The organism is Zoogloea oryzae (genome assembly GCF_030161255.1).
Taxonomy (GTDB): Bacteria; Pseudomonadota; Gammaproteobacteria; order Burkholderiales; family Rhodocyclaceae; genus Zoogloea; species Zoogloea oryzae.
The window spans coordinates 1-50602 of the sequence record NZ_BSPX01000033.1 but is presented as its reverse complement, the minus strand read 5'-3'; the positions used below and the strand labels follow the sequence as shown (position 1 = coordinate 50602).

General features: G+C 63.8%; 48 protein-coding genes and 1 pseudogene. 10 read left to right on the top strand and 39 right to left on the bottom strand.

The features are described from left to right. From QQK25_RS12095 to QQK25_RS12075, 5 genes are all read left to right on the top strand, one after another. The coding region (locus tag QQK25_RS12095; protein WP_284188158.1) for a YybH family protein at positions 1-521 on the top strand (521 nt) is incomplete at its 5' end. Between the two features lie 47 nt (positions 522-568). Next, positions 569-1717, top strand: coding sequence for a L,D-transpeptidase family protein (locus tag QQK25_RS12090; protein WP_284188157.1), 1149 nt, complete (start codon positions 569-571; stop codon positions 1715-1717). A gap of 53 nt (positions 1718-1770) precedes the next feature. Continuing rightward, positions 1771-2340, top strand: a complete 570-nt coding sequence (locus tag QQK25_RS12085) for a peptidylprolyl isomerase (RefSeq protein ID WP_284188156.1) — start codon at positions 1771-1773, stop codon at positions 2338-2340. Between the two features lie 30 nt (positions 2341-2370). Beyond that, entirely contained in the window at positions 2371-2865 is a 495-nt protein-coding gene (locus QQK25_RS12080; RefSeq protein WP_284188155.1) for a peptidylprolyl isomerase, read from the top strand. Between the two features lie 24 nt (positions 2866-2889). After that, positions 2890-3615, top strand: a complete 726-nt coding sequence (locus QQK25_RS12075; RefSeq protein WP_284188154.1) for a UDP-2,3-diacylglucosamine diphosphatase — start codon at positions 2890-2892, stop codon at positions 3613-3615. Between the two features lie 48 nt (positions 3616-3663). Here the strand turns inward: QQK25_RS12075 and QQK25_RS12070 are convergent, their stop codons facing one another. The 26 genes from QQK25_RS12070 to fdxA all read right to left on the bottom strand — a co-directional run bounded on the left by QQK25_RS12070 (position 3664) and on the right by fdxA (position 30389). Next, positions 3664-4857 (bottom strand): O-succinylhomoserine sulfhydrylase, encoded by a 1194-nt coding sequence (locus QQK25_RS12070; RefSeq protein ID WP_284188153.1) that lies wholly within the window; start codon positions 4855-4857, stop codon positions 3664-3666. After that, a complete protein-coding gene (purF, locus tag QQK25_RS12065) occupies positions 4854-6383 on the bottom strand; it encodes an amidophosphoribosyltransferase (protein WP_284188152.1) in 1530 nt (509 codons plus the stop codon). The genes QQK25_RS12070 and purF overlap by 4 nt, the downstream gene beginning before the upstream one ends. A 10-nt stretch (positions 6384-6393) precedes the next feature. After that, entirely contained in the window at positions 6394-6885 is a 492-nt protein-coding gene (locus QQK25_RS12060) for a CvpA family protein (protein ID WP_284188151.1), read from the bottom strand. 18 nt (positions 6886-6903) lie between these two features. Continuing rightward, the gene (locus QQK25_RS12055) at positions 6904-7695 is read right to left on the bottom strand and encodes an SPOR domain-containing protein (RefSeq protein WP_284188150.1); all 792 of its coding nucleotides are present in this window, start codon (positions 7693-7695) and stop codon (positions 6904-6906) included. Between the two features lie 14 nt (positions 7696-7709). Beyond that, positions 7710-8984, bottom strand: a complete 1275-nt coding sequence (gene folC, locus QQK25_RS12050; RefSeq protein WP_284188149.1) for a bifunctional tetrahydrofolate synthase/dihydrofolate synthase — start codon at positions 8982-8984, stop codon at positions 7710-7712. Position 8985: 1 nt separating this feature from the next. Beyond that, positions 8986-9861, bottom strand: a complete 876-nt coding sequence (accD, locus tag QQK25_RS12045; RefSeq protein ID WP_284188148.1) for an acetyl-CoA carboxylase, carboxyltransferase subunit beta — start codon at positions 9859-9861, stop codon at positions 8986-8988. Continuing rightward, positions 9861-10670 carry a tryptophan synthase subunit alpha gene (trpA, locus tag QQK25_RS12040; RefSeq protein ID WP_284188147.1) on the bottom strand — a complete coding sequence of 270 codons (810 nt, stop codon included), beginning with the start codon at positions 10668-10670 and terminating at the stop codon, positions 9861-9863. Before trpA ends, accD begins: the two co-directional genes overlap by 1 nt. A 54-nt stretch (positions 10671-10724) precedes the next feature. Next, on the bottom strand, positions 10725-11936 hold the full coding sequence (gene trpB / locus QQK25_RS12035) for a tryptophan synthase subunit beta (protein ID WP_284188146.1): 1212 nt from the start codon (positions 11934-11936) through the stop codon (positions 10725-10727). Further along, complete coding sequence (locus tag QQK25_RS12030; RefSeq protein ID WP_284188145.1) at positions 11923-12546, bottom strand: phosphoribosylanthranilate isomerase; 624 nt, start codon at positions 12544-12546, stop codon at positions 11923-11925. Before QQK25_RS12030 ends, trpB begins: the two co-directional genes overlap by 14 nt. A gap of 2 nt (positions 12547-12548) precedes the next feature. Continuing rightward, the gene (gene truA, locus QQK25_RS12025) at positions 12549-13343 is read right to left on the bottom strand and encodes a tRNA pseudouridine(38-40) synthase TruA (RefSeq protein ID WP_284188144.1); all 795 of its coding nucleotides are present in this window, start codon (positions 13341-13343) and stop codon (positions 12549-12551) included. Continuing rightward, positions 13340-13915, bottom strand: a complete 576-nt coding sequence (locus QQK25_RS12020) for a hypothetical protein (RefSeq protein WP_306664085.1) — start codon at positions 13913-13915, stop codon at positions 13340-13342. The genes truA and QQK25_RS12020 overlap by 4 nt, the downstream gene beginning before the upstream one ends. A gap of 81 nt (positions 13916-13996) precedes the next feature. Beyond that, a complete protein-coding gene (locus QQK25_RS12015; RefSeq protein ID WP_284188143.1) occupies positions 13997-16909 on the bottom strand; it encodes a motility hub landmark protein FimV in 2913 nt (970 codons plus the stop codon). Positions 16910-17051: 142 nt separating this feature from the next. Beyond that, the gene (asd, locus tag QQK25_RS12010; protein WP_153160372.1) at positions 17052-18176 is read right to left on the bottom strand and encodes an aspartate-semialdehyde dehydrogenase; all 1125 of its coding nucleotides are present in this window, start codon (positions 18174-18176) and stop codon (positions 17052-17054) included. Between the two features lie 39 nt (positions 18177-18215). Next, positions 18216-19277, bottom strand: coding sequence for a 3-isopropylmalate dehydrogenase (gene leuB / locus QQK25_RS12005; protein ID WP_284188142.1), 1062 nt, complete (start codon positions 19275-19277; stop codon positions 18216-18218). Positions 19278-19335: 58 nt separating this feature from the next. Further along, positions 19336-19974 (bottom strand): 3-isopropylmalate dehydratase small subunit, encoded by a 639-nt coding sequence (leuD, locus tag QQK25_RS12000; RefSeq protein WP_284188141.1) that lies wholly within the window; start codon positions 19972-19974, stop codon positions 19336-19338. Further along, positions 19975-20097, bottom strand: coding sequence for an entericidin A/B family lipoprotein (locus QQK25_RS11995; protein ID WP_284188140.1), 123 nt, complete (start codon positions 20095-20097; stop codon positions 19975-19977). A gap of 17 nt (positions 20098-20114) precedes the next feature. Further along, complete coding sequence (leuC, locus tag QQK25_RS11990) at positions 20115-21524, bottom strand: 3-isopropylmalate dehydratase large subunit (protein WP_284188139.1); 1410 nt, start codon at positions 21522-21524, stop codon at positions 20115-20117. 50 nt (positions 21525-21574) lie between these two features. Continuing rightward, complete coding sequence (locus QQK25_RS11985) at positions 21575-22417, bottom strand: M48 family metallopeptidase (RefSeq protein ID WP_284188138.1); 843 nt, start codon at positions 22415-22417, stop codon at positions 21575-21577. A gap of 29 nt (positions 22418-22446) precedes the next feature. Then, a complete protein-coding gene (locus QQK25_RS11980) occupies positions 22447-23592 on the bottom strand; it encodes an MFS transporter (protein ID WP_284188160.1) in 1146 nt (381 codons plus the stop codon). A gap of 70 nt (positions 23593-23662) precedes the next feature. Then, the gene (locus QQK25_RS11975; protein ID WP_153160379.1) at positions 23663-23905 is read right to left on the bottom strand and encodes an HP1242/YdcH family protein; all 243 of its coding nucleotides are present in this window, start codon (positions 23903-23905) and stop codon (positions 23663-23665) included. Positions 23906-23990: 85 nt separating this feature from the next. Continuing rightward, positions 23991-25130 carry a chorismate synthase gene (gene aroC / locus QQK25_RS11970; RefSeq protein WP_284188137.1) on the bottom strand — a complete coding sequence of 380 codons (1140 nt, stop codon included), beginning with the start codon at positions 25128-25130 and terminating at the stop codon, positions 23991-23993. Positions 25131-25211: 81 nt separating this feature from the next. Next, on the bottom strand, positions 25212-25547 hold the full coding sequence (gene ilvN, locus QQK25_RS11965; RefSeq protein ID WP_284188136.1) for an acetolactate synthase small subunit: 336 nt from the start codon (positions 25545-25547) through the stop codon (positions 25212-25214). A gap of 18 nt (positions 25548-25565) precedes the next feature. Then, the gene (gene ilvB, locus QQK25_RS11960; protein WP_284188135.1) at positions 25566-27230 is read right to left on the bottom strand and encodes an acetolactate synthase large subunit; all 1665 of its coding nucleotides are present in this window, start codon (positions 27228-27230) and stop codon (positions 25566-25568) included. Positions 27231-27550: 320 nt separating this feature from the next. Beyond that, positions 27551-29215, bottom strand: a complete 1665-nt coding sequence (locus QQK25_RS11955) for a long-chain-fatty-acid--CoA ligase (RefSeq protein WP_284188134.1) — start codon at positions 29213-29215, stop codon at positions 27551-27553. Between the two features lie 220 nt (positions 29216-29435). Beyond that, the gene (locus QQK25_RS11950; protein ID WP_284188159.1) at positions 29436-29885 is read right to left on the bottom strand and encodes a CBS domain-containing protein; all 450 of its coding nucleotides are present in this window, start codon (positions 29883-29885) and stop codon (positions 29436-29438) included. A gap of 180 nt (positions 29886-30065) precedes the next feature. Then, positions 30066-30389, bottom strand: a complete 324-nt coding sequence (gene fdxA, locus QQK25_RS11945) for a ferredoxin FdxA (protein ID WP_153160383.1) — start codon at positions 30387-30389, stop codon at positions 30066-30068. Positions 30390-30750: 361 nt separating this feature from the next. Here fdxA and trxA point away from each other — a divergent pair, with 361 nt between their 5' ends. Together trxA and rho are read left to right on the top strand one after the other, a co-directional pair. Beyond that, entirely contained in the window at positions 30751-31077 is a 327-nt protein-coding gene (gene trxA / locus QQK25_RS11940) for a thioredoxin TrxA (RefSeq protein ID WP_153160384.1), read from the top strand. A gap of 169 nt (positions 31078-31246) precedes the next feature. Continuing rightward, the gene (gene rho / locus QQK25_RS11935) at positions 31247-32506 is read left to right on the top strand and encodes a transcription termination factor Rho (protein WP_153160385.1); all 1260 of its coding nucleotides are present in this window, start codon (positions 31247-31249) and stop codon (positions 32504-32506) included. Between the two features lie 94 nt (positions 32507-32600). Here rho and QQK25_RS11930 read toward each other — a convergent pair whose 3' ends face one another. The 6 genes and pseudogenes from QQK25_RS11930 to ccoN form a co-directional block, all read right to left on the bottom strand. After that, positions 32601-32840 carry a hypothetical protein gene (locus QQK25_RS11930; protein ID WP_284188133.1) on the bottom strand — a complete coding sequence of 80 codons (240 nt, stop codon included), beginning with the start codon at positions 32838-32840 and terminating at the stop codon, positions 32601-32603. 107 nt (positions 32841-32947) lie between these two features. After that, positions 32948-33466, bottom strand: a complete 519-nt coding sequence (locus QQK25_RS11925; RefSeq protein WP_284188132.1) for a FixH family protein — start codon at positions 33464-33466, stop codon at positions 32948-32950. Between the two features lie 448 nt (positions 33467-33914). After that, a complete protein-coding gene (ccoP, locus tag QQK25_RS11920; RefSeq protein ID WP_284188131.1) occupies positions 33915-34829 on the bottom strand; it encodes a cytochrome-c oxidase, cbb3-type subunit III in 915 nt (304 codons plus the stop codon). Then, positions 34822-35013, bottom strand: a complete 192-nt coding sequence (locus tag QQK25_RS11915; protein WP_153160389.1) for a cbb3-type cytochrome oxidase subunit 3 — start codon at positions 35011-35013, stop codon at positions 34822-34824. Before QQK25_RS11915 ends, ccoP begins: the two co-directional genes overlap by 8 nt. A 156-nt stretch (positions 35014-35169) precedes the next feature. Further along, positions 35170-35772, bottom strand: a pseudogene (gene ccoO, locus QQK25_RS11910) (cytochrome-c oxidase, cbb3-type subunit II); the annotation flags it as partial. Positions 35773-35790: 18 nt separating this feature from the next. Then, on the bottom strand, positions 35791-37212 hold the full coding sequence (gene ccoN, locus QQK25_RS11905; RefSeq protein WP_284188130.1) for a cytochrome-c oxidase, cbb3-type subunit I: 1422 nt from the start codon (positions 37210-37212) through the stop codon (positions 35791-35793). A gap of 360 nt (positions 37213-37572) precedes the next feature. Here ccoN and QQK25_RS11900 point away from each other — a divergent pair, with 360 nt between their 5' ends. Next, complete coding sequence (locus QQK25_RS11900) at positions 37573-38481, top strand: Tim44 domain-containing protein (RefSeq protein ID WP_284188129.1); 909 nt, start codon at positions 37573-37575, stop codon at positions 38479-38481. A 203-nt stretch (positions 38482-38684) separates the two neighbouring features. On the opposite strand, the gene nhaR is transcribed toward QQK25_RS11900, so the two are convergent. Then, complete coding sequence (nhaR, locus tag QQK25_RS11895; RefSeq protein ID WP_284188128.1) at positions 38685-39602, bottom strand: transcriptional activator NhaR; 918 nt, start codon at positions 39600-39602, stop codon at positions 38685-38687. A gap of 124 nt (positions 39603-39726) precedes the next feature. On the opposite strand from nhaR, the gene QQK25_RS11890 reads away from it, so the two are divergent. Together QQK25_RS11890 and QQK25_RS11885 are read left to right on the top strand one after the other, a co-directional pair. Further along, the gene (locus tag QQK25_RS11890) at positions 39727-40050 is read left to right on the top strand and encodes a hypothetical protein (RefSeq protein WP_153160394.1); all 324 of its coding nucleotides are present in this window, start codon (positions 39727-39729) and stop codon (positions 40048-40050) included. A 75-nt stretch (positions 40051-40125) separates the two neighbouring features. Next, positions 40126-41730, top strand: coding sequence for an NAD(P)/FAD-dependent oxidoreductase (locus QQK25_RS11885; protein WP_284188127.1), 1605 nt, complete (start codon positions 40126-40128; stop codon positions 41728-41730). A 15-nt stretch (positions 41731-41745) separates the two neighbouring features. Here the strand turns inward: QQK25_RS11885 and QQK25_RS11880 are convergent, their stop codons facing one another. From QQK25_RS11880 to QQK25_RS11855, 6 genes are all read right to left on the bottom strand, one after another. Next, positions 41746-42681, bottom strand: coding sequence for a hypothetical protein (locus QQK25_RS11880; RefSeq protein WP_284188126.1), 936 nt, complete (start codon positions 42679-42681; stop codon positions 41746-41748). Between the two features lie 237 nt (positions 42682-42918). Further along, positions 42919-44472 (bottom strand): alkyl hydroperoxide reductase subunit F, encoded by a 1554-nt coding sequence (gene ahpF / locus QQK25_RS11875; RefSeq protein ID WP_153160397.1) that lies wholly within the window; start codon positions 44470-44472, stop codon positions 42919-42921. 149 nt (positions 44473-44621) lie between these two features. Next, the gene (gene ahpC, locus QQK25_RS11870) at positions 44622-45185 is read right to left on the bottom strand and encodes an alkyl hydroperoxide reductase subunit C (RefSeq protein ID WP_284188125.1); all 564 of its coding nucleotides are present in this window, start codon (positions 45183-45185) and stop codon (positions 44622-44624) included. 133 nt (positions 45186-45318) lie between these two features. Then, positions 45319-46569 carry an ATP-binding protein gene (locus QQK25_RS11865; protein ID WP_284188124.1) on the bottom strand — a complete coding sequence of 417 codons (1251 nt, stop codon included), beginning with the start codon at positions 46567-46569 and terminating at the stop codon, positions 45319-45321. Positions 46570-46624: 55 nt separating this feature from the next. After that, complete coding sequence (locus QQK25_RS11860) at positions 46625-50014, bottom strand: CHASE domain-containing protein (protein ID WP_284188123.1); 3390 nt, start codon at positions 50012-50014, stop codon at positions 46625-46627. A gap of 271 nt (positions 50015-50285) precedes the next feature. Then, positions 50286-50602 (bottom strand): phosphomethylpyrimidine synthase ThiC (locus QQK25_RS11855; protein WP_284188122.1); only part of this gene is annotated, 317 nt, incomplete at its 5' end.

The window sequence follows — 50602 nt, the reverse complement described above, 5'->3', positions numbered from 1 at the left end:
TCGCCGCAGCGCCCGTCCCGGCGCCGGTCAAGCCTGCGGCCACCCCGGTGGCTCCGCCCGCGCCGACGCCTGTCGCCAAGCCGGTCGCGCCTGCGCCTGTCGCCGTGGCCCAGGCACCGGTCGTCAAGGAAGAGCCCAAGCCCGCCAAGCGCCCCGAGCCCAAGGACGAAACGCCGGCGCAGGCCGCCGCCATCACCAAGTCCGTCCAGAGCTGGGCGACCTCCTGGTCCCGGAAGGACGTCAAGGGCTATCTCGGCCACTACGCCAAGGATTTCGAGCCGCCCAAGGGCCTGAACCGCAAGGCCTGGGAAGAAGAACGCAACCAGCGCCTGACCAAGCCGGGTGACATCGAGGTCAACCTCGAGAACGTCAAGGTCGTCAGCGTATCCGGCGATCGCGCAACAGTGAAACTTCGTCAGCACTATCGCTCGGCCAACTTGTCCACCTCGTCGAACAAGACACTCAATCTTGTCCTTCAGGATGGCAAATGGGTGATTCAACAGGAGCGGGTTGGCGGTTGATGCAACGATTGCAGTCTGCGTTGCGCAGAGGGCTGGCACTGCTCGCAGTGTGCAGCCCTCTTCTGGCATTGGGTGCCGGCGAAGCACCCGCGCGCGGCAATGATCCCGACGCAGCGCTGGGCGCCGTGTTCCAGGACATCGAACGGAGTCGTCTCGGCAGCGCCCTCGAAAAAGTCGACGCGCTGATCACTGCCTACCCCAACTTCCGCCTTGCCCACCTGATCCGCGGCGACCTGCTGCTCGCCCGCGCCCGGCCGCTGGCTACCTTCGGCAATCAGCCCGACGCACCGGCCGACAAGCTCGCCGACCTGCGCGAGGAAGCCGTCGCCCGCCTCAAGGCCTACCGCAACCGGCCGCCCAGCAACTACGTGCCCCGCTACCTGCTCCAGATGGAACCCGAGCAGAAGTACGCCATCGTGGTGGACACCCAGCGCGCCCGGCTTTACATCTACCAGAACGACAACGGTCGCCCGCGCTTCGTGGCCGATTACTACATCAGCCACGGCAAGCTCGGCGCCGAAAAGCTGCGCGAGGGCGACAAGCGCACGCCGGTTGGCGTGTACCACGTGACCGCCAACCTGCCGCGCCAGAAGCTCTCCGATTTCTACGGCAACGGCGCCTTCCCGATCAGCTACCCCAACGAGTGGGATCGCCAGCAGGGCCGCGACGGCCACGGGATCTGGCTGCACGGCACTCCCAGCGACACCTATTCCCGCCCGCCCCGCGCCTCCGATGGCTGCGTGGTGCTCACCAACCGCGATCTCGACGCCCTCGCCAGCTACCTGCAGATCGGCCTGACGCCGGTCATCATCAGCAACACGGTCGAATGGCTGAGCGTTGACGACTGGGCCGCCGAACGCTCGGCGCTCAACAAGCAGATCGAAAGCTGGCGCAAGGATTGGGAGAGCCGCGATGTGAATCGCTACCTCGCCCACTACTCGAAGAACTTCCGCAACAACGAAGGCGGGTACGACCGCTGGGCCGAGCAGAAGAAGGCCGTCAATGCCAGCAAGAGCTGGATCAAGGTCCAGCTCGACAAGGTGAGCGTCTTCCGCAGCCCCGGCAAGCAGGATCTCGTCGTGGTCACCTTCGAGCAGGATTACCGCAGCAACAACCTCTCCAACGTCCTCAAGAAGCGCCAGTACTGGCTGAAGGAAGGCGGACGCTGGAAGATTGTCTACGAAGGTTTCGCCTGATCCGCTGCCCCACCCCGGCAGCGCCCTTCCCTTCCCAACAGGAACGCCCATCCATGAAGAAGATTCTGCTTGCCGTTGCGCTCGCCAGCCAGGCCCTGATCGCTGCCGCCGCCAATCCGCTGGTCGAGATGAAGACCAGCGCCGGCACCATCGTGCTCGAGCTCTACCCGGAGAAGGCCCCCAAGACGGTCGCCAACTTTCTCGAATACGCCAAGAGCGGCTTCTACGATGGGCTGATCTTCCACAGGGTCATCGACGGCTTCATGATCCAGGGCGGTGGCATGAACGCCAAAATGGAAGAAAAGGCCACCCGCGCGCCGGTTGAAAACGAAGGCAAGAACGGCCTCAAGAACGACGCCGGCACCATCGCCATGGCCCGCACCCAGGATCCGAACTCCGCCACCGCGCAGTTCTTCATCAACCTCGAGAACAACCGCCCGCTCAACTATCCGTCGCCGGATGGCTTTGGCTATGCGGTGTTCGGCAAGGTCACCGACGGCATGGACGTGGTGCGCAAGATCGGCAAGGAGCCGACCACCACCCGCGGCTTCCACCGTGACGTCCCGGCCACGCCGATCCTCATCCAGTCCGTCCGCCAGCTGCCCGAAAAGCAGGCCAAGTAAAACCCATCCCCTTTCCCACAGGAGCACCTCATGGCTGTCAAACTCACCACCAACCACGGCGACATCGTCATCGAACTCGACGCCGAAAAGGCCCCGGAAACCGTCAAGAACTTCCTCGCCTACGTCGAGGCCGGCCACTACGACAACACCATCTTCCACCGCGTGATCAACGGATTCATGATCCAGGGCGGCGGTTTCGAGCCCGGCATGAAGCAGAAGGCCACCCAGGCACCGATCAAGAACGAAGCCAACAACGGCCTGAAGAACGACATCGGCACCATCGCCATGGCCCGCACCCAGGATCCGCACTCCGCCACCGCCCAGTTCTTCATCAACGTGGGCGACAACGACTTCCTCAACTTCAAGGCCGAGAACATCCAGGGTTGGGGCTACTGCGTCTTCGGCAAGGTCTCCGCAGGCATGGACGTGGTCGAGAAGATCAAGGGTGTGAAAACCGGCAACGCCGGCTTCCACCAGGACGTGCCGAAGGAAGACGTGGTCATCCAGCGCGCTGAAGTGGTCTGATCGACGAGGCGGGGCGAACGACGCATGCACATCCATTTCATCTCCGATCTGCATCTGAGCGCCGATCGCCCTACCCTCACCGCGCTCTTCGAGCGCTACCTCGCCGGCCCGGCCCGGGCCGCGAGCCGCCTGTACATCCTCGGCGATCTTTTCGAATACTGGGCCGGTGACGACGATCTGGACGACCCGCTGGCGGCCCGCGTCGCCAGCCAACTCGCCGCCCTTGCCGATGCCGGCACGCAGGTCTTCTTCATGCCGGGCAACCGGGATTTCCTGATCGGCGCCGATTTCTCCAGCCGCGCCCGGCTCACGCTGCTGCCCGATCCAACCCCGATTTCCCTCGATGGCCAGCCGGCCCTCCTGTGCCATGGCGACAGTCTGTGCACCGACGACCTCGCCTACCAGGCCTTCCGCCAGCAGGTGCGCAATCCGGCGTGGCAGGCCCAGTTCCTCACGCAATCGCTGGCCGTGCGCAAGCAGATCATCGCCGGCGTGCGCATGAAGAGCGAGGAAGCCAAATCCGGGAAGGCCGCGGCGATCATGGACGTCAACGCCGATGCTGTCGCCGCCCTCCTCCGGGAGCACGACTTCCCGCGCCTCATCCACGGCCACACCCACCGCCCGGCGGTGCATTCCATCGACGTGGACGGCCACGCCTGCGAGCGCTGGGTGCTCGCCGACTGGCAGGACGACCAGGGCGAAGTCCTGGTCTGGGGCGACGGGCAACTCAGCCGCCAGGCCCTGAAATGAAAAACGGCGCCGATCAGGGCGCCGTTTCTCTTTGGCCAGACGGGCAAATCAGACGTCGAGCTTGGCCAGCCCCCGGGCCAGATCGGCCTTCAGGTCTTCGATCGCCTCGAGGCCGACCGCAACCCGCAGCAGGCTTTCGCGGATGCCCGAGGCTTCACGGGCTTCCGGCGAGATCCGGCCGTGGGTGGTGGACGCCGGATGGGTCAGGGTCGTCTTGGTGTCGCCGAGGTTGGCGGTAATCGAGACGACTCGGGTCGAATCCACCACCGTCCAGGCTTCTTCGCGGCCGCCCTTTACCTCGAAGCTCACGATCGCCCCGCCACTACGCTGCTGACGCTTGGCCAGATCGTACTGGGCGTGGGACGGCAGGCCCGGATAGAACACTCGCGCCACCTGCGGCTGAGCCTCCAGCCAGGTGGCCAGCTCCAGTGCGCTGGCGGATTGTGCCGCCATGCGGATCTTAAGGGTTTCCAGCCCCTTCAGGATCACCCAGGCGTTGAACGGCGAGATGCACGGGCCGGCCGTACGCAGGAACTTCAACACCTCGTCCACCAGCACCTTGCTGCCGCACACCGCGCCGCCCAGCACCCGGCCCTGGCCGTCGAGATACTTGGTGGCCGAATGGATCACCAGATCGGCACCAAGCTTGAGCGGCTGCTGCAGCGCCGGCGAGCAGAAGCAGTTGTCCACCGCCAGCAGCGCCTTCGATTCATGGGCGATGGCCGCCACCGCGGCGATATCGACCAGCTCGGTGAGGGGGTTGGACGGCGACTCGATGAAGAACATCTTCGTAGAAGGCGTCACCGCCGCGCGGTAGGCCTCCAGATCCGTGGCGGGCACGAAGGTGGAGGTGATGCCGAAGCGCGACAGGATGTTGCCGAACAGCTGCTGGGTGGCGCCAAACACGCCGCGGGACACAACCACGTGATCCCCGGACGACAGCAGCGCCATCACCGCGGACATGATCGCCGCCATGCCGGAGGCTGTCGCGATGCACGCCTCAGCACCTTCCAGCGCCGCCAGACGCTGCTGCATCGCGGTGACCGTCGGGTTGGTGAAGCGGGCGTAGACGTTGCCCTCTTCCTCGCCGGAAAAGCGCGCAGCCGCCTCGGCCGCGCTATTGAAGACGAAGCTCGAGGTGAGGTACAGCGCCTCGGAGTGCTCGTTGAACTGGCTGCGCTCAATCCCGGCGCGGATCGCCAGCGTGTCCGGATCGAGGCCCAGGATCGGGTCGTTGCTCAACTTTCGCTCCGGGAAACGAGGTTCAGGTCCATCTGACCGCCGCCGTCCTCCGACACCGGCTTGCTAGCCGCGTCGTTGCGCTGGTTCTCGACGCCCGACAGGTACTCATCGGTGACGTCGCCGGTCACGTAGCAGCCGTCGAAACAGGAGGTCTCGAACATCGAGATGGACGGGTTGATCGCCTGAACGGCCGCCTTGAGATCGTCGAGATCCTGGTAGATCAGCGCATCGGCGCCGATCTCGCGGCAGATTTCCTCTTCGGTGCGGTTGCTGGCGATCAGCTCGTTCTTGCTCGGCATGTCGATGCCGTACACGTTGGCGTAGCGCACCGGGGGCGCCGCCGAGGCCATATAGACCTTGGTCGCACCGGCATCGCGGGCCATCTGGACGATCTCGCGGCTGGTGGTGCCACGCACGATGGAATCATCCACCAGCAACACGGCCTTGCCCTTGAATTCCTGCTGAATGGTATTGAGCTTCTGGCGCACGGATTTCTTGCGGATCTCCTGGCCTGGCATGATGAAGGTCCGGCCGATGTAGCGGTTCTTCACGAAGCCTTCGCGGTACGGCACGTTCAGGTGATGGGCCATTTCCATCGCCGACGGACGGCTGGAATCGGGGATCGGGATCACCACGTCGATCTTCAGGTGCGGCATCGTGGAGCGCAGCTTGTGGGCCAGGAACTCGCCCATCTTGATCCGCGCGTCGTACACCGAGATGCCGTCGATCAGCGAATCGGGACGGGCCAGATAGACGAACTCGAACATGCACGGGGCCAGCACGGTGTGGCCGGCACACTGGCGGCTATGGAAGCGGCCTTCGGTGTCGATCAGGATCGCCTCGCCCGGCGCCACGTCGCGCACCAGCTTGAAACCCATCACGTCGAGGGCGACGCTCTCGGAGGCGACCAGCCACTCGGTGCCGTTGGCCGTGTCATTGCGCCCGATCACCAGCGGGCGGATGCCGTAGGGATCGCGGAAGGCCAGGAGGCCGGTGCCGGAGATCATCGCCACGGTGGCGTAGGCGCCCCGGCAGCGGCGGTGCACGCCGGCCACCGCGGTGAAGACGGTCTCTTCATCCAGGCGGAAGCTCTTGGCGGCGGCCTGCAGCTCGTGCGCGAGCACGTTGAGCAGCACCTCGGAGTCGGAGTTGGTGTTGATGTGCCGGAGATCCGACAGGAACATCTCCCGCTTCAGCTCTTCCGAGTTGGTGAGGTTGCCGTTGTGGGCCAGCATCAGGCCGAACGGCGAGTTCACGTAGAAAGGTTGCGCTTCGGCAGCGGCCGAGGCCGAGCCAGCGGTCGGGTAGCGCACGTGGGCGATGCCCCAGTTGCCGGGGAGATCGCGCATGTTGCGGGTACGGAACACATCCCGCACCAGGCCGGAGCCCTTGTGCATGTGGAAGCGCCCGTCCTGCGAAGTCGCAATGCCAGCGGCGTCCTGCCCGCGGTGCTGAAGCACCTGCAGGCCGTCATAAAGAAGCTGATTGACGGGTGTCGTCGCTACTACGCCCAGAATCCCACACATTTCAAACCACCTATCGGTATCGAAGTCTTTTTGCCAACGGCTCAGGGAGCCAGGGTCGGGAAGCGGTCACGGCGGTCTCGAGGGGCGCCGACAGGCTGGCCTCCCGCCACCACGCTTCCTTTGCGAAGCCGCCGATGCCGACGAGCAACGCCATTGCAAACACGATCAGACCGCCCCTCACCGCGCCGAAGCACGCCCCGAGGAAACGGTCGGCAATCCCGAGGCCGGCTGCGCGAATCAGTTCGCTCAGCATCCAGCGCAGGATCGCCACAAGAATGAGTACGACAACAAAAATGAGCAGAAATGCCACCGGCCCCTGCAGCAGCGGCTCCTTCACCCAGTTCGCCACCAGCGGCTGAAGCTCGGGCATGAAGGACTTCGCCACCATGAAAGCCAGCAGCCAGGCGCCCAGCGCGACGATCTCGGAGATCAGCCCCCGCCAGAAACCCAGCAATGCAGACAGGCCGACGAGGCCGATGAACGCGTAATCCAGTCCGGTCAAGGCGTGTCACGTCCAGGGCTACTTGGCCGCCACGGATGCCTGCACGCCCAGAATCTTCTGGATGCGCGCAGCCGCCTTGTCGGCCGCAGCCTTGTTCGGGAACGGGCCCGCGCGAACGCGCACCTTGTCACCCACGGTTTCGACGTATGAAGGATAGCCCTCGGCCTTAAGCTTTGCGCGCAACTGGGCCACGTTGCCCGCCTCGCGATAGGCACCGAGGGACAGCACGTGAGGCTTGACCGCCTCGTCCTTGGGGCTCGCTCCCATCAGCAGCGCCTTGGCGCGCTCGGCGTCGGCCTGAGCCTTCTCGCGCTCCCGCTCCTTCTGCTCCTTTTCCTTCTGCTTGGGATCAGGCTTCGGCGGTTCGGGCTTCTTGGGCTCCGGCTTGGCTTCGGGCTTCGGCTCAGGCTTCCGGGGCTCGGGCCTGGCGATCTCGGCCTTGGGAGGATCGACCTTGCGCGGCGGCGGGATGAGCTCCTCGCCCGGCTTGAAGACAGGGCTGCCTGCCTCCGGCTCGGACTTGCGGCCGGTCTGGGGCTTCTCTTCAACCACCGGCTCGGTGCTCTCCTCGGCAATCACGCCGGCCACGGGCTGGCTGGGCGCCGGCGCCTTGCCAGCGATCACGCGGGACGTGAAGTTGCTGCCTTCCTGGCTGGGAATGCGGATCTGCACGTCCTGGGACGGCGGACGCGGCTCGTGGTCCATGACCATCGGCAACACGATGGCTGCAGCCAGCGCCAGCGCGGCGGAACCCACCAGGCGGCGCCGGGCTCGTTTTTTCAGGTCGATCTGGGAATCGTTGTCGGCCATTCTTGCTGCAACACCTATTGCGACGACTTCCGGGCGGCCATCACATCAGCCACGGTCAGGAAGGAGCCAAAGACTACGATTCTATCACCCTCGGCCGCACGACCCGCTGCGACCTCGTACGCACTTGCGGGCGAAGGATATTCGGCGATGTCGCCATTCACGCCAACCTCCCGCAGGATCTCGGCGAGCCGGGCGGCCGGGAGCCCCCGCGGACCGGGCAGCGTGGCGAGTAGCCAGTGATCGACCCGATCACGCAGCAGACGCACCACGCCCGCCACATCCTTGTCGCCCAGCATGCCCAGCACCGCCCAGGTTTCCGGGAAGAAGCCCATGCTCGCCAGGTTCTCGTTGAGCACGCCGGCAGCCTGGGGGTTGTGGGCCACGTCGAAGACCACCGCCGGACGACCCGGCATGACCTGGAAGCGTCCGGGCAGCTCCACCAACATGAAACCCTGGCGGATGGCCTGCATCGGAACCGGCAGGATGTCGCGCACGGCCTCGCAGGCGGCCATCACGGCAGCCGCATTGAGGAGCTGGTTGGTGCCGCGCAAGGCCGGATAGGCCAGCCCGCCACGGCGGCTTCCGCCGGCCGTCCAGAAGGCCCATTGATTCTGATCGCCCGCAAAGCCGAAGTCGCGGCCGCTCACCTGAAGCTTCGCGCCAATGGCTTCAGCGTGATCGATGAGGGACTGGGGCGGCATGGGATCACTGCAGATCGCCGGCTTGCCGGGACGGAAGATCCCCGCCTTCTCGAAACCGATGGCCTCGCGGGTATCCCCCAGGAAATCCATGTGATCCATGGCCACGCTGGTGACGATGGAGCAGTCGGGCTCGAACACGTTGACCGCATCCAGCCGGCCGCCCAGCCCCACCTCGAGGATGATCGCGTCGAGGCCGGCATGGCTGAAAGCAGCCCAGGCGGCCAGGGTGCCGTGCTCGAAATAGGTGAGCGGCGTTTCGCCCCGGGCGCGCTCGACTTCGGCGAAGGCGTCGACGAGCACCGCATCGCTGGCGTCGCGCCCATCGATGCGGACGCGCTCGTTGTAGCGCAGCAGGTGCGGCGAAGTGTACAACCCAACCCGCTTGCCGGCCGCGAGCAGCACAGCTTCGAGCAGCGCGCAGGTCGAGCCCTTGCCGTTGGTGCCACCGATGATGAACACCGGGCAGGTTTGCGGAAGATTCAGCGCGTCACGAACGGTACGCACGCGATCCAGACCGAGCTGGATCGCCTGGCCGTGGCGGGCCTCAAGGAGGCCCAGCCAGCCATCGAGAGTTTCAGGCAACTGCATGTCAGGCGGCGGAGCGGACCGACGCTTGTCGCGTCAGCAGGGTGAGGAGTTCGGCGAGACGGTCGCGCAGTTCACGACGGTCGATGATCATGTCGATGGCGCCCTTCTCGAGGAGGAACTCGGAGCGCTGGAAGCCCGGGGGCAGCGTCTCCCGCACCGTCTGCTCGATCACGCGGGGGCCGGCAAAGCCGATCAACGCGCCGGGTTCGCCAATCACCAGATCGCCCATGAAGGCGAAACTGGCCGACACACCGCCCATCGTCGGATCGGTGAGCAGCGTGATGAAGGGCAGCTTGCGCTCCGACAGCAGGGTGATGCCGGCGGTGGTCTTGGCCATCTGCATCAGTGAGAACAGGCCTTCCTGCATCCGCGCGCCGCCCGAGGCGGTCACGCAGATGAAAGGCAGGCGCTGCTCGACCGCAGCCTTCACGCCACGGATGAAACGCTCGCCGACGACCGAGCCCATCGAACCACCGAGGAACTCGAACTCGAAGCAGGCGATCACGACCGGCACGGTCTTGATGGCGCCCTGCACCACCACGAGGGCGTCGGACTCTTCGGAATCGGCATTGGCTGCAGCGAGACGATCCGGGTAACGCTTGGAATCCTTGAACTTGAGCGGATCGATCGGCACGACTTCGGCGCCGATCTCGAACTGGCCTTCGGGATCGAGCAGCAGCTCAATCCGCTGGCGGGCCCGGATGCGCTGGTGATGGCCGCACTTGGGGCAGACGTTGAGGTTGCTCTCGAGGTCGGAACGGTACAGCACCGCCTCACAGGCCGGGCACTTGCTCCACAGGCCTTCGGGGATCGCCTTGCGGCCCGACGGAGCGTCGCGCTTGATCTTCGGCGGCAGCAGCTTCTTCAACCAGCTCATCAGCGCTCTCCTGCGTTATCCATGGCCGTGCGGATGCCGCGCAGGAAGGCGGTGACCTTCGCCGGGGCTTCTTCGCGGCTGCTCTGTTCGATTTCCTCGATGATCCGGCTGCCGATCACCACGGCGTCGGCGAGGCTGGCGATGCGCGCGGCGGTGGCCGCATCACGGATGCCAAAGCCCACGCCCACCGGCATGCCGACCTTCTCGCGGATCACCGGGATGCGCCGGGCGACCTCGTCCAGATCGAGGGTGGCGGAGCCCGTCACGCCCTTGAGCGAGACGTAATAGATGTAGCCACTGCCCACCGCCGCCACGTCGGCGAAACGCTGTTCGGTTGATGTGGGTGCCAGCAGGAACACCGGATCAAGCCCAGCGGCGCGGCAGACCTCGGCAAAGGTGACGCACTCCTCGGGCGGATAATCGACCACCAGCACGCCATCGACGCCGGCTTCGGATGCCGCCTTGGCAAAGGCTTCCAGGCCCATCGCCTCGATCGGGTTGGCGTAGCCCATCAGCACGATGGGGGTCTGGTCGCCGGTGGCGCGGAAGGCGCGAACCATATCAAGCACCTTGCGGGTGCTCATGCCCGCCGCCAGGGCCCGCTCGGAGGCACGCTGGATGGTCGGGCCGTCGGCCATCGGATCGGAGAAGGGAACACCCAGTTCGATGATGTCGGCGCCGCCGGCCACCAGGGCCTGCATCAGCGGCAGCGTCATTTCGGGTGCGGGATCGCCAGCGGTGATGAACGGAATGAGCGCCTTGCGCCCTTCGCCAGCCAGCCGCTTGAAGGTTTGTTGGATTGTGGACATGGATCGTATGAATGGTCAGCGGCCCCGCCAGACCAGCTGGCGGGGCCGTGAAGATCAGAACTGGATGCCGGATTTCTCGGCGACGGTGTGCATATCCTTGTCGCCGCGGCCAGAAAGATTGACCAGCAGGACTTTGTCCTTCGGCAGGGTCGGGGCGAGCTTGGCCGCATAGGCCAGGGCGTGGGACGACTCGAGCGCCGGGATGATGCCTTCGAAACGGCACAGGTCGTGGAAGGCCTGCAGGGCTTCTGCGTCGGTGATCCCGACGTACTCGGCGCGGGCGCTGTCCTTCAGCCAGGCGTGCTCGGGGCCGACGCCCGGGTAGTCGAGGCCGGCGGAAATCGAGTGGGTCTCGATGATCTGGCCGTCTTCGTTCTGCAGCAGGTAGGTGCGATTGCCGTGCAGCACGCCGGGGCGCCCGGCCGACAGGGAGGCCGCATGGAAGCCGCTGTCGATACCGCTACCGGCCGCCTCGACGCCCACCAGACGCACGTCGGCGTGCTCGATATACGGATGGAAGATGCCCATCGCGTTGGAGCCACCGCCCACGCAGGCGATCACGTAATCCGGCTGACGCCCGGCGAGTTCGGGCATCTGCTCGATGCACTCCTTGCCGATGACCGTCTGGAAATCACGCACCATCATCGGATAAGGGTGCGGGCCGGCGACGGTGCCGATGATGTAGAAGGTGTTGCCGATGTTGGTGACCCAGTCGCGCATCGCCTCGTTGAGGGCGTCTTTAAGCGTCTTGGAGCCGCTCTCGACGGGCACCACGGTGGCGCCCAGGAGCTTCATCCGATAGACGTTGGCGGCCTGGCGGCGCACGTCTTCGGAGCCCATGTACACCACGCACTCCATCCCGTAGCGGGCCGCCACGGTGGCCGTGGCCACGCCGTGCTGGCCGGCGCCGGTCTCGGCGATCACCCGCGGCTTGCCCATCCGCCGGGCGAGCATCGCCTGGCCGATACAATTGTTAACCTTGTGGGCGCCGGTGTGGTTGAGGTCTTCGCGCTTGAGATAGATCTGCGCGCCCCCGAGCAGGCCCGACCAGCGCTTGGCGTGGTAGATCGGGCTCGGGCGGCCGACGTAGTGCTTGAGTTCGTATTCGAACTCGGCGACGAAGGCGGGGTCGTTCTGGGCCGCTTCGTAGGCCTGCCGAAGTTCGGTCAGCGCCGGGATCAGGGTCTCCGCGACGAACACGCCACCATAAGGGCCGAAATGGCCCCGTGCATCGGGTAGATCGTAGGGGGCATCAGCCATGTGCATTTTGGACTCCGGCAACAAATTCGGTGATACGGGCGGCATCCTTGATTCCCTTGGCCGCTTCCACGCCGCTCGAGACATCCACCGCCCACGGGCGGACACGTCGGACAGCCTCGGCCACGTTGCCGGCATTGAGACCGCCGGAGAGGATCAGGGGCAAGGGCAGCCCGGAAGGGATGAGCGACCAATCGAAGGTTTCGCCACCACCGCCATAGCCTTCCACGAACGCATCCAGCAGCAAACCCTGGGCCTTCGGGAAGGAAGCCGCGTATTTTAACAGATCGAACCCCTGCCGCATCCGCGCCGCCTTGATGTAGGGCCGACCAAAGCCGACGCAGTCTTCCTCGCGCTCGTCGCCGTGAAACTGCAGAAGCTGCAGCGGCACGGTTTTCAATGCATTTTCGACGTAGTCCCACCCCGCATTGACGAAAAGCCCGACGACCGTCACAAAGGGCGGCACGAGGCGCGCCAGCTCGGCGGCACGCTCGAAATCCACGAAACGGGGGCTCGGCGGGTAGAAAACGAAACCGATCGCATCGGCGCCGGCTTCAACGGCGGCACGAACGTCTTCCTCGCGGGTCAGACCGCAAATCTTGATTCGGGTGCGATGCACGTTCAGGGAAGCAGCAGTTGGGGAGCCGCGATGATACGCCCCCCGCCCGGCAGCGGCCACCGCGGCGGATACTCGACACCGCACAGGTAGAGGCCATCCGGCGCGAAGGTTGGCGCCGCGATCGTCCGGTTGCGCGCCGCCAGGAGCTCACTCATCCAGCCCACGGGCTTTCGCCCCATACCCACGTAGACCAGCGACCCGACCAGATTGCGGATCATGTGATGCAGGAAGGCGTTGGCGTGGAAATCAAAGCACACCACATCACCCCGCCGCTCCACCTCGACAGAATGAATCAGGCGAACGGGTGACCTGGCCTGGCATTCCGCCGCACGGAAAGAGGTGAAATCGTGCTCACCGATCAGGCAACTCGCCGCCTCGCGCATCGCAACCACGTCGAGGTCACCGTGAGTCCAGCCGACCCGCCCACCCAGCAGGGCCGGACGCACCCGCCGATTGAGCAGCACATAGCGATACCGGCGGGATTCGGCACTGAAGCGCGCATGGAAATCATCATCGACCTCCACCGCCCACAGCACCCCGATGCTTGCCGGCAGATGGCTATTCACGCCGCGAACCCAGGCCTCAAGGGGGCGACGGGCCGAGGTATCGAAGTGCGCAACCTGGGTTGTGGCATGAACGCCCGTATCTGTGCGTCCCGCGCAGACGAGCTGCACCGGCTCAAGGGCGATCTTCCGGAGCGCGATCTCGAGGGTGTCCTGCACCGTGCGTCCGTGGCGCTGGGTCTGCCAACCTTCAAACGCGTTGCCGGCGTATTCGATACCGATCGCGACCCTCACAGGCTCGCTCCAAAGACGATTGCCGTCGTCAGCGCTGCCATCACCAGCCAGTCCGACCAGCGCAGCGCGGCATGCTCCACCAAAAGTGGCTCGATCGCCCCATCAAACCGGGGCGCATCCAGCAAGGCCCGCCATCCGCCTTCCGGCGGCGACTCGACGTAACGAAAGACCAGCAACAGCCGAACGGCCAGGCGCTCGACGGACAAACCAAGCAGGGCCAGCGGTGCCGCCAGCACCATCAAACCAGACACCATTGCGCGCTCACCCGTCCGCTCCAGGAGCACCGCCACAAGCATCACGACGATCGCGAGACGAAGACAGTGCTGGACTGCCAGGGCTGCACCCTCCCAGGTGGGCCCCGCACGACCTGCCCAGGGGGCCATCGCCTCACCCGGCGTAAAGAAAGCAAAGAGAATCACGAGAACCAACATGAGAACGCGAACCCGCCGCAGCAAGCGCCGGGCCTTTGCCGGAGCAAGCCAGAGCGAAGCCACCAAAACGACAAGCCCGAAACCCCACAACGCGGGACCTCGGGCAAGCTGGGAGAATACAACCAACGAAACCCAGAACACGATTCGCGTCGCCGGGTGAAAAAGCGTATGCACCAGAGCAGGTGAAAGGCCAAGGGGGCTGTCACCAGCCCCCTTTTTCAATCAGGAGAGACGGGCAAGAATCACGCGCGCCTCATCTTGCTGGCGCCCCGACCCTTCCCGAAGGACTTCCTCAACCAGTTCCCGCGCGCCGTCCTTGTCACCCATCTCTTCGTAGGCACGGGCCAGTTCGAGCTTGGTGGCAACTTCCTGCTGCAGATCGAGATCAAGAGGCGGCTCGGTCGGCGGCCCTGCATCAGGCAGCTCTGGGGGAGGCAGCTTGAAGTCGAGGTTGGTGGAGCTCATTTCGGCCGAAAGCGGCTTGCCCACGCCCTTGGTGTCGGCCTTGTCGTCGAGTTCGAAATCGAAATCGAGCAGGCTGCTATCGAAGCTGGTGCGCTCCAGATCCACCGTTGCCGAATCCACCGGCTCGCGTAGCGCATCCTCAGCGAGCGTCGCGGTGAGATCCACATCGACCGTCGAATCGCCCGACTCCGCGTTGGTTTCTCCGAATTCGGAGCTCAACTCGAAATCGAGATCACTCGGGTCAGGCAGGTTGAAATCGCTGGAAAGACGCTGGGGGCGCGTCGAGGTGGACTCGAGATCGCGTGCCATGGCATCGCCTGCCACCAACGTCGAGCCCATTGCGCCGACGGACTGATCGAAGCCAAGATCAAAATCCAGACCGCTGCTGGAAGTCGGGGAACTGCTGTTGAGCGCAACAGTGCGGGCGCTGTTCGCGTCGTCGCCCGAGTTCAGATCGAGATCGAAGTCCAGTACGGCCGGTTCGATACGTGCGGGTTCGGAGGGCTGATGGGTGTCACTGACAGCCCGATCGATGTCCTCCATGCTCGTATATTGATTGAGATCGCCAGGCAGCGCCCAGGTGTCCTTCAGCTGGGAAGGCGACTCAAGGGGATCTTCGCCAGCGGGCGCAAGCGGTAGCGGCTCATTGGCCATGAACGCCGGGGCCAGCGCCGGGGTGCGGGCTGCGCCAGCCTGCACGAAACCAGTCGCGGCTGCGCTGACACCAGCAACCGTGTGCGGCCCCTGCGGTACTGGCGCAACCGGCGCCGTGCCCGGAGCGGGAATGCGGTAGAGCGGGCTGTCGGGATCAACCTTGCGACCCAGCGCTGCTGCCTTTTCCCAATCCTGGCCATTACCGCCGGTCAGCGAATACAGTTCGGTCGCCGTGGTTTCGAACTGCTTGAGGTTCTTGCGCTGGGCGTAGATCTCAAGCAGCTTGAGGTGTACACCCGTTCGACCCGGGTCGGTCTTCAGGGCGTCGAGCAGGATTTCTTCGGCCTGGGCATCACGGCCGTAGGCCATATATACGTCGGCTTCGGCCACCGGGTCGACACCTTCGTCGGTATCGATGGACGACAGGCCAGACTGGCTGAAGTCGGTCTGAATCTGACTGCTGCTGCCGGTATCCACGCTCTGTCCACCGGCACTGCCAAAGACGGAGCTGGAGCCGTCACCAAACTCGGACAGCGCCGGCGTAGTCGTCGGTGCGCCCTGACCATTACGGCGCTGGTAAAGCTTGTAGCCGCCCCATCCGAGGAGCAGCGCCAGAACACCACCGGCACCGAGGTAGATGGACGAGTCGTCCTGCGTGGCGGCTGGCTGCACTTCCGGCGGCTTGGCCGGAGCAGGAGCCGGCTTGGGCGGTTCCGGCGGAGGCGGAGGAGCCGGCTTCGGCTCGACCGGGGGCTCGGGCTCCTTCGCAGGCACGGGGCGCTCGGGTTCGGGCGGGGGCGTCACGACGGCCGGCGCTGCAGCCGGCGCCTGCGCCACTGCCGGAGGCGCCGACTGCGTGGCTGCTGCTGCGGGTGCGTCCGACTGAATCTGGGCCATGCCCTGGCTCTTCAGCTCGACGAGCCGCTGAAGCTCCTTGATGCTCTTTTCGAGTTCGGCCAGGCGGGTATTGGCTTCCCGTAGTGCCTTGTCGCGCGAAACGAGATCTTCCTCGAGGGCCTGCAGTCGCGCGACCGACTTCTCGCCGCCCGCACCGGCGCCGCGCAAGCCCTCTTCGCTCTTGGAAACCTTGAGTTGATCTGCCGAGCCGCCAGCAGCGGGGGCACGGTCCTCAACCTTGGCACCGATCTTTCCACCGCTGCCGCGCTGGGTGGGGGCTTCCTTGGCCGGCGCAGCGGCAGCCTGCTCGGCAAGCTTCTGGCGATAACGACCGAAATCGGACGAGTGAGCGACCACCTGCTGACGCCCGGCATCCCCCGCCCCCTGACGAACACCTTCGGCGTCGGGAATGCGGAGGATCTTGCCAGCCTGGAGACGGTTGATGTCATCGCCAGCAAAGGCGGAACGATTGCCCTGGAACAGCGCCATCAGCATCTGCTCCATGGAGACGCCTTCGGGGCGATTCTCCATGGCAATGCGATTGAGTGTGTCGCCGGGCTGGACCACGTACGAACGCCCTGCACCGGGTGCGGCAACGGCGGGACGGGCTGCGCGTGCAACCGCACGGCGCGGCACGATGGGCTCGGCGCGGCCGTACGGGGTCTGGCGACCATCAGGCAGGGCCACGGCCACGGACGCGCGATTGACGCCGGTATCGGGCGGGTCGAGCAGGAAGGTGTATTCGCGGATCAGGCGCCCGGCGGACCAGTTGAGCTCGACCAGCATGTCAACGAAGGGCTCGTTGATCGGCCGGTCGCTGCTCACCTTGACGACGGCGCCACTCCCGCGGCGCTCGACTGTCATGCGAAGCCCGCTGACCGACGGGGAATAATCGATGCCAGCCTGCCGGAACGCCTCGGCAGAAGCGAGCCGTGCCGTCATGTTCTGGATTTCTTCAGGCGCAGCCGCGATCTCCACTTCTGCGCGCAGGGGCTGACCCAGACCGCTGAGGACCGTGATGCGCCCCAGACCGGCGGCACTAGCGCTAAGCGAAAGGGCGCCGATGGAAGCGGCAAGAAGGGTACGTTTGAGCCGACTTTTCACAAGAATCTTATGCACGAAGGCTGATCATCGAAATCGAGTTATCGATGAACATAACATCATGGGTTTGGGGAGGCAAGTTCAAGCGGTGTTCGAAGTCGCCACTAAATTACGATCGGCATAAAAAAGGCGGCTTGCGCCGCCTTTCTCGTCAAACTTTTCAGGCTTCGAGCAGGATTCGCAGCATGCGGCGCAGCGGCTCGGCCGCACCCCAGAGAAGCTGATCACCCACCGTGAAGGCAGAGAGGTACTCGCCGCCCATCGCCAGCTTGCGCAGACGACCGACCGGAACGGTCAGGGTGCCGGTGACGGCGGTGGGGGTGAGATCACGCATCGACGCTTCACGCTGGTTGGGGACAACCTTCACCCAGTCGTTGGCGGAAGCCAGCATGGCTTCGATCTCGTCGATGGGGATGTCCTTCTTGAGCTTGAGCGTGAGCGCCTGGCTGTGGCAGCGCATGGCGCCGATGCGCACGCACAGGCCATCGATGGGCACCACCGGTGCGCTGAAGCCTTCGCCACGACCGAGGATCTTGTTGGTCTCGACGCCGCCCTTCCATTCTTCCTTGGACTGGCCGTTACCCAGATCCTTGTCGATCCAGGGGATCAGCGAGCCGGCCAGCGGCACGCCGAAGTTGGACGACGGGAAGGCATCGTCGCGCATGGTGCCCGCGACTTCGCGGTCGATGTCGAGGATGGCGGACGCAGGATCATCCAGCAGCTCCTTGACGGAGCGGTTGAGTTCGCCCATCTGGGAAAGCAGCTCGCGCATGTTCTGCGCACCGGCGCCGGAGGCGGCCTGGTAGGTCATGGACGTGGCCCACTCGACCAGATCGCGCTGGAACAAGCCGCCGAGGGCCATCAGCATGAGCGACACGGTGCAGTTGCCGCCGATCCAGTCACGGCCGCCCTTGGCGAGGGAGTCCTTGATGACGTTCATGTTGACCGGATCAAGGATGATCACGGCCTTCGGGTCCATGCGCAGCGATGACGCGGCGTCGATCCAGTGGCCGTTCCAGCCGGCGGCGCGGAGCTTGGGGTACACCTCGTTGGTGTAATCGCCGCCCTGACAGGTGATGACGATGTCCATCGCCTTCAGTTCGTCGATGTTCTTGGCGTCCTTCAGTGCAGGGGCTTCCTTGCCGAAGTTCGGCGCCTTGCCGCCGGCGTTGGAGGTGGTGAAGAACACCGGCTCGATCAAGGCGAAGTCGTTTTCCTCGCGCATGCGCTGCATGAGCACGGAACCGACCATGCCACGCCAACCAACCAGACCCACTCTTTTCATTTGTATCCCCGATCAGACTTGAATGTTGTTTTGAATTGCTTACAGCGCCGCGATGACCGCGTCGCCCATTTCCTTGGTGCCGACGCGGCGGGTGCCCGGCTCGTAGATGTCGCCGGTGCGATAACCAGCGGCCAGCACCTTCTTGACGGCGGTTTCGATGCGCGCAGCCTGGGTTTCGAGATTGAAACTGTAGCGCAGCATCATCGCGGCCGACAGCATGGTGGCGAGCGGATTGGCGATGTCCTTGCCGGCGATGTCCGGCGCGGAGCCGTGGCTGGGCTCGTACATGCCCTTGCCGGCGGCATTGAGCGAGGCCGACGGCAGCATGCCGATGGAACCGGTGAGCATAGATGCTTCGTCGGAGAGGATGTCGCCGAACATGTTGCCGGTGACCATCACGTCGAACTGCTTGGGCGCGCGCACCAGCTGCATGGCGGCGTTATCCACCAGCATGTGGGAGAGCTCGACATCCGGGTAATCGGCCGACAGCTCGATCATCACGTCGCGCCACAGCTGGGTGGTTTCGAGGACGTTCATCTTGTCCACCGAGCACAGCTTCTTGTCGCGCTTGCGGGCGGCCTCGAAGGCGACCTTGCCGATGCGACGGATCTCGGACTCGGAGTAGATCATGGTGTTGAAACCGACGCGCTCGCCGTTTTCTTCACGGATGCCACGGGGCTGGCCGAAGTAGATGTCGCCGGTGAGCTCGCGGACGATCAGGATATCGAGGCCGGAGACGATCTCGGGCTTCAGCGACGAGGCGTTGGCAAGCTCCGGGTACAGGATGGCCGGACGCAGGTTGGCGAACAGTTCGAGCTGCTTGCGGATGCCCAGCAGGCCGCGCTCCGGGCGCTGGTCGCGGGGGTAGTTGTCCCACTTGGGGCCACCGACCGCGCCCAGCAGCAGCGCATCGGCTTCGTCGGCCAGCTTGACGGTGGCTTCGGGCAGCGGGGAGCCGGTGGCATCGACGGCGGCACCGCCGACGAGGGCGAATTCCGCTTCGAAATTGACGCCATCGCCGCGCAGCGCTTCGAGCACGCGCAGGGTCTGGTCCATGATTTCGGGACCGATGCCGTCACCCGGCAGAACACAGATCTTCATTGTTGATTTCCGTTTTTATCGTTGGTGAGCACCGGCAGCCCGCAGGCCGCCGGCACGATCAGGCAAACAGCCAGGGCTGGTCGATGCGGCGACGGGCTTCGAAGTCGCGGATCTTGTCGGCGTGACGCAGGGTCAGGCCGATGTCGTCCCAGCCGTTGAGCAGGCACTCGCGGCGGAACGGGTCCACATCGAAGGGGATCACCTTGCCATCGGGGCGGGTGATCGTCTTGGCGTCGAGGTCGACGTTGAGCCGGTAGCCGATGGTGGCGTGGCACTGGGCGAACAGCGCATCCACTTCGTCGGCCGCCAGCTTGATCGGCAGGAGGCCGTTCTTGAAGCAGTTGTTGAAGAAGATGTCGGCAAAGCTCGGGCCGATCAGCACACGGAAGCCGAAGTCTTCCAGCGCCCACGGGGCGTGCTCGCGGGAACTGCCGCAACCGAAGTTGTCGCGGGTGAGCAGCACCTGCGCGCCCTGATAGCGGGGCTGATTGAGCACGAAGTCCGGGTTCTTCGGACGACCGGAGTTGTCCTGGCCGGGCTGGCCCACGTCCATGTAGCGCCACTCGTCGAACAGGTTGGGGCCGAAGCCGCTGCGCTTGATCGACTTGAGGAACTGCTTGGGGATGATCGCATCGGTATCCACGTTGGCGCGATCCATCGGCGCCACGAGACCATCGAGTTTGGTGAACGGCTTCATTTACTTGACTGCCTTCTGGATGGCCTCGCCACCCTTTTCAATATCCTTGCCCAGACCCTGCACGGTGTTGCAGCCGGCAAGCAGCACGGCCAACACGGCGATCAGTGCGGTGAATTTGCGCATCGTCGAATCCTCCGCGATCAGGCCAGTTCGCGGACGTCGGCGAAGTGGCCGGCGATCGCGGCCGCCGCAGCCATGGCGGGGCTGACGAGGTGGGTACGGCCACCGGCGCCCTGACGGCCTTCGAAGTTGCGGTTGGAGGTGGACGCGCAGCGCTCGCCCGGCTCCAGGCGGTCGGCGTTCATGGCGAGGCACATGGAGCAGCCCGGCTCGCGCCATTCGAAGCCAGCGGCGACGAAGACCTTGTCGAGCCCTTCGGCCTCGGCCTGGCGCTTGACGAGACCGGAACCCGGCACCACCAGTACCAGCTTGACGTTGTCGGCCTTGCGACGGCCCTTGGCCACCGCGGCGGCAGCGCGCAGGTCTTCGATGCGCGAGTTGGTGCAGGAGCCGATGAACACCTTGTCGATGGCGATCTTGTTGATCGGCGTGCGCGGCGTAAGACCCATGTACTGCAGGGCGCGCTCCATGCCTTCGCGCTTGACCGGATCCTTCTCGAGGGCCGGATCGGGCACGGCGCCGTCGATCGCGGCAACCATCTCGGGCGAGGTGCCCCAGGTGACCTGCGGCTTGATCTGGGCGGCGTCGAGCTCGACCACGGCGTCGAAGACCGCGCCGTCGTCGGAGTGGAGGGTGCGCCAGTATTCGACGGCGCGATCCCAGTTCTCGCCACGGGGCGAGAACGGACGATCCTTGAGGTAAGCGATGGTCTGGTCATCCACGGCCACCAGACCGGCGCGGGCGCCCGCCTCGATGGCCATGTTGCAGATGGTCATGCGACCTTCCATCGACAGGCTGCGGATCGCGCTGCCGCCGAATTCCATGGCGTAGCCGGTGCCGCCGGCGGTGCCGATCCTGCCGATGATGGCGAGCACGACGTCCTTGGCGGTCACGCCGGCGCCAAGCTTGCCGTCCACGCGGATCAGCATGGTCTTGGACTTCTTCTGAAGCAGGCACTGGGTCGCCATCACATGCTCGACCTCGGAAGTGCCGATGCCGTGCGCGAGGCAGGCGAAGGCGCCGTGGGTGGACGTGTGCGAGTCGCCGCAGACGACGGTCATGCCCGGCAGGGTGGCGCCGTTTTCGGGTCCGATCACGTGGACGATGCCCTGACGCGCGTCCTTGAACGGGAAGTAGGCCAGCGCGCCGACTTCACGGATGTTCGAATCCAGGGTTTCCACCTGCTGGCGGGAAACCGGATCCTGGATGCCCTTATCCCAGTGGTCGGTCGGGGTGTTGTGGTCGGCCGTGGCGACGATGGAGTCCACGCGCCAAGGCTTTCGCCCGGCCAGCTTGAGACCTTCGAAGGCCTGCGGGCTGGTAACTTCGTGGACCAGGTGGCGGTCGATGTAGATCAACGCGGTGCCGTCGTCCTCGACGTGCACCACATGGCTCGACCACAGTTTTTCGTAAAGCGTCTGCGCTTGCATGGGCGATTGTTCGGTCAGGGTTGAAACCGGAGTGGGCGGAAAAACTTTTATTATTTCACAGGCCTAGTGTGCTGAGTAGCTTGCTCGTAGAGCGGCATCACGCGCTCGGCGTATACCCGTAGATCCTGCTGGCGTGTTTCGTTGGACGGGTGAGTCGAAAGCCACTGGGGCGGCGCGCCCTCCGAGGCCTTGGCCATCTTCTGCCACAGCACGATGGCGGCACGGGGATCGTAGCCCGCGCGGGCGGCGAGTTCGACACCGATTCGGTCTGCCTCGGTCTCGTGCTCCCGGCTGTTGGGCAGCTCGAAACTCACCTTGGCGACCGAGCCGAGCAGATCGGACCCGACCTGCCCCACCCCCAGCGCGGCACCAACGATGGCAACGCCCACATTCGTCACCATCGCTCTGGAGGCCCGTTCCCGCGCGTGCTCGCGCAGGGCGTGGGCGATCTCGTGACCCATGATCGCGGCGATCTCGTCGTCGGTCAGATCAAGGCGCTCGATGATCCCGGAGTAAAACGCGATCTTGCCGCCTGCCATGCACCACGCGTTGAGCTCGTTGGAGGTGAGCACATTGACCTCCCACTTCCAGCCCGGCGCATCCGGCCGGAACGCGCCCGTCGCGGGGATCAGCCGACGCGCCACCGCGCGCACCCGCTCCACCTGCTCCTTGTTGCGGTTGAGAGCGTTCTTCTGGCCCGCCTGCTGGAGGATCTGGTGATAGCTCTGGCTGGCGGCCTGATCCATCTCTTTCGCCGACACCATCATCGACTGCCGACGCTCGATGCCGACCGCGCCGCTCTGGGTGGTCTGCACCGTCTGGCAGGCCGTCACCACGCTGGCGGCCAGCACCATCGGCAGCACGCCGCGGGCCCATTCGAATCGCTTGCTCATGTCTCTCCTGTTTCGTCTTGCCGTTCAGATCAGGCCGCGGACGGCCGCACGCGCCATCCTGCGACCAGCACGACCAACCCCGCCAGCGCGAACACCGAGCCGGCCGTGTACGTCCAGGCGGGGCCAATCCATTCCCAAGTGTAGCCGCTAATCAGACCACCGATCATCCCGCCGGCGCCGAACGAGATGCTGCCGTAAAAGGCCTGTCCCTGGGCCTGGTGACGCACGCCGAACCAGTTGTTCACCACCGCCACCGCCGCCGCGTGATACGACCCGAAAGTCGCCCCGTGCAGGATCTGGGCAAACAGCAGCACCGCGAGCGAATCTGCACCCCAGCCGATCAGCACGAACCGCAGCACCGCCACCGCAAAGCTGAACACCAGGATTCCACGCAGCGAATACGCCTTGACGATCCGCGGCATGCCCATGAAGACGAGGATCTCGGCGACCACGCCCAGCGCCCACATCCAGCCCACCACCGACTTGCTGTAGCCGTGCTCGACCAGATGCACCGAGTAAAAGACATACAGCGCCCCGTGGGCGGCGGACATGAAGAAGCACGCGGCCAGCAGCGCCCGCACCTCGGGCCGGCGCAGCACCGTGCGCAGCGGCACGTGCTCCTCGTGGGTCGGTGGACGCCGGGCCTCGGGGATCGTCAATGCACACAGCAGGATGCCACCGAGGGTTGCCAACGCGATCCACAGCACCGCACGGATCGGCAGATCGTCGAGCAGATAGCCAAGGCCCACTACCGCGACAACGAAGCCCACCGAGCCCCACACGCGGATATTGCCGTAGCTCCCCGCCTTGCCCGCCAGATGGCTGAAGGTGAGCGTCTCGACCAGCGGTAGCGCGGCGCTCCAGAAGAAGGCCAGAAAGGCCATGCTGACAAACTGCGCACCGTAGGCATCGCTGACCAGAAAGCCGCCGAATCCGGCCACCGACAACGCCGCCGACAGCCGCACGATGGGCGTGCGCACGCCGACCCGATCCGCCAGCCAGCCCCACAGGGTGGGCGCCAGCATGCGCATCACCGACATCAGTGACATCAACACCGCGATCTGCCCGGCACTGCGGCCAACCGACTGGAGGTAGAGGCTGAAATACGGGGAAAAGGCGCCGATGAAGGCAAAGTAGAAGAAGTAGTAGCCCGACAGGCGCCAGTAAGGAATCATCGCCGCGATTGTACCGCCCATAAAAAAAGAGCGCCCGAAAGCGCTCTTGCTGGCAGAAACACGCGGTCGATCAGTTGACGGCCTGGCCCTTCAGCATTTCGTAGAGCTCGTCCTTCAGCCTGAGGCGGCGCTTCTTCAGATCTTCGAGTTCGAAGTCTGTTGCCAGCTCGGCATTGACCTCCACGCGCACCACGTGACGATTGACGTCGTGGTACTCATCGAATAGCCGGGCAAAGTGTCCGTTGGACACCTTGAGTGCGTGAATCTGGTCCCGATACTCGGGGAATTCGTGGTGAAGATCGTGTTGCTCCATGCGCTACCTCCCGGTCAATGGTCAATCTTGTATGTCTCGTGGGATTGACTCTACGCCCGCGATGCGCGCAAAAAGTTGACGACGATCAATCGTTGCGGAGCGGCGATGGGACGCACTGCACACCGTCCGGCGCCAGGCCGGCAATTTTTGGCGTGGCGCAGGCGACATCGGCGTTCTGGGCCCGATGGCGCAGGGCGTGATCCATCAAGACCAGCGCCAGCATGGCTTCGGCGATGGGCGTGGCACGAATGCCGACGCACGGATCATGGCGGCCGTGGGTGTTCACGACCACCGCTTCACCGGCCTTGTTGATGGAGCGCCGGTCGAGGCGCGTGCTGGCCGTGGGCTTGATGGCGATGCTGACGAGCACGTCCTGGCCCGACGAAATGCCGCCAACCACGCCACCGGCGTTGTTGGACAGAAAGCCCTCCGGGGTCATCTCGTCGTTGTGCTCGGTACCGAGCTGCGCCACGCTGGCAAAGCCGGCGCCGATCTCGACGCCCTTCACCGCGTTGATGCCCATCATGGCGTAGGCGATGTCGGCGTCGAGGCGGTCATAAACAGGCTCGCCCCAGCCGACCGGCACGCCGGTGGCCACCACGTTGATGCGCGCGCCCACCGAATCGCCGGACTTGCGCAGCTCGTCCATGTAGGCCTCGAGCTGCGGAACGACGGCCTGGTTGGGCGCGAAGAAGGCGTTGCCGTCGATCTCGTCCCACGACACGAAGGGAATCTCGACAGGGCCAAGCTGCGCCATGTAACCGCGGATCACGATGCCGAAATGCTGCTCGAGCCACTTGCGGGCGATCGCCCCGGCCGCTACGCGAACGGCGGTTTCCCGCGCCGACGAGCGGCCGCCACCACGGTAATCGCGGATGCCGTACTTCTGCCAGTAGGCGTAATCGGCATGCCCCGGGCGGAACTGCTCGGCGATGTTGCCGTAATCCTTCGAGCGCTGATCCTGGTTGCGGATCAAGAGCGCGATCGGCGTGCCAGTGGTCACGCCCTCGAACACGCCCGAGAGGATCTCGACCGTATCGGGCTCACGCCGCTGGGTGACGTGGCGCGAGGTGCCGGGCTTGCGCCGGTCGAGTTCGATCTGGATGTCGGCTTCGCTGATCGCCAGCCCCGGCGGACAGCCATCAACCACACAGCCGATGCCCGGCCCGTGGGATTCGCCGAAGGAAGTGACGGTAAACAGCGTGCCGAAGGTATTACCAGACATGAAGCACTCTCGAAGGGAACGAAAAACCGCCGGAGTCTAGCACGCTGCCGGCACCGGGCCAGCAGCGCGAAGACCGCAGACTTACTGGAAGAACTCGTCGAGACGCCCGAAGACCGGGTGCTCGCCGTCATGCTTTTTGACGTACAGCACGTCTTCGAGTTTCTCGACCTGCCTGATCATCTTCTCGAGACGTTCGTCCTCGAAGATCAACAGCCAGATGCGGCTCGTCTCGCCACCGCCGACCGGCATGCACAGGATGCCTTCGACGTTGAACGCGCGACGGGCAAACAGGCCGCAGATGTGGCTCATCACGCCCGGGTGGTTGGCAACGCCCAGCTCCAGCACGACCTTGTGGAAGCCGTTGTGCTCGGGAACGTCGGGGATGTACTCGGAAAGGTTGGTGTTCTGTTCGGACATCGTGTTCTCTCCTCGGGCTCAGCCGATCATCTCGGAGTTGGCGGCACCCGGCGGCACCATCGGGTAGACGAATTCGTTCGGATCGATCGTCGCGTGGATCAGGCAAGGGCCCGGCGTCTGCAGGGCTTCGGCCAGGGTGGCGCGGGGGTTCGGCGACGGATCGAGATTGACCGCGCGCATGCCGAAGCCTTCGGCGATCTTCAGGAAGTCGGTCGGGCGCTCGTAGCGGGACGCCATGATGCGCTTGCCGTAGAACAGGTTCTGCTGCTGGTGCACCAGGCCGAGGGACTGGTTGTTGAACAGCACGATCTTGACGTTGACGTTCTCCTGGGCGGCGGTGGCCATCTCCTGGATGTTCATCTTCAGGCTGCCGTCACCGGAGAAGCACACCACGGTGCGATCCGGCTCGGCCAGCGCGGCGCCGATGGCGGCCGGGAAGCCGAAGCCCATGGTGCCCAGACCGCCCGAGTTGAGCCACTGGCGCGCACGGCGGAACGGGTAGGCCTGGGCCACCCACATCTGGTGCTGGCCCACGTCGCTGGTGATGATCGCGTTGTCGTCGAGACAGTTGGCCACCGCATGGATCAGGCCGTAGGGCGAACGCGGGTTGTCGATGCCCGGCATGGCCAGCGGGAAGCGGCCCTTGAGGCTCTCCACGTGGGACAGCCAGCGCTTGCGCAGCTGCGGCTTGACGCGCGGCAGCAGCTCGCTGAGCACCTGCCCCACGTCGCCGGCGATGGCCACATGGGCGTTCTTCACCTTGTGCAGCTCGGAACGGTCGATGTCGATGTGGATGATCTTCGCGTTCGGGCAGAACTCGGCGGTCTTGCCGATGGCGCGGTCGTCGAAACGGGCACCGACGCAGATCAGCAGATCGGCCTCTTCGAGCACGTAGTTGGTGTAGCGCGCACCGTGCATGCCCAGCATGCCGATGGACAGCGGGTGATCCATCGGCATCGCGCCGAGGGCCATCAGGGTCATCGTGGTCGGCAGCGAGGCCTGCTCGGCCAGAGTCACGGCCATCTGGGATGCGCCGGAGTGGATCACGCCACCGCCCAGATAAAGCACCGGACGCTCGGCAGCCTCGATCATCTTCGCGGCCTCTTCGATGGCGGCGATGTCGAAGCTCGGCGCCGCGTCGGGCACGACCACGTCGGGGAACTCGTCGAAGCTGACCATCTGGTTCTGGACGTCCTTCGGCACGTCGATCAGCACCGGGCCGGGGCGATCGGACATGGCGATCCGGAACGCCGCCGGCACCACGTTGAGCAGATCCTTGGCCGAACGGACCAGGAAGTTGTGCTTGGTGATGGGGATCGTCAGGCCGTAGGTATCGACTTCCTGGAAGGCGTCGGTGCCGATCATCGACAGGGGCACCTGGCCGGTCAGCGCGATCATCGGGATCGAATCGAGCTTGGCGTCGGCGATGGCGGTGATCAGGTTGGTCGCACCCGGGCCGCTGGAGGCCAGGCAGACTTCCGGCCGGCCGGACACCCGAGCCATGCCCTGAGCGATGAAACCGGCGCCCTGCTCGTGACGACACAGGACGTGGTGAATCTGCTCGCTCTTGGAAAGCGCGTCGTACATCGGCAGCGCCGCACCGCCGGGCACACCGGCGATCGTGCGGATTCCTTGCCGTTCGAGCAGCTTCACAATCAGGTCTGCTCCAGTCATTTGCATCATCGAAATTCTCCTAGTGGCTTGGGAGCCGAACCGCAATCCAGGCCGGGGGCGCAACAAAAGACAAGACCCCCGCCGGTTGCGCGCCGGCGGGGGTCTGAAATTTCCTTGGACTGCCTTGGACCCTTACGACGCGCGAACACCTACGCTTACTACGCGTACTACGGCTACGACGTCGACAGGCAGGAAGGTGGCGAAGAGGGTCACGGTAAAGTCACGAAGTCATATACAAGACTGACTCTGAATTATTCTCACAAAGCCTCGAAAACACAAGTGATTTTTTGCGACGCATCCATCAAGGGAAGACGCATGTCACACCCGGACTAGGAATCACGCAACACCCGACGGAGGATCTTGCCGACATTGCTCTTGGGCAGCTCATCCCGGAACTCGACGAACCTGGGCACCTTGTAACCCGTCAGCCCGGCCCGGCAGTGGGCGATCAACGCCTCGGCGGTCAGGCTGGCATCCTTGCGGACGACGAAGATCTTTACCGCCTCGCCCGAGTGCTCATCTGGCACACCCAGCGCGGCCACCTCCATCACCCCAGGATGCGAGGCAACCACATCCTCGACCTCGTTGGGATAGACGTTGAAGCCGGACACCAGGATCATGTCCTTCTTGCGATCGACGATGCGGACAAAACCCTGCTTGTCGATGGTGGCCACGTCGCCGGTACGCAGGTAGCCGTCGTGGGTAAAGGTTCGCGCGGTTTCCTCCGGACGGTTGTAGTAGCCCTTCATCACCTGCGGCCCCTTCACGCACAGCTCGCCTGGCATGCCGAGGGAGACCTCGTAGCCGTCGTCGTCGCGCAGGCTCACATCGGTGGATGAGATCGGAAGACCGATGGAGTGGTTGAACTCCGGCAGATCCAGCGGATTGATGCACACCGCCGGCGACGTCTCGGTGAGGCCATAGGCTTCGGCCAGCGTCTTTCCGGTCACCTTCTTCCAGCGCTCTGCCACCGCCTGCTGAACCGCCATGCCACCGCCAAGCGCCACCTTGAGCGACGAGAAATCAAGCTTCTCGAACTCGGGGTTGTTGAGCAGCGCGTTAAACAGGGTATTCACGCCAGTGATCACCGTAAACGGATACTTGCCCAACTCGGCCACGAAGCCCGGGATGTCCCGCGGGTTGGTGATCAGGATGTTCGTCGCACCGATCTTGAAGAAGGTCAGACAGTTCGCGGTGAGCGAGAAGATGTGATAGAGCGGCAAGGCGGTGATGATGATCTCCTCACCTTCCTTCACGTAAGGGCTGATCCACGCGTGGGCCTGCTGCAGATTGGCCACGATGTTTCCGTGGGTCAGCATCGCGCCCTTCGCAACACCGGTCGTGCCGCCCGTGTATTGAAGATAGGCGAGGTCATCATGGCCGATCTGTACCGGCTGGAAAGTATCGGCAGCCCCCTGCCCCAGCGCATCACGAAAAGCGACACACCCCGGCAGGCTCCACGGCGGCACCATCTTCTTTACATGGCGGACCACGAAGTTGACCAGCAGCGATTTCGGAAAACCCAGCATGTCGCCAAGGCCGGTGACCACAACGTGCCGCAGCGCCTTCGTGTTGCCGATGACCTCCTGCAGCGTGTGGGCAAAGTTCTCGACGATGACGATCGCCTCGCACCCGGCGTCATTGAGCTGATGCTCGAGCTCGCGCGCGGTGTACAGCGGATTGACGTTCACGACGGTGAAGCCCGCCCGCAGGATGCCAAACATCGCCACGGGATATTGCAAACAGTTGGGCATCATCAGCGCGACCCGGGCACCCTTGGCAAGCTTCAACTCGCCCTGAAGGTAGCCGGCAAACTGCCGCGACAGCAATTCGAGATCGCTGTAGCTGATGGACTTGCCCATGCAGACGTAGGCGGTCCGCTCGGCAAACTTCCGGACGCCCTTGTCAAAAAGATCGGCCAGCGAAGAAAACTCGCCAACATTGATTTCGGCGGGCACGCCAGGGGGATAGCTTTGCAGCCAGATCTTGTTCATTTTGTCTCCTTTGTAGTTGGTGATCGAGCCCGAGCGGAGCCATGCGCCAAAGCGCAACCCCATCGGAATCCCGCCCTCCCCAGGCGGCCCTGGCGCCCCGTGGCGCCAGCTTCCAACATACCTTTCGACAGGCGTTCAAACGCCTTGTTTTGTGGGCTGCCCACCCCCTGTGCGAGCAGCCCTGTTTCGTGCAGAACCTAGTTCAAAAAGCAGGCGCCGATCAGGCCTGATCTTCCTCGGCCGGCCAGTTCCGGATGTAGTTCTTGAGCATCCGGTTTTCGAAACTCTGCTCTTCGAGCACTGCCTTGGCCACATCGTGAAAGGACACTACGCCCATGAGCGTTGTCTCGTCCATCACCGGCAGGTAACGCTGATGGTGTTCGACCATCTGACGACGGAGCTCGTCCATTTCCATGTTAACCGAAGCAGCGACAGGATTCTTGAGCATTGCCTGCTCGACAGGCAGAGTCTCCCACTCAGCGCCCGCCTTCTGGGTAGCGACAAGCACCTCCCGGAAGGTCAGCAGACCGACCATCGCGCCCTTGTCAAAAACGACGAGGGAGCCGACATCCTGCTCAGTCATGATCGCAACAGCCTCGGAGAGGGGCTTGGCAGGCGAGACCGTAAAAAGAACCTTGCCCTTGATCGCCAGAATTTCGCTAACCAGCATTTTCTTTCCTCTGAACGGCGCGCTTACGCCTAAAACCATACTGATCCGCATGGTATTCGATTGCATGATCCTGGAAAAGCTTTCCCTGATCAGGGCTTACCCTGAGCCTGCGCTCATATTTCACGCCATGCGGAACTCAGGCAGCGCCACCTTTTCGCGGGCCGAGCCCCTGAGACGCAATCAGCGCTCCAGGAACTTCAGCTTATCCTTCACGCCACGCCATTCATCGGCATCTGCAGGCGGCTCCTTGCGTTCGACGATAGGCGTCCAGGTCTTGGCGAGTTCGGCGTTGAGCGCGATGTAGCCCTGCTGATCCGCAGGCACATCATCCTCGGCAAAGATCGCCTCGGCCGGACATTCGGCAACGCACAGGGTGCAATCGATGCACTCATCGGGATCGATCACCAGGAAGTTGGGCCCCTCCCGGAAACAATCCACCGGACACACATCGACGCAGTCGGTGTATTTGCAGCGAATGCAATTTTCAGTAACGACATAGGTCATGGGGAACTCCTGATCTGATGACGGCGCCAGAGATCGGCACCGACAAAAACTTGCGAAACAAGCGGTGAAAGGGTGAGGAATATACCCCATTACCTCCGCTGGTGAGACCGGCCCTCCTTCACCGCAGGCATGGCAACTGGCGGCCTGTGCTTAAATGAGACAGTGCGCACTGGCGATTGTTCGCCGGCACTGGCGGACTAACACAGAATCCCGCTGGCGGCGAGAAAAGCGCTTTTCTTGGCGAAGAATATTCGCTAGCATCCCCCTGTCCACGTGTGTTGCTCGGGCGAACCGGTCGGATCGTATCCCGGGGCGCCCCTCCCCCCTGCAACATCAACAACTCCCCCTATCGAGAGGAATCATGAGCGAACATATTCATTACGTCACCGATGCAAACTTCGAAGCAGAAGTTCTGCAGTCCTCCACCCCGGTGCTGGTTGACTACTGGGCCGAGTGGTGTGGCCCGTGCAAGATGATCGCGCCGATCCTGGATGACGTGGCGAAGGAATATAACGGCAAGCTCAAGGTTGCCAAGCTGAACATCGACGAAAACCAGGAAACCCCGGCCAAGTACGGTATTCGCGGCATCCCGACCCTGATGCTGTTCAAGGGTGGCAACATCGAAGCCACCAAGGTCGGCGCGCTCTCCAAGTCGCAGCTCGCGGCTTTCATTGACAGCCACCTCTAAGCAGGTTAGATTCTCTAAGTAGTCATTGACGGCACCGTCGGGGTTATTCACAGATAACCCCGGTGCCTCGTACAGTCCGAGCACTTCTGCTGCTGTACGCGTCGCGGCCATCTCGCCGCCGCCTTCTTACATCTCTTCCTTTCCCCCCTCTCCCCCACCGCTGCCAGCCATGCAACTCTCGGAGCTCAAGTCTCTCCACGTCGGCCAATTGCTCGAAATGGCCATCGCCAACGAAATCGAAGGTGCCAATCGCCTGCGCAAGCAGGAGCTCGTCTTTGCGCTGCTCAAGAATCGCGCAAAGAAGGGTGAGCCGATCTACGGCGATGGGGTCATGGAGATTCTGCCGGACGGCTTTGGCTTCCTGCGATCGCCGGATACGTCGTATCTCGCGGGCACGGATGACATCTATGTCTCGCCGAGCCAGATCCGCCGGTTCAACCTGCATACCGGCGACACGGTCGAAGGGGAGATCCGCACCCCGAAAGAAGGCGAGCGCTACTTTGCGCTGGTAAAGGTCGACAAGGTCAACTTCGAGCCGCCCGAGGCTGCCAAGCACAAGATCCTGTTCGAGAACCTGACGCCACTGCATCCGAACCAGTGCCTCAAGCTCGAACGAGACATCCGGGGCGAAGAAAACATCACGTCCCGCGTGATCGACATGATCTCGCCGATCGGCAAGGGGCAACGTGGCCTTCTGGTCGCACCGCCCAAGAGCGGCAAGACCGTGATGCTGCAGCACATCGCCCATTCGATCACCTCCAACCACCCGGATGTCGTCGTAATCGTCCTGCTGATCGACGAACGCCCCGAAGAAGTGACCGAAATGCAACGCTCGGTCAAAGGTGAGGTCGTCGCCTCGACCTTCGATGAACCCGCCATCCGGCACGTCCAGGTTGCCGAGATGGTCATCGAAAAAGCCAAGCGACTGGTCGAGCACAAGAAGGATGTGGTCATCCTTCTTGACTCCCTCACCCGCCTGGCCCGCGCATACAACACGGTCGTGCCTGCATCCGGCAAAGTTCTGACGGGCGGCGTGGACGCAAACGCACTGCAAAAGCCGAAGCGTTTCTTCGGTGCCGCACGGAACATCGAAGAAGGTGGCTCGCTCACCATCATCGCGACCGCCCTCATCGACACCGGCAGCCGCATGGATGACGTGATCTATGAGGAGTTCAAGGGCACTGGCAACATGGAAATCCACCTTGATCGTCGCATGGCCGAAAAGCGCGTGTATCCGGCAATCAACGTGAACCGCTCCGGCACCCGTCGTGAAGAGCTGCTGCTCAAGTCCGACATCCTTCAGAAGGTCTGGGTGCTGCGCAAACTTCTTTACGGCATGGACGACATCGATGCGATGGAGTTCCTCCTCGACAAGATCAAGGCGACCAAGAACAACGGCGAGTTTTTCGACGCCATGCGCCGGGGCTGATCAAGCTCTCGACCGGTCGCCCCAAACGACAAGGCCTCGCAAATCGCGAGGCCTTGTCGTTTTATCTTCTGAAAATCATTTCGGAGCCAGTTAGTCAGGCTTCCACCCTGTTGATTTCATCCGACGTCCGCTGAAAGAACAGCGTAGTCAGACTCGATGCGGCACAGACCAGCCAGAACCCGAAGAAGCCGATCGAATAGGTCGCCACCCCCGAAAAATGTACTGGCGCACCAAACAGGTATAGCTCCTGCGGATTGATTACCGTGAAGAAAATGACCTCGGCGACACCTGCAACGAGGAACGACGGCCACAAGACCTGAATCACTTTCAACATACGAACCTCCTGACGGCAGACCTTCACTGACACCACAACATCACGAAGACGATGCGACCTGAAAGACTGAAGTAAAAAAACTCCTTCAAGCCGCAGTATCGCAAAAATCAGTCAACCGGCTTGAGATCAGCAGAATCCAGTCGAACTTCGGTCTCCGTCGGCAAAAATGCAGAGCCGGACAAACGCCACGTGCGGGACTCATCCTCAAGCAGCACCTTCCAGTGAGCGCTCGTGATGGCGGTATCGACAACGCCACTGTACCTCCCATCGCGACGCTCAAGAACGAATTTCTGATCCATCCCGCTTTTGGTAGGGTGTGCCAATGTCAAGAAAAGCCTCTCGGGCAACGCAACACCGACCTTCGACTCAAGCACGACACCAACTTCTTCCGAGTTGAACTTGACCGTACCGACGAGCCCGCTATCGCGCGCGGCCACAACCTTGGCCAAGGTCTGGTTGATGGCCAGACCTTGCTTGTAATAGTCGTCTGCAACCAGGCCATCAAACGACGTAATGGCCAGCCAGAGCGTGATGAACCCTGCGACAACCGCCGTGGCCGGCATCAACATCAGTAACCACGTCCAACGTTCCTTGTACCAGGGCTTTGATTGGTGCGCTGCTTGCATAGTACTCACATTCAGATAGTTCTAAAGGTTCTTTCCACACGGGGACGAAAGCGGGCTTATGAACGCCAGCGCTCAGATCCGACGCTTCAATATAACCGGAATTCAAATCTCGGGAGCGCTGAAACGAAAACAGCAACGATCAACCGAGTCGAAGGAAATTGAACCGAGATCTCCGACGCGGTTCAGGCCACCCGCGCAGCTACGACGGAGATGACTCCGCATGACAAATGCAAAATCGAGGTCAGCCCAACGTCACCAAGCGTGGCTGTCAGGATAGAGCAACTCCATTATCGACGTCTGAACACCTCTGCCTGTTGAGACGATGAAACCAACCCGAGGCCTTTACGCAGCCAAACCCAAGGCGCCACATTTTGGTCTGGCCCAAACTGAAAAAGCCCCCCGGGAGAACCCGGGGAGCTTTTGATCAGCATACCGTCTGCAGATGTGATTACTTCGCTTCTGCCGGCGCAGTCTTCGAGAGACTCATCACGTAAGCGGCAAGCAGATGCACTTTGTCTTCACCCAAGAAGTCCTTGAACGCAGGCATCTGATTGGAACGACCATTTGTGACGGTCTCGATGATCGTTGCTTCAGCAGAACCGTACAGCCAGGTCTTGTCGGTCAGGTTCGGCGCGCCAAGAGCAGGCGTACCCTTGGCGTCAGGGCCGTGACAGGCGGCGCAGTTCTGAGCAAAAAGTTCCTTGCCCTGCTGAGCGCGCAGCGAGTCGTGGGCCAGACCAGACAGCGAACGGACGTAGTTGGCGACGTTCTTGACACCATCAGCACCGAGCGCCGGGCCAAACGGGGGCATCATGCCCTGACGGCCGCCGAGGATCGTGGTGCGGATGGTTTCCGGCTCACCACCATACAGCCAGTCGCTGTCAGTGAGGTTCGGGAAGCCCTTGGCACCCTTGGCATCAGCACCGTGACACTGAGCGCAATAGGTCAGGAACAGACGCTGCCCCATCGCATTGGCTTCCTTGTCACCAGCAACCGCGTTCAGATCCATGCTGCGGAACTTCGCAAAGATCGGGCCGTACTTTTCGGCAGCAGCCTTTTGCTCATCAGCCCACTGCTTGCCGGAAGACCAGCCGAACTTGCCCTGATTGTTGCCAAAACCCGGATACATGGCCAGATAGACGATCGCGAAAACGATCGTGATCCAGAACATGTACATCCACCAACGCGGCAGCGGGTTGTTGTACTCCTGAAGGGTTTCATCCCAAATGTGGTCGTGCAGCCCCACGGGGCCGGACGTACGCTTGGTGGTGTTCGAAAGCAGCACGAACACACAGAACCCGATGCTCAGGAACACCAACACCATAACGTAGGCGTTCCAGAAACCGCTAACAAAGTCAGCCATTTTTATTTCCTTCCTTGGTTTGCCGTGCCCCTTCAGGAGCAGGCAAGTCGTCCTCGCTGAACGGCAGGAGTGCCGCCTCGTCAAACCCCTTGCGCGCACGACTGCTATATGCCCACAGCGTGATCCCGATGAAGCAAACCAACGCCAGAACCGTTACAACTGCACGTGCGTCATTGATATCCAAGGTCAGACTCCTGCGTTCTCAGAATGGTTACCTGGCGGTTCAGCTACCCGCCTTGCCGGACGCATCAGCCGCACCTTGAGCCGGCGCAGCCGGTTCGGCAGCAGGTGCAGGCTCGGCAGCAGCAGCCGGCGCAGGCGCCGGTGCAGCCTTCCCAGCACTCAGCGCGGTGCCGAGACCCTGAAGGTAAGCGATGACGGCCTCCAGTTCGGTCTTGCCTTCCAGGGCCTTGCGAGCCCCCTGAATCTCCTCATCGGAGTAAGGCACGCCAACCTTGCGCAGCGCAGTCATCTTGGCTTCGATGTCGTCGATCTTGGCCGGACGATCAAGCCACGGGAAGGCAGGCATGTTGGATTCCGGCACCACATCGCGAGGATTGATCAGGTGGATACGGTGCCACTGATCAGAGTAACGACCACCCACGCGGTGCAGGTCAGGACCAGTCCGCTTGGAACCCCACTGGAACGGGTGATCATAAACATACTCACCAGCAACGGAGTAATGACCATAACGCTCGGTTTCGGCACGGAACGGGCGAATCATCTGGGAGTGGCAGTTGTAGCAGCCTTCCCGGATGTAGATGTCGCGACCGACCAGACGGACGGGATCGTAAGGCTTGAGGCCTTCCACCGGCGTGGTGGTGGACTTTTGATGGAACAGCGGGACGATTTCCACCAGACCACCGACGCTCACGGTCAGAAGCGTGAAGACGATCAGCCAGCCAACCTTGCGTTCAATAAAGTCGTGATTCGATTGAGCCATGATTATTTTTCCTCCCGATCAGGCGTGGGCGCCAGCAGGAGCCAGCACCGGAGCGTCGTAAGCCTTTTGACCGGCAATGGTCTTGATCATGTTGTAGAACATGATCAGCATGCCGCCCAGGAACAGCACGCCGCCGAGGACACGAATCGCCCAGAACGGATAGCTGGCCTTGACAGACTCAACGAAGGAATAGGTCAGGGTGCCGTCCGGGTTGGTGGCACGCCACATCAGGCCTTGCATCACGCCAGAAATCCACATGGAGGCGATGTACAGCACGATGCCGATGGTCGCGATCCAGAAGTGGGTGGTGATCAGCTTGGTGGAATACATCTCGGTCTTGCCGTACATACGCGGGATCAGGTAGTACATGGCGCCGATGGACACCATCGCGACCCAGCCCAGAGCACCGGAGTGGACGTGACCAACGGTCCAGTCGGTGTAGTGGGACAGCGCATTCACGGTCTTGATCGACATCATCGGGCCTTCGAAGGTCGACATGCCGTAGAAGGACAGCGAGGTGATCAGGAACTTCAGGATCGGGTCGGTGCGCAGTTTGTGCCAGGCACCGGACAGGGTCATGATGCCGTTGATCATGCCGCCCCAGGAGGGAGCCAGCAGGATGAGCGAGAAGACCATGCCGATCGACTGGGTCCAGTCAGGCAGCGCGGTGTAGTGCAGGTGGTGCGGGCCCGCCCACATGTACGTGAAGATCAGCGCCCAGAAGTGGACCACGGACAGACGATAGGAGTAAACCGGGCGACCAGCCTGCTTCGGAACGAAGTAGTACATCATGCCGAGGAAGCCAGCGGTCAGGAAGAAGCCCACCGCGTTGTGACCGTACCACCACTGGATCATCGCGTCCTGAACACCGGCATAGGCGGAGTAGGACTTGGTCAGGGAGACCGGGATCTCCGCGCTGTTAACCAGGTGCAGCAGGGCAACAGTGATGATGAAGGCGCCGTAGAACCAGTTGGCCACATAGATGTGGGTGGTCTTGCGGGTACCGATGGTGCCGAAGAAAACGATGGCGTAGGAAACCCAGACCACAGTGATCAGGATGTCGATCGGCCATTCCAGCTCGGCGTACTCCTTGCCGGACGTGAAACCCAGCGGAAGGGAAATGGCAGCGAGCAGAATAACCAGCTGCCAGCCCCAGAACGTGAAGGCAGCAAGGCCAGGCGCGAAGAGCCGGGTGTGGCAAGTACGCTGTACGCAGTAGTAAGAAGTCGCAAAGAGAGCACAGCCACCAAACGCAAAGATAACCGCGTTGGTGTGGAGCGGGCGGAGCCGTCCAAAGTGCAGCCATTCGGCAACGTTCAACTCAGGCCATACGAGCTGTGCTGCGGCGATAACGCCGACCAGCATGCCCACGATGCCCCAAACCACCGTCATGATGGCGAACTGCCGCACGACTTTATAGTTGTAAGTCTGCGATTGCATGTGAGTCACCTCAAGAAAAGAAAACAAAACCCCCCATACCCACCGGAAAGACGGAGCACCGGCAGGCTTCGCGGAAGGATACCCCGCGATTAGGGCGACATTTTGACACAGATCAACTTCATTGCAGCGCGGCACGGCGGATCTCTTTGTGGCGTGAGGCTTTCCGCCTGATTTCAGCGCTCTGAAAAATGGTGTTTCGGGGAGAATCTGGATGCACGTCATTGACGGATCCCGATGCGCCGTGCTGCGACCCACAACCGACCATCAGTTTTTTACGAACAATATTTGCTGACAATGTTGATTTTATTTATTCAGCGATCGCGCTAAGCTTCAACGGAGTCACCCACAACAGGAGCTTCCATGAAATCCCTCGCCCTTCTGACTGCCACGCTGGCCCTCGGTCTGACCCTGATCTCCGGCGATGCAGACGCAGCCAAGCGTTTTGGCGGCGGAAAATCCTCTGGTATGCAGCGCCAGGAAATGAACCAACCCCACGCGACCAACGCGACGCCCGCCACGCCGGCCCAGGCACCGGGCGCAGCTGCTGCCCCGGCCCGCACCCAGCAGGCCGGCGCACCTGCCGCCCCCCAGGCCCAGCCCAAGCGCTCCTGGATGGGCCCGCTAGCCGGGCTCGCCGCAGGCATCGGTCTCGCGGCCCTTGCCTCGCACTTCGGCTTTGGTGAAGAACTTGCGTCCATGATGATGATGGCCCTGATCGCGTTTGCGGTCATCGCGCTGATCGGGTTCTTCATGCGCAAGCGTGCCCAGCCTCAGCAGCCGGCACTGGCAGGCGCTGGCGGGATGCAATACACCGGCCACAACGCCGAGCAGCCTGCGATTCAGCCGGCGCCTGTTGCCGGTGGTAGCGCCGCGGCGGCTGCCGTTGCGAGCACCCTGCCGGCCGACTTCGACGCCGAAGGCTTCGCCCGCAACGCCAAGGTCAACTTCATCCGGCTGCAGGCTGCCAACGATTCCCGCAATCTCGAGGACGTCCGCGAGTACACCACGCCGGAACTGTTTGCCGAGATCAAGATGAACTGGATGGAGGAAGGCAGTGCGCCGCAGAAGACCGATGTGGTCTCGCTGAACGCAGAGGTGATCGACGTCACCGAGGAAGCCGGCCGCTACATCGTCAGCGTGCGCTTCACTGGCCTGCTGCGCGAAGAAGCGAACGCGGCGCCGGAATCCATCGACGAGATCTGGCACCTCACCAAGCCCCTTACCGGCAACGCTGGCTGGGTTGTTGCCGGCATCCAGCAAGCCCACTAAGAGCCACGCCCCCCGCCGGCGTCAAAAGCGCCGCGCGGGGGAGCATCCGGCCTCGCTCAAGCTCGCCACAACTTCAAAAGTTGCGGCGCAACCTTGGGGAAGGCCGTACGCCCCGCCCTCTCACAAGGGCCCGCCCCACCTGACCGACCTCCCGATGCGGGGCGCTCCTACATATACATATGTGGAGGGACGATCGCCCCGCCCTACTCCGGAACCGTGATCCCGGTTTCCAGCGATTCGAAACCCGTCTTCGCAGCCTCCGAGATGGCCAGCACGCAAGGATGCGTGAGGCGTCGCTCGACGGAAATCGCGTAGTACTCCACCCGAACCTCTGACGCCCGGCCGAGCAGCACAAGATCGCCGTCGGCAAGCGTCTCCTGTTCGATCGCCGTTGGCACCGCGAACGCGCCCACCCCGGCGCGCCCGAAGGCTGTCATCAACGCGGTGTCGTCAAATTCGCCAACGATGCGCGGACGAAGGCGCTTGCGATCGAGCCATTCGAGCAGCTTCCGCCGGATGGCCGAATCATCGCCGGGCAGCAGGGCCGGCAGATCAGCGATGCATTCGGGAAAGGTCCACGGCGTATCGCCCACCAGCGCGCGCGCAGCAAAAAAGCTCAGGCCGGAATCGCCAAGCCGGTGGTTGTAGGCCCGCACATCGACGGACGGCGGGATCGGTGAGTCGGCAATCACCAGATCCAGGCGGTGAATGGCGAGCTCCGCCAGCAGGCGGTCGAGACGCCACTCGCGGCAGATGATGCGCACCGGATCGGCGGGATTCACCGCCGGGCGCAACAGCCGGTACGCCAGTGACTTGGGCACCGCGTCGGACACCCCGACCCGGAACTCTGCGGGCCGACCCTTGGGGTAGTGGCGCAGCGCCTGCTCGAGCTCAGCGCCCAAAGTAAACATCTCGTCGGCGTACTCCATCGCCAGCCGCCCGGCCGGGGTGAGTTCCAGCGAGCGACCGTCGCGGGAGAACAGCTGGGTGTCGAGGCTTTCCTCCAGCAGCCGGATCTGCCCGCTGATGGTCTGCGGGGTGATGTGCAGGGCCTCGCCCGCCTTGACGACGCCGCCACTGCGGGCGGTCTTCCAGAAGTAGAACAAGTGTTTCAGATTCATGCCGGGCTCCGTGCTGGCGCAAACGATTCGGGATTCTCGAATCATTCCTTCTCATATTGCGACTTTATTTTACGCCTTGACGAACCTAGAGTTAAATCCTGATCCAGATCAGCGGAGCCATCCCATGGAAATCCATATCAAGACTATCGGCCTGCCCGGCGCCAAGAAGCTCCGGAGCATCGCCACCGCGCGCATCGGCGCGGCCCTCGGCCGCGTCGGCCATGCCGTCCAGTCCGTCACCATCCGACTGAGCGGCATGCACAAGCCGCTGGGCGTCGCCGACAAGCTGTGCCGGGTCGTCATCCAGATGAAAGGACGCTTCGTCGTGTTCGAAGAACTGGGTCCGGACGCGGGGCGCGTCATCGAACGGGCCGCGGCCCGAGTCCAGTCGGCCATCGCCAGCCAGGCAGGCGCCCACGAAGCAGGCCGTACCGCACTGCCGGCCTGACGCCAGACGCCGGCATTTCCGGATAAAATCGCGGGCCGAACGCCATCTGCGGGACACGACGCCCGCCATGCCTCCATGCTCAGAATCTCCGAACTCCGGCTTCCCCTCGATCATCCGGCCGAGGCCCTGCCCGCCGCCATCGTCCAGCGCCTGGGCATCAAGCCCGCCGATCTCCTCGACTTCAAGGTCTTCAAGCGCAGCTACGATGCGCGCAAGAACCAGTCGCTGTCCTTCATCTACATCATCGACGCCGAGGTGCAGAACGAAGTGGCGCTGCTGCAGAAGTTCGCCGGCGACCTCCATGTCAAGCCATCGCCCGACACCGAATACCATTTCGTCGGCCAAGCGCCGGCCGGTTTTGCCAACCGCCCGGTGGTGATCGGCTTTGGCCCGTGCGGGATCTTCGCCGCACTGGTGCTGGCCCAGATGGGTTTCCGGCCAATCGTGCTGGAGCGCGGCAAGGCCGTGCGCGAGCGCACCCAGGACACCTGGGGCCTGTGGCGCAAGAACAACCTCAACCCCGAATCCAACGTGCAGTTTGGCGAGGGCGGCGCCGGCACCTTCTCGGACGGCAAGCTCTACAGCCAGATCAAGGACCCGCGCCACCTGGGCCGCAAGGTGCTCACCGAGTTCGTGAAGGCCGGCGCGCCCCCCGAGATCCTCTACGTGGCCAAGCCGCACATCGGCACCTTCCGGCTGGTGGGCATGGTCGAGACGATGCGCGCCGAGATCATCGCCCTGGGCGGCGAGATCCGCTTCCAGCAGCGCGTGACCGACATCGTCATCGAAGACGGTCAGGTGCGTGGCGTGAAGACGGCCGCCGGCGACGAGATCCTGGCCGACCACGTGGTGCTGGCCCTTGGCCACTCGGCGCGGGACACCTTCGAGATGCTCCACGCCAAGGGCGTTTTCATGGAGGCCAAACCCTTCTCGGTGGGTTTCCGGATCGAGCACCCCCAGTCGCTCATCGACAAGGCCCGGCTTGGCCCCCACGCCGGCCATCCGCTTCTCGGGGCGGCCGACTACAAGCTGGTGCATCACGCTTCCAACGGCCGTGCGGTGTACAGCTTCTGCATGTGCCCGGGCGGCACGGTGGTGGCCGCCACGTCGGAGCCCAACCGGGTCGTCACCAATGGGATGAGCCAGTACTCCCGCAACGAACGCAACGCCAACGCGGGCATCGTCGTCGGGATCACCCCCGAGGATTACCCGGGCGGCCCGCTGGCCGGCATCGAGTTCCAGCGCAAGCTGGAGAGCCGCGCCTTCGAACTGGGCGGCGGCACCTACGAGGCGCCGGCCCAGCTTGTCGGGGATTTCCTTCAGGGCAAGCCGTCCACCAAGCTGGGCAGCGTCGAGCCCTCGTACAAGCCGGGCGTGCATCTTGGCGACCTCGCCACCGCCCTGCCCGACTACGCGATCCAGGCGATCCGCGAGGCCATCCCGGCCTTCGACCGCCAGATCCGGGGCTTCAACCTCTACGATGCGGTGCTCACCGGCGTCGAGACACGCACCTCTTCGCCGCTGCGCATCACCCGCGGCGACAACCTGCAGAGCCTGAACGTGAAGGGTCTTTACCCGGCCGGCGAAGGCGCGGGCTACGCGGGGGGGATTCTGTCGGCGGGGGTGGACGGCATCCGGGTTGCCGAAGCCGTGGCCGAGGATCTGCTCAAGCCGGCCTGAGCGGCCAGCCGCGGATCAGCGGCTGACGAAACTGCGGAAGGTGTTCGGGCGACCGAGCACCAGCCGGCCGAACTCGTCGAGCATCGCCGGCCCGATGGATTCGGGCAGCAGGGCACAGGTGGCAAAGCCGAGGCGCTCGAGGTTGCGCGACTCCATGACCACCTGCTGCTTTTCAAAATCAGCCCGCCACACCACCCGCACGCTGATTTCGTCCGGGATGCGGAAGCTGGCGTGTTCGAGCTCACGCTGGCTGTTGCGGCGCTCGGCGCATTCAAAACGCAGGCCCAGATCGAAGAGCACCTGCCGGAGCCGCTCGATGCCGCTGCCGGAGCGATCCAGCGTCCGCTCGCCAGGGCCTTTCAGGGTGAAGCCGAGGGTGACCCGCTCGATGCGGCCACCATCGCTTTCGGACTGGGTGCGGAAATCGGCAAAGCCTTCGAGCCAGGTGAGATCGCGGAAGGCGTCGTCGGCACCCAGGAAGTAATAGTCTCGTCCGATGCGGGGCTTGAGGTAATTGAGCTGCGTTGTCAGATCGTGGAAGTAGTCGAACATCGAACGCAGACGGCGATCCAGGCTGTCCCGGGCGGCGTCGACGCGACGCGTGAGGTCATCGGCCCGGCGCTGGCTGATGACCACTTCATCCTTGAGCTGTTCGAGAAGCCCGCCGCCCAGAGGGCGATGCGCCGGGGGCGGCACCTCGACGGGTGCAGCCGGCGACGGCTGGCTGCAGGACGGCGCCTCGACGGAAACCCGCGGCGCAGGTGTGGATTCGGCCTCGAAACAGACCTGCGGCAACGCCTCGGGAAACGGGGTGGTGGACACCCGCAACCCACTCGCCCTGGCGTCGATTTCCTGCACCCGCTGGCGTGCCGCCTCGATGTCGAACGAGGCGATATCGGCCAACAGCGCCTCAGCCTCGGCGTCCAGCTGATCGGCGTTGCCATGAACCACGCGGAGATTCGATTGCTTTCGGCGCACAGGCGACGATCCGACATGTAACAAAGGATGACATTATCCTTCGCCACCTTCCCGGCCGGCAAGTACCCCGATCAACAACTCGCAAAATATGACGCAAGCCCGGTGACAACCGCTGGCTGACGCCCGATTCCGCCGCCACAACCACCACATCGCGACAAGGCCGGCAAGCCGCATCGCGACTCGCCGACCGTCACTTTCAGGCCTTCATCATCAGGCCGGCACGGAGCTCCGGATGAGGTGATCGAAGGCACCCAGCGACGCCTTCGCGCCCTCGCCCATGGCGATGATGATCTGCTTGTAGGGCACGGTGGTGCAGTCTCCCGCCGCGAAGACGCCCGGCACCGAGGTCTGCCCCTTGGCATCGACGATGATCTCGCCGCGGTCCGACAGCTCGACCACGCCCTTCAACCAGTCGGTGTTAGGGAGCAGGCCGATCTGCACGAAGATGCCCTCGAGCTCGACGAGGTGCTCGCTGCCGCTCACCCGGTCCTTGTAGCGGATACCGTTCACCTTCTGGCCGTCGCCGGTCACTTCGGTGGTCTGGGCAGACTTGATCACCGTCACGTTGGGCAGGCTGTAGAGCTTGGTCTGGAGCACCGCGTCGGCGCGCAGGGTGTCGGCAAACTCGAGCAGCGTCACATGGGAGACGATGCCGGCGAGGTCGATGGCCGCCTCGACACCCGAGTTACCGCCGCCGATCACCGCCACGCGCTTGCCCTTGAAGAGCGGGCCGTCGCAGTGGGGGCAGAAACACACGCCCTTGGCCTTGTACTCCTTCTCGCCCGGCACGTTCATCTCGCGCCAGCGGGCGCCGGTGGAAAGGATCACCGACTTGCTCCTGAGGGTCGCGCCGTTTTCCAGTTCGATCTCGATGAGCGAGCCCGGAACGAGCTTCTTCGCCTTCTGCAGATTCATCAGATCCACGTCGTACTGTTTGACGTGCTGCTCCAGCGCCGCCGCGAGCTTGGGCCCTTCGGTTTCCTTCACGGAGATGAAGTTCTCGATGCCGAGGGTGTCCATCACCTGACCGCCGAAGCGCTCAGCCACCACGCCGGTGCGGATGCCCTTGCGGGCCGCGTAGATCGCCGCCGCCGCACCGGCCGGGCCACCACCGATCACCAGTACGTCGTACGCTGCCTTGGCGGAGAGCTCTTCGGCAGCCCGGGCGGACGCGCCGGTATCCACCTTGGCGAGGATCTCCTCGACGGTCATGCGGCCCTGACCGAAGTTCTGGCCGTTGAGGAACACCGTGGGCACCGCCATGATCTGGCGCTCATTGACGAGATCCTGGAACAGCGCGCCGTCGATCATCGTGCTGGTGACGCCGGGGTTGAGCACGGCCATCAGGTTGAGGGCCTGCACCACGTCCGGGCAGTTGTGGCACGACAGGGAGATGAAGGTCTCGAACTCGAACTTGCCGGGCAAGGCCTTGATCTGGTCGATCACCGCCTGCTCCACCTTGGGCGGATGGCCGCCAGTCTGCAGCAGGGCGAGGATCAGCGAGGTGAACTCGTGGCCCATCGGGATGCCGGCGAAGTGGATGCGCGGCGCCTGGCCGGGTTCGGCCACGCCGAAGGACGGGCGCAGGGCGTGCTGGCCGTCCTCACGCAGCGTGACCCGGTTGGAGAGCTCGGCGATATCGACGAGCAGGCCGCGCAGTTCCTGGGCCTTGGCGCTGTCGTCCAGCGAGGCGACGAGCTCGATCGGGCGCTGGAGTTTTTCGAGGTAGGCCTTGAGTTGGGTCTTGATGTTGGCGTCGAGCATGGTGCGTCCTTTCGTGCGTTGCTTTCGGTGTGTTCGTTGATTCCGGGGAATCCCATCGCCAAACACTTCCCCGGCGGGGCAATGCTTGACGCTGGAATCCGCGCCGGGGCGGGCTTCCGCCCGGCGGGATGGGTTTCAGCGATGATCGATCAGATCTTGCCGACCAGATCGAGGGACGGGGCCAGGGTGGCTTCGCCTTCCTTCCACTTGGCCGGGCAGACTTCGCCCGGGTGGGTCGCCACGTACTGGGCGGCCTTCACCTTGCGGAGCAGCTCGGAAGCGTCGCGGCCGATGCCCAGGTCGTGGATCTCGGCGACCTTGATCTCACCTTCCGGATTGACCACGAAGGTGCCGCGGAGCGCCAGGCCGGCGTCGGCGATCAGCACGTCGAAATTCCTGGCGATGGCGTGGGTCGGGTCGCCGATCATCGGGTAGTTGATCTTCTTGATCGTCTCCGACGCGTCGTGCCAGGCCTTGTGGGTGAAGTGGGTGTCGGTGGAAACCGAGTACACCTCGACGCCGATCTTCTGGAATTCCGGGTACAGCTCGGCCACGTCGCCGAGCTCGGTCGGGCAGACGAAGGTGAAGTCGGCGGGGTAGAAGAAGAAGATCGACCACTTGCCCTTCACGGTTTCGTCGGTGACGGTGACGAACTTGCCGTTGTGGTAGGCCTCGGCCTTGAAGGGTTTGATCTGGGTGTTGATGATTGCCATTTCGTTAGCTCCTGTGCGTTCAAAAAGAAGACAGGACGAATGGTAGAGATACGCGAACGATTGTTCTAATTGATTGTAGAAATCAAGTCGATTGTTGCTACCTATCCATCAACACCAACGGGGTCGCAGCACCTCAGCCCCCCGTCGGGCCGTCGATGGGCAGCCGCACGTTGAAGGTGGTGCCCTTGCCGGGCTCGCTGAGCACCTTGATCGAGCCCCCATGCCGCTCGACAATCCCCCACGACAGCGACAGGCCGAGGCCCGTGCCCTTGCCCACCGGCTTGGTGGTGTAGAAGGGCTCGAAGATCTGCGAAAGCTTGTCCGGGTCGATCCCCGAACCGGTATCCGAGACGCTGACCTGCACGCTGTTGTCCCCGGTGCATTCGGTGCGCACGGTGATCTGCCCCTCGCCCTCGATCGCTTGGGCCGCATTGACGACGAGGTTCATGAACACCTGGTTGAGCTGGGACGGGATGCAGCGGATGTGCGGCAGCTCGCCGTATTCCTTGACCAGCTTGCAGTGATACTTGAACTCGTTGCGGGCGATGTTGAGAGTCGAGTCCAGCCCCGCATGCACGTCGGCCCACACCCACTCGGAATCGCCGGAGTGGGAGAAGCCCTTCAGGTCGGCGACGATCTGGCGCACCCGATCCACCCCATCCCGGGTCTCGGCGACGAGGCCGGAGACATCCTCTCGCAGAAAATCGAAATCGATGCGCCGCAGGTGGGCCCGCACATCGGCCAGAATGGCCTCGGCGTCGCGCCCGCCCGGGTTTTCGGCGCACAAGGCGGCAACGGCCAGCAAATCCTGCAGATAGCGCGCCAGGGCGCTGAGGTTGGACGCCACAAAGCCGATCGGGTTGTTGATCTCGTGGGCGATACCCGCCGAGAGCTGGCCGATGGAGGCCATCTTCTCGGACTGCAGCAGCTGCATCTGAGCCACCTCCAGCTGTCGGGCACCCTCCTCCATCTGGCTGACCATGGTGCGGTTGGACTTGCGCAGGCTGTCGCGCACCTCCTTGGCGTCGAGCTGGGCGCGGATGCGCGACAGGGCGATCGCCGAGCGCACCGGCTTTTGCAGGAAATCTGCTGCCCCCAGCTCGAAACCGCGCAGTTCGCTGTCTTCGTCGTGGAGCGCGGTGACGAAGATCACCGGGATGTAGCGGGTCGCCTCGTCGGCCTGGAGCTGGCGCAGCACTTCGTAGCCATCCATGCCGGGCATCATCACGTCGAGCAGGATCAGGTCGGGCTGGGGCTGGCTGCCGACAATCCGCAGCGCCTCCGCGCCGCTGTCCGCCAGACGGATCCGGTAAAAGGGCCGCAGCATCTCACCCAGCGTGCGCAGGTTGGTGGAGTTGTCGTCGACGATCAGAATGACTTTCATGGTCCGGATCAGGCCTGGTTCGATACGCGAAGAAGCGCGGGCGGTACGTTGGTTTTCATTCCGTCACTCCCGAGGTTCGGGCGAACACCTGTCGCAGGCACTCGCGGGCTGCCGAGAATCGAAGCTCACCGACCAGCCGGCCCACTTCGTCGAAATCTGACTCCATAACGGTTCCGGCGACCAAAGTCTTCAGTTCACGAAACCGTCCGATGGCATCGAAATCACTCGACTGAAGCAGATGGTCGAGTTCGTCCACCACCACGCCCAGCCGGTCGCCATCCAGGGTGCGCAGCGTTTCGTCGGATTCCGCGGGCCCGGACTCGACCGGGGCGGGCGGCAGCCAGCGCTGCAGCACACCCACCAGCGCCTCCAGCATCACCGGCTTGGTGACGAAGTCGTCCATCCCGGCGGCCATGCAGGCTGCCCGGCTCTCGGCAAACGCGTCAGCGGTGAGCGCCACGATCGGCAGGCTGCGGCCGGTTCCGGCCTCGCGGCGGCGGATCTCGGCGGTCGTCGCCAGGCCATCCATCACCGGCATCTGGACGTCCATCAGCACCAGGTCGGGGGATGCACCCTGGGCGAGCAGATCCAGACATTCCTGGCCGTTGGCCGCCGTAACCACCCCGACACCGCGGGAGGCGAGCTGCGAGCGGACCACCCGGCGGTTGGTGGCGTTGTCTTCCACCAGCAGCACCTGCCCCCCCATGCTGACCGGCGCCCGCTGCACCGGCGCAGGCTGAACGACCGGCGTCGCCGGCGCGTCGCCCACCGCAGCGCGGATGCGGAACCAGAAGCGCGCGCCTTCACCGGCGCGGCTGGACAGGCCCACCGAACCGCCCATCAGTTCGGCAAGGCTGCTGACGATGGACAGCCCCAGCCCGGTGCCGCCGTGCTGGCGGGTCGCCGAGCTGTCGGCCTGGGAGAACGGGTGGAACATCAGGTGCTGCTTGTCCTCCGGCACCCCGATGCCGGTGTCGGTCACCGCGAACTCGAGGGTCGCCTCCTCGCCGTCCGCTTCCACCTGAAACGCCTCGACACGCACGCTGCCGGCATCGGTGAACTTGACGGCGTTGCCCACCAGATTGGCCAGCATCTGCACCAGCCGCTGGCGATCCACCATGTAGGCGGCGGATTCCGGCCCCTGCCAATCCACGCTGAACGCGAGGCCCTTGCGCCGCGCCGGCTCGGCGAACAGCGTCATGACCTCCTGGAGCACGCCGGCCACTTCAAGCCGCGCCGGATTGAGGGTCAGCTTGCCCGCCTCGACCTTCGAGAAATCCAGGATGTCATTGAGCAGGCCAAGCAGCACGTGCCCGGAGCTCATGATCACCTGGGCGTATTCGAGCCGCTCCGCCTCGCCCACCCCCGGACGCTGCAGGAGCTGGGCCATGCCCAGGATGCCGTTCATGGGCGTGCGCAGCTCGTGGCTCACGGTGGCCAGGAAGCGGCTCTTGGTCATGCTCGACTGCTCGGCCGTCTCCCGCGCCGCAATCAGCTGGATCTGCTGGGTGATGTCCTGGATCACCTGCACATAGGCGTCCTCGTCACCCCACGACACCATCGACGCCGAGACGATGACCTCGATCTCCGAACCATCCCTGCGGCGATGACGGCAACGGGGCAGCTCGTCGCCCGCTCCGTGCCCGGCCTGTGGCTCGCGGCACGAAACAGCGTCGCCATCGGCCAGGATGTCATCCAGGGTCATCGCGAGGAAGGCCTCCCTCGACCAGCCGTAGTGCTCCACCGCCTTGTCGTTCACCATCAGGAAACGCCGGCTCCCCGCGGCGATCTGCCACATGGGCAGCGGGCTGTCATTGAACAGCCGCTGGTAGCGGTCCTCGCTGGCCCGGAGCGCCGCGTTCTTGCGGTGGATGAGCGCAGAGCGGCCGATCATGCCCAGAATGAGCACCTGCATCAGGAAGGCAAAGGTGAGTCCGACGACCCCCATCGCCCACACCATGAGCGGCCGGTTGTGCTGAAAGTAACCCCGGCCCGGATAAACCGACAGCAGCCACTGACGATCGCCCACCGGCAGCATCGCCGACCAGTGGCTGGCGCGCTCGGGCAGCACCTCGCCGTCAGCGAGCGGGCCCGAACTGAACAGCAGCCCCTGCCCGGCCGGCATGCCCGCATCCGTGAGCTGCAGCGCAATGCCGTCGGGGATGTGGTCGCGGGTGGCAATCGCCACCATCTCGTCGGCCTTGATCACCGCCACCGCAAACCCGCTCGGCCGTGCAACACCGCCGATCGCCAGCGGATTCTCCACGTTGCGCACCGGCAGCAGTTCGAGCACGCCGGTGCGCCGCTGCTGTTCCTGAACGAGCTTGAGCGGCTTAGTCACCACCATTCCACCCGACGCCAGCGCCCGGTTGATCGCTTCCCGGCGGGTCGGCTCCGAGTAGATGTCGAAACCCAGCGCGGGCCGGTTGGTGGCCAGCGGCACGATGTAACGCACGGCCACGTAGTCCGGCCGGTCCCCGGCGCGGCGCAACGTGCCGGCCTCATTCCTCTCGGTGATCTGGAACGCGTTGTTCATCGACAGCCCCGCCACCGCCTTCTCGTAGGCCGCGCGGTGCTCATGGGGGACGAAATCGTTGAAGCTCAGGGCGTGGATGTCCTGGTGCCCCTCCAGGGTGATTCGGGTGAACTGCTCGAACTGCCGGAAGGTAAAGGCCGGCGTCGCCTCGATGAAATTGCGCAGCGAGGCCAGCACCTCCCGGTGGGCGACCACCCGGTCGGCGATGCGCTTGGCGATCGCCTGACCGTCGGCCTGAAGCTGGTTCTGCTGGGCCTGCCGCTCCCACTGCGCAACGCCGTAGAAAGCCAGCGCCACCAGGCCGCCGGTGAGCAGGGTCGGCCCGATGATCCGGCGACGCCGATCCCGCCACGGCCCTTCGTGCCTGTTGAAGAAGCACAGGAACAACGGCGCAAAGACGATCACGCCAACCGAATCGCCCACGTACCAGTTCCACCAGGCAAACAGGTAGTCGGAGTGGTTGATCACCCCCAGCCCGTAAAGCCCTGTCACGCACAGGGACGAGGAGATCAGGGTGCTGATCACCCCCCCGAGGAGGAGGAAACGCACCACATCCCGTTCCGACTCCAGCTCCCGCCAGCGCTCGCCCATCACGCGGGAGATCAGCCACGCACCGGCGCCAGCCTGCATCGCTGCGCCGGTACCGATCAGCGCGGCGATGGACAGGGACAGCGAATCCGGCTTGCCGCTCAGCCAGGCATTGATCAGGTTGAGCAGTGCCGAACCGAACCATACCGCCACCAGCGCCGGCCGGCCCAGGTGCAGCATTGCCGCCAGCGCCAGCCCCGCCGACGGAAACAGCGGGCTGGCGTATCCGGGCGCAACCGCAAGCAGCAGGCTGATGCCTCCGAGCCCCACATAGGCCAGGGCCGTGAGGGCTGTGCTGCGTAAGACATGGGCAACGCGCATGGTGCGGACCGCTATCGATTTTATTGATTTTGATATTTTATAATCATTTTTAACAAAATAGATGGTTTTCCTCGCAAGGTCTTGACGGCACTTCCGTGGAATACATCACGGAATTGAACGCCCTCCCGGTGTTTCACGCCACCGAGGGCAGGACGGCGCGCACCGGAGCCAGCCCTGTTCAACGGCATGCCAGCCATAAATCCTGAGTCCCCATCGACCGGCCTCGCGCCGATGGGGACTTCGAGGACGCGCGGATGAACCCCGGCGGCTGTCAGACCCGGCTGTAGATTTCCGCGCCCTTCTTCACGAACTCGACCGCCTTGGTCTCCATGCCCTTCTCCAGCGCCTCGGCTTCGGCGATGCCCTGGGCGGCGGCGAAGTCGCGCACGTCCTGGGTGATCTTCATGGAGCAGAAGTGCGGGCCGCACATGGAGCAGAAGTGGGCGACCTTGGCCGATTCCTTGGGCAGGGTCTCGTCGTGGAAGGATTTCGCCTTGTCCGGGTCGAGGCCCAGGTTGAACTGGTCGTCCCAGCGGAACTCGTAGCGGGCTTTACTCAGCGCGTTGTCGCGGATCTGCGCGCCCGGGT

Coding starts and splice junctions, on each gene's coding strand:
- QQK25_RS12085 (WP_284188156.1), top strand. CDS start 1,771: ATGAAGAAGATTCTGCTTGCCGTTGCGCTCGCCAGCCAGGCCCTGATC.
- aroC (WP_284188137.1), bottom strand. CDS start 25,130: ATGTCTGGTAATACCTTCGGCACGCTGTTTACCGTCACTTCCTTCGGC.
- QQK25_RS11890 (WP_153160394.1), top strand. CDS start 39,727: ATGGAAATCCATATCAAGACTATCGGCCTGCCCGGCGCCAAGAAGCTC.
- leuB (WP_284188142.1), bottom strand. CDS start 19,277: ATGAAGATCTGTGTTCTGCCGGGTGACGGCATCGGTCCCGAAATCATG.
- trpA (WP_284188147.1), bottom strand. CDS start 10,670: ATGTCCACAATCCAACAAACCTTCAAGCGGCTGGCTGGCGAAGGGCGC.
- QQK25_RS11980 (WP_284188160.1), bottom strand. CDS start 23,592: ATGATTCCTTACTGGCGCCTGTCGGGCTACTACTTCTTCTACTTTGCC.
- accD (WP_284188148.1), bottom strand. CDS start 9,861: ATGAGCTGGTTGAAGAAGCTGCTGCCGCCGAAGATCAAGCGCGACGCT.
- trpB (WP_284188146.1), bottom strand. CDS start 11,936: ATGCACATGGCTGATGCCCCCTACGATCTACCCGATGCACGGGGCCAT.
- QQK25_RS11995 (WP_284188140.1), bottom strand. CDS start 20,097: ATGCGCAAATTCACCGCACTGATCGCCGTGTTGGCCGTGCTGCTTGCC.
- leuD (WP_284188141.1), bottom strand. CDS start 19,974: ATGAAGCCGTTCACCAAACTCGATGGTCTCGTGGCGCCGATGGATCGC.
- QQK25_RS11900 (WP_284188129.1), top strand. CDS start 37,573: ATGAAATCCCTCGCCCTTCTGACTGCCACGCTGGCCCTCGGTCTGACC.
- QQK25_RS11885 (WP_284188127.1), top strand. CDS start 40,126: ATGCTCAGAATCTCCGAACTCCGGCTTCCCCTCGATCATCCGGCCGAG.
- QQK25_RS11925 (WP_284188132.1), bottom strand. CDS start 33,466: ATGCAAGCAGCGCACCAATCAAAGCCCTGGTACAAGGAACGTTGGACG.
- ilvN (WP_284188136.1), bottom strand. CDS start 25,547: ATGTCCGAACAGAACACCAACCTTTCCGAGTACATCCCCGACGTTCCC.
- QQK25_RS12075 (WP_284188154.1), top strand. CDS start 2,890: ATGCACATCCATTTCATCTCCGATCTGCATCTGAGCGCCGATCGCCCT.
- rho (WP_153160385.1), top strand. CDS start 31,247: ATGCAACTCTCGGAGCTCAAGTCTCTCCACGTCGGCCAATTGCTCGAA.
- ahpC (WP_284188125.1), bottom strand. CDS start 45,185: ATGGCAATCATCAACACCCAGATCAAACCCTTCAAGGCCGAGGCCTAC.
- QQK25_RS12055 (WP_284188150.1), bottom strand. CDS start 7,695: ATGGCCGACAACGATTCCCAGATCGACCTGAAAAAACGAGCCCGGCGC.
- trxA (WP_153160384.1), top strand. CDS start 30,751: ATGAGCGAACATATTCATTACGTCACCGATGCAAACTTCGAAGCAGAA.
- fdxA (WP_153160383.1), bottom strand. CDS start 30,389: ATGACCTATGTCGTTACTGAAAATTGCATTCGCTGCAAATACACCGAC.
- purF (WP_284188152.1), bottom strand. CDS start 6,383: ATGTGTGGGATTCTGGGCGTAGTAGCGACGACACCCGTCAATCAGCTT.
- ahpF (WP_153160397.1), bottom strand. CDS start 44,472: ATGCTCGACGCCAACATCAAGACCCAACTCAAGGCCTACCTCGAAAAA.
- ccoP (WP_284188131.1), bottom strand. CDS start 34,829: ATGGCTGACTTTGTTAGCGGTTTCTGGAACGCCTACGTTATGGTGTTG.
- leuC (WP_284188139.1), bottom strand. CDS start 21,524: ATGCAAGCGCAGACGCTTTACGAAAAACTGTGGTCGAGCCATGTGGTG.
- ilvB (WP_284188135.1), bottom strand. CDS start 27,230: ATGATGCAAATGACTGGAGCAGACCTGATTGTGAAGCTGCTCGAACGG.
- QQK25_RS11985 (WP_284188138.1), bottom strand. CDS start 22,417: ATGAGCAAGCGATTCGAATGGGCCCGCGGCGTGCTGCCGATGGTGCTG.
- QQK25_RS11955 (WP_284188134.1), bottom strand. CDS start 29,215: ATGAACAAGATCTGGCTGCAAAGCTATCCCCCTGGCGTGCCCGCCGAA.
- folC (WP_284188149.1), bottom strand. CDS start 8,984: ATGCAGTTGCCTGAAACTCTCGATGGCTGGCTGGGCCTCCTTGAGGCC.
- asd (WP_153160372.1), bottom strand. CDS start 18,176: ATGAAAAGAGTGGGTCTGGTTGGTTGGCGTGGCATGGTCGGTTCCGTG.
- QQK25_RS12080 (WP_284188155.1), top strand. CDS start 2,371: ATGGCTGTCAAACTCACCACCAACCACGGCGACATCGTCATCGAACTC.
- QQK25_RS11950 (WP_284188159.1), bottom strand. CDS start 29,885: ATGCTGGTTAGCGAAATTCTGGCGATCAAGGGCAAGGTTCTTTTTACG.
- QQK25_RS11975 (WP_153160379.1), bottom strand. CDS start 23,905: ATGGAGCAACACGATCTTCACCACGAATTCCCCGAGTATCGGGACCAG.
- nhaR (WP_284188128.1), bottom strand. CDS start 39,602: ATGAATCTGAAACACTTGTTCTACTTCTGGAAGACCGCCCGCAGTGGC.
- QQK25_RS11865 (WP_284188124.1), bottom strand. CDS start 46,569: ATGAAAGTCATTCTGATCGTCGACGACAACTCCACCAACCTGCGCACG.
- ccoN (WP_284188130.1), bottom strand. CDS start 37,212: ATGCAATCGCAGACTTACAACTATAAAGTCGTGCGGCAGTTCGCCATC.
- QQK25_RS11930 (WP_284188133.1), bottom strand. CDS start 32,840: ATGTTGAAAGTGATTCAGGTCTTGTGGCCGTCGTTCCTCGTTGCAGGT.
- QQK25_RS11860 (WP_284188123.1), bottom strand. CDS start 50,014: ATGCGCGTTGCCCATGTCTTACGCAGCACAGCCCTCACGGCCCTGGCC.